At 72.0% G+C, this 47,762-nt stretch carries 43 protein-coding genes and 1 pseudogene; 20 read left to right on the top strand and 24 right to left on the bottom strand.

The genetic code is table 11. The annotated features are described in order from the left end of the window. Nucleotides 1-70: 70 nt before the first annotated feature. Nucleotides 71-1,522, bottom strand: a complete 1,452-nt coding sequence (locus DLJ49_RS14155; protein WP_115394206.1) for an aldehyde dehydrogenase family protein — start codon at nt 1,520-1,522, stop codon at nt 71-73. A 173-nt stretch (nt 1,523-1,695) separates the two neighbouring features. Between DLJ49_RS14155 and DLJ49_RS14160 the strand changes: the two genes are divergently transcribed. The 3 genes from DLJ49_RS14160 to DLJ49_RS14170 all read left to right on the top strand — a co-directional run bounded on the left by DLJ49_RS14160 (nt 1,696) and on the right by DLJ49_RS14170 (nt 3,477). Next, complete coding sequence (locus tag DLJ49_RS14160; protein WP_115394207.1) at nt 1,696-2,352, top strand: peroxiredoxin; 657 nt, start codon at nt 1,696-1,698, stop codon at nt 2,350-2,352. Between the two features lie 183 nt (nt 2,353-2,535). Beyond that, the gene (locus tag DLJ49_RS14165) at nt 2,536-3,120 is read left to right on the top strand and encodes a L,D-transpeptidase (RefSeq protein ID WP_115394208.1); all 585 of its coding nucleotides are present in this window, start codon (nt 2,536-2,538) and stop codon (nt 3,118-3,120) included. A gap of 99 nt (nt 3,121-3,219) precedes the next feature. Then, entirely contained in the window at nt 3,220-3,477 is a 258-nt protein-coding gene (locus DLJ49_RS14170) for a hypothetical protein (RefSeq protein WP_115394209.1), read from the top strand. Nucleotides 3,478-3,561: 84 nt separating this feature from the next. On the opposite strand, the gene pnp is transcribed toward DLJ49_RS14170, so the two are convergent. After that, nucleotides 3,562-5,694: a polyribonucleotide nucleotidyltransferase gene (pnp, locus tag DLJ49_RS14175; RefSeq protein WP_115394210.1), complete on the bottom strand. Its 2,133-nt coding sequence runs from the start codon at nt 5,692-5,694 to the stop codon at nt 3,562-3,564. A 295-nt stretch (nt 5,695-5,989) separates the two neighbouring features. Beyond that, nucleotides 5,990-6,259, bottom strand: coding sequence for a 30S ribosomal protein S15 (gene rpsO / locus DLJ49_RS14180; RefSeq protein WP_115394211.1), 270 nt, complete (start codon nt 6,257-6,259; stop codon nt 5,990-5,992). A gap of 265 nt (nt 6,260-6,524) precedes the next feature. Here rpsO and DLJ49_RS14185 point away from each other — a divergent pair, with 265 nt between their 5' ends. Continuing rightward, nucleotides 6,525-7,967: a PQQ-dependent sugar dehydrogenase gene (locus DLJ49_RS14185; RefSeq protein WP_158547473.1), complete on the top strand. Its 1,443-nt coding sequence runs from the start codon at nt 6,525-6,527 to the stop codon at nt 7,965-7,967. A 26-nt stretch (nt 7,968-7,993) separates the two neighbouring features. On the opposite strand, the gene DLJ49_RS14190 is transcribed toward DLJ49_RS14185, so the two are convergent. From DLJ49_RS14190 to DLJ49_RS14215, 6 genes are all read right to left on the bottom strand, one after another. Next, nucleotides 7,994-8,977: a calcium-binding protein gene (locus DLJ49_RS14190; RefSeq protein ID WP_115394213.1), complete on the bottom strand. Its 984-nt coding sequence runs from the start codon at nt 8,975-8,977 to the stop codon at nt 7,994-7,996. A 141-nt stretch (nt 8,978-9,118) separates the two neighbouring features. Next, nucleotides 9,119-10,009, bottom strand: coding sequence for an alpha/beta fold hydrolase (locus tag DLJ49_RS14195; RefSeq protein ID WP_115394214.1), 891 nt, complete (start codon nt 10,007-10,009; stop codon nt 9,119-9,121). A 300-nt stretch (nt 10,010-10,309) separates the two neighbouring features. Beyond that, nucleotides 10,310-10,954, bottom strand: coding sequence for an RluA family pseudouridine synthase (locus tag DLJ49_RS14200; protein ID WP_115394215.1), 645 nt, complete (start codon nt 10,952-10,954; stop codon nt 10,310-10,312). Between the two features lie 10 nt (nt 10,955-10,964). Beyond that, nucleotides 10,965-11,099: a hypothetical protein gene (locus tag DLJ49_RS22735; protein WP_255566660.1), complete on the bottom strand. Its 135-nt coding sequence runs from the start codon at nt 11,097-11,099 to the stop codon at nt 10,965-10,967. Nucleotides 11,100-11,368: 269 nt separating this feature from the next. Next, nucleotides 11,369-11,842 (bottom strand): GAF domain-containing protein, encoded by a 474-nt coding sequence (locus DLJ49_RS14210; protein ID WP_115394217.1) that lies wholly within the window; start codon nt 11,840-11,842, stop codon nt 11,369-11,371. After that, nucleotides 11,839-13,026, bottom strand: a complete 1,188-nt coding sequence (locus DLJ49_RS14215) for a thiolase family protein (protein ID WP_115394218.1) — start codon at nt 13,024-13,026, stop codon at nt 11,839-11,841. Before DLJ49_RS14215 ends, DLJ49_RS14210 begins: the two co-directional genes overlap by 4 nt. A gap of 111 nt (nt 13,027-13,137) precedes the next feature. Between DLJ49_RS14215 and DLJ49_RS14220 the strand changes: the two genes are divergently transcribed. The 3 genes from DLJ49_RS14220 (at nt 13,138) to DLJ49_RS14230 (ending at nt 16,106) form a co-directional block, all read left to right on the top strand. Then, the gene (locus DLJ49_RS14220; protein WP_115394219.1) at nt 13,138-13,482 is read left to right on the top strand and encodes an STAS domain-containing protein; all 345 of its coding nucleotides are present in this window, start codon (nt 13,138-13,140) and stop codon (nt 13,480-13,482) included. Between the two features lie 21 nt (nt 13,483-13,503). Further along, entirely contained in the window at nt 13,504-14,175 is a 672-nt protein-coding gene (locus DLJ49_RS14225) for an ATP-binding protein (protein ID WP_115394220.1), read from the top strand. A 350-nt stretch (nt 14,176-14,525) separates the two neighbouring features. After that, entirely contained in the window at nt 14,526-16,106 is a 1,581-nt protein-coding gene (locus DLJ49_RS14230) for a gamma-glutamyltransferase family protein (RefSeq protein ID WP_115394221.1), read from the top strand. A 114-nt stretch (nt 16,107-16,220) separates the two neighbouring features. Here the strand turns inward: DLJ49_RS14230 and DLJ49_RS14235 are convergent, their stop codons facing one another. The 3 genes from DLJ49_RS14235 to dgcN all read right to left on the bottom strand — a co-directional run bounded on the left by DLJ49_RS14235 (nt 16,221) and on the right by dgcN (nt 19,115). Continuing rightward, nucleotides 16,221-17,072 carry a D-amino-acid transaminase gene (locus tag DLJ49_RS14235; protein ID WP_115394222.1) on the bottom strand — a complete coding sequence of 284 codons (852 nt, stop codon included), beginning with the start codon at nt 17,070-17,072 and terminating at the stop codon, nt 16,221-16,223. Nucleotides 17,073-17,080: 8 nt separating this feature from the next. Further along, nucleotides 17,081-18,049, bottom strand: coding sequence for an N-acetyl-D-Glu racemase DgcA (gene dgcA / locus DLJ49_RS14240; RefSeq protein ID WP_115394223.1), 969 nt, complete (start codon nt 18,047-18,049; stop codon nt 17,081-17,083). Nucleotides 18,050-18,110: 61 nt separating this feature from the next. Further along, a complete protein-coding gene (dgcN, locus tag DLJ49_RS14245; protein ID WP_115394224.1) occupies nt 18,111-19,115 on the bottom strand; it encodes an N-acetyltransferase DgcN in 1,005 nt (334 codons plus the stop codon). A gap of 128 nt (nt 19,116-19,243) precedes the next feature. On the opposite strand from dgcN, the gene DLJ49_RS14250 reads away from it, so the two are divergent. Next, nucleotides 19,244-20,032, top strand: coding sequence for a type 1 glutamine amidotransferase family protein (locus tag DLJ49_RS14250; RefSeq protein ID WP_115394225.1), 789 nt, complete (start codon nt 19,244-19,246; stop codon nt 20,030-20,032). Nucleotides 20,033-20,035: 3 nt separating this feature from the next. On the opposite strand, the gene DLJ49_RS14255 is transcribed toward DLJ49_RS14250, so the two are convergent. Next, the gene (locus DLJ49_RS14255) at nt 20,036-20,998 is read right to left on the bottom strand and encodes an acetyl-CoA carboxylase carboxyltransferase subunit alpha (protein WP_115394226.1); all 963 of its coding nucleotides are present in this window, start codon (nt 20,996-20,998) and stop codon (nt 20,036-20,038) included. A gap of 118 nt (nt 20,999-21,116) precedes the next feature. On the opposite strand from DLJ49_RS14255, the gene DLJ49_RS14260 reads away from it, so the two are divergent. After that, nucleotides 21,117-21,404, top strand: a complete 288-nt coding sequence (locus tag DLJ49_RS14260; RefSeq protein ID WP_233489034.1) for a sll1863 family stress response protein — start codon at nt 21,117-21,119, stop codon at nt 21,402-21,404. A gap of 28 nt (nt 21,405-21,432) precedes the next feature. On the opposite strand, the gene DLJ49_RS14265 is transcribed toward DLJ49_RS14260, so the two are convergent. Both DLJ49_RS14265 and DLJ49_RS14270 read right to left on the bottom strand, forming a co-directional pair. After that, the gene (locus tag DLJ49_RS14265) at nt 21,433-22,389 is read right to left on the bottom strand and encodes an HpcH/HpaI aldolase/citrate lyase family protein (RefSeq protein WP_115394228.1); all 957 of its coding nucleotides are present in this window, start codon (nt 22,387-22,389) and stop codon (nt 21,433-21,435) included. A gap of 106 nt (nt 22,390-22,495) precedes the next feature. Further along, nucleotides 22,496-23,254: a zinc-ribbon domain-containing protein gene (locus DLJ49_RS14270; protein ID WP_158547474.1), complete on the bottom strand. Its 759-nt coding sequence runs from the start codon at nt 23,252-23,254 to the stop codon at nt 22,496-22,498. Nucleotides 23,255-23,485: 231 nt separating this feature from the next. Between DLJ49_RS14270 and DLJ49_RS14275 the strand changes: the two genes are divergently transcribed. Genes DLJ49_RS14275 through DLJ49_RS14285 form a run of 3 tightly spaced genes read left to right on the top strand, consistent with a single transcriptional unit; the run spans nt 23,486 to nt 25,820 of the window. Continuing rightward, the gene (locus tag DLJ49_RS14275) at nt 23,486-24,163 is read left to right on the top strand and encodes a cell division ATP-binding protein FtsE (protein WP_115394230.1); all 678 of its coding nucleotides are present in this window, start codon (nt 23,486-23,488) and stop codon (nt 24,161-24,163) included. Between the two features lie 23 nt (nt 24,164-24,186). After that, entirely contained in the window at nt 24,187-25,059 is an 873-nt protein-coding gene (locus tag DLJ49_RS14280) for a cell division protein FtsX (RefSeq protein ID WP_233489036.1), read from the top strand. Next, on the top strand, nt 25,056-25,820 hold the full coding sequence (locus tag DLJ49_RS14285; RefSeq protein ID WP_369932562.1) for a lysophospholipid acyltransferase family protein: 765 nt from the start codon (nt 25,056-25,058) through the stop codon (nt 25,818-25,820). The genes DLJ49_RS14280 and DLJ49_RS14285 overlap by 4 nt, the downstream gene beginning before the upstream one ends. 22 nt (nt 25,821-25,842) lie before the next feature. On the opposite strand, the gene DLJ49_RS14290 is transcribed toward DLJ49_RS14285, so the two are convergent. From DLJ49_RS14290 to DLJ49_RS14310, 5 genes are all read right to left on the bottom strand, one after another. Continuing rightward, nucleotides 25,843-26,769 carry an electron transfer flavoprotein subunit alpha/FixB family protein gene (locus DLJ49_RS14290; RefSeq protein WP_115394232.1) on the bottom strand — a complete coding sequence of 309 codons (927 nt, stop codon included), beginning with the start codon at nt 26,767-26,769 and terminating at the stop codon, nt 25,843-25,845. Beyond that, complete coding sequence (locus DLJ49_RS14295; protein ID WP_115394233.1) at nt 26,769-27,530, bottom strand: electron transfer flavoprotein subunit beta/FixA family protein; 762 nt, start codon at nt 27,528-27,530, stop codon at nt 26,769-26,771. Before DLJ49_RS14295 ends, DLJ49_RS14290 begins: the two co-directional genes overlap by 1 nt. A gap of 120 nt (nt 27,531-27,650) precedes the next feature. After that, nucleotides 27,651-28,223 (bottom strand): cob(I)yrinic acid a,c-diamide adenosyltransferase, encoded by a 573-nt coding sequence (locus DLJ49_RS14300; RefSeq protein ID WP_115394234.1) that lies wholly within the window; start codon nt 28,221-28,223, stop codon nt 27,651-27,653. Between the two features lie 38 nt (nt 28,224-28,261). After that, nucleotides 28,262-28,465 (bottom strand): twin transmembrane helix small protein, encoded by a 204-nt coding sequence (locus tag DLJ49_RS14305; protein ID WP_115394235.1) that lies wholly within the window; start codon nt 28,463-28,465, stop codon nt 28,262-28,264. Between the two features lie 246 nt (nt 28,466-28,711). Beyond that, a complete protein-coding gene (locus tag DLJ49_RS14310; RefSeq protein ID WP_115394236.1) occupies nt 28,712-29,404 on the bottom strand; it encodes an SH3 domain-containing protein in 693 nt (230 codons plus the stop codon). A 169-nt stretch (nt 29,405-29,573) separates the two neighbouring features. Between DLJ49_RS14310 and DLJ49_RS14315 the strand changes: the two genes are divergently transcribed. From DLJ49_RS14315 to DLJ49_RS14330, 4 genes are all read left to right on the top strand, one after another. Then, nucleotides 29,574-31,889, top strand: coding sequence for a DNA topoisomerase IV subunit A (locus DLJ49_RS14315; protein ID WP_115394237.1), 2,316 nt, complete (start codon nt 29,574-29,576; stop codon nt 31,887-31,889). Between the two features lie 294 nt (nt 31,890-32,183). Further along, nucleotides 32,184-33,131 (top strand): ABC transporter permease, encoded by a 948-nt coding sequence (locus tag DLJ49_RS14320; protein WP_115394238.1) that lies wholly within the window; start codon nt 32,184-32,186, stop codon nt 33,129-33,131. Next, on the top strand, nt 33,128-33,949 hold the full coding sequence (locus DLJ49_RS14325; RefSeq protein WP_115394239.1) for an ABC transporter permease: 822 nt from the start codon (nt 33,128-33,130) through the stop codon (nt 33,947-33,949). The genes DLJ49_RS14320 and DLJ49_RS14325 overlap by 4 nt, the downstream gene beginning before the upstream one ends. After that, nucleotides 33,946-35,508: an ABC transporter ATP-binding protein gene (locus DLJ49_RS14330; protein ID WP_115394240.1), complete on the top strand. Its 1,563-nt coding sequence runs from the start codon at nt 33,946-33,948 to the stop codon at nt 35,506-35,508. The genes DLJ49_RS14325 and DLJ49_RS14330 overlap by 4 nt, the downstream gene beginning before the upstream one ends. A 439-nt stretch (nt 35,509-35,947) precedes the next feature. Here DLJ49_RS14330 and DLJ49_RS14335 read toward each other — a convergent pair whose 3' ends face one another. From DLJ49_RS14335 to DLJ49_RS14345, 3 genes are all read right to left on the bottom strand, one after another. Further along, entirely contained in the window at nt 35,948-37,654 is a 1,707-nt protein-coding gene (locus DLJ49_RS14335) for an ArnT family glycosyltransferase (protein WP_115394241.1), read from the bottom strand. Nucleotides 37,655-37,717: 63 nt separating this feature from the next. Next, nucleotides 37,718-38,716 (bottom strand): serine hydrolase domain-containing protein, encoded by a 999-nt coding sequence (locus DLJ49_RS14340; RefSeq protein ID WP_115394242.1) that lies wholly within the window; start codon nt 38,714-38,716, stop codon nt 37,718-37,720. Nucleotides 38,717-38,767: 51 nt separating this feature from the next. Continuing rightward, nucleotides 38,768-40,243: an ABC transporter substrate-binding protein gene (locus DLJ49_RS14345; protein WP_115394243.1), complete on the bottom strand. Its 1,476-nt coding sequence runs from the start codon at nt 40,241-40,243 to the stop codon at nt 38,768-38,770. 719 nt (nt 40,244-40,962) lie between these two features. Here DLJ49_RS14345 and DLJ49_RS14350 point away from each other — a divergent pair. From DLJ49_RS14350 to DLJ49_RS14365, 4 genes and pseudogenes are all read left to right on the top strand, one after another. Then, nucleotides 40,963-41,718 carry an ABC transporter ATP-binding protein gene (locus tag DLJ49_RS14350; protein WP_115394244.1) on the top strand — a complete coding sequence of 252 codons (756 nt, stop codon included), beginning with the start codon at nt 40,963-40,965 and terminating at the stop codon, nt 41,716-41,718. Continuing rightward, nucleotides 41,715-44,075, top strand: a complete 2,361-nt coding sequence (locus DLJ49_RS14355; protein WP_233489038.1) for an ABC transporter permease — start codon at nt 41,715-41,717, stop codon at nt 44,073-44,075. The genes DLJ49_RS14350 and DLJ49_RS14355 overlap by 4 nt, the downstream gene beginning before the upstream one ends. A gap of 3 nt (nt 44,076-44,078) precedes the next feature. After that, a complete protein-coding gene (locus DLJ49_RS14360) occupies nt 44,079-45,314 on the top strand; it encodes an efflux RND transporter periplasmic adaptor subunit (protein ID WP_233489040.1) in 1,236 nt (411 codons plus the stop codon). Between the two features lie 174 nt (nt 45,315-45,488). Further along, nucleotides 45,489-45,965 (top strand): annotated as a pseudogene (locus DLJ49_RS14365) (IS5/IS1182 family transposase); the annotation flags it as partial. 67 nt (nt 45,966-46,032) lie between these two features. Here the strand turns inward: DLJ49_RS14365 and DLJ49_RS14370 are convergent. Then, nucleotides 46,033-47,493 (bottom strand): aldehyde dehydrogenase family protein, encoded by a 1,461-nt coding sequence (locus DLJ49_RS14370; RefSeq protein WP_115394246.1) that lies wholly within the window; start codon nt 47,491-47,493, stop codon nt 46,033-46,035. Nucleotides 47,494-47,762 lie beyond the last annotated feature (269 nt).

Consider the following 47,762-nt stretch of genomic DNA (forward strand, 5'->3'; position numbering starts at 1 on the left):
ACGCCCGCCCCTGGCCGGCCCGCAGCCTGCCGGGCTGCGCCCGCGGGCCAGCTGGCGCTGCCGTCGCGCCCTACTCGGCGGCGATGTCCTCTGGCCAGCCCGAGACGGCCTTGACCTCGCAGAACTCGTCGAGCCCCCAGACCCCGCCCTCGCGGCCGTTGCCCGAGGCCTTCATGCCGCCGAAGGGCGAGCCCTGCGCACGGCTCTTGCCGTTCATCTCGACCATCCCCGAGCGCAGGCGCTTCGCCAGCCGCACCCGACGGGCGGCATCCGAAGACTGCACGTAGTTGGTCAGCCCGTACTCGGTGTCGTTGGCGATCTTCACCGCCTCCTCCTCGGTCTCGAAAGGGATGATCGACAGGACAGGACCGAAGATCTCTTCCCGCGCGATGGTCATGTCGTTCGACACGTCGGCAAAGACGGTGGGCCGCACGAAATAGCCGCGGTTCAGCCCCTCGGGCCGGCCGAGGCCGCCCGCGACCAGCCGCGCGCCCTCGTCGAGGCCCTGCTGGATGAGGCCCTGCACCTTGTCCCATTGTTGCTGGCTGACGACCGGGCCGATGTGGCGGCCCGGCTCGTGGCCGCTCGCCACCTTCGTTTCCTCGGCCGTCTGGCGTGCGATCTCGACCGCGTCGTCGTAGATCGACCGCTCGACCAGCATCCGCGTCGGCGCATTGCAGGACTGGCCGGTATTGTTGAACACCGCCCGCGTGCCGCGCTTGACCGCGCGCTCGTCGGCATCGGCGAACACGAGGTTGGCGCCCTTGCCCCCGAGCTCGAGGCTCACCCGCTTCAGCGTGTCGGCCGCGGCCTTGGTGATGGCGATGCCTGCCCGCGTCGAGCCGGTGAACGAGACCATGTCGACCTCGGGGTGCACCGAGAGCTGCGTGCCCACGCCCGCGCCGTCGCCGTTGACCATGTTGAACACGCCCCTGGGCCAGCCCGCCGCATCGACGCATTCGGCGAAGACGATGGAGGAGAGCGGCGCGATCTCGGAGGGCTTGAGCACCATCGTGCAACCGACGGCCGCCGCGTAGGCGACCTTCAGCGTCACCTGGTTCATCGGCCAGTTCCACGGGGTGATCATGCCCACCACCCCGATGGGATCCATCAGGATGCGGTCGGTCGGCGCATGCGACCCGAGCGGGCGCACCGGATCGAACTGTTTCGCCGCGGCGATGGCCGCCTGGATATGGCCGGTGCCCGCGGGCTGCTGCGAGCTGCGGGCGAGGTCGATGGGGGCGCCCATCTCGAGGCTGATCGCCTCGGCCATCGCGTCGGCGCGTGCCTCGTAGGTCTCGAGCAGCGCCTCGAGATAGCCGATCCGCTCCGCCATGGGGCGCGCGGCCCAGTCGTCGAAGGCGGCGCGGGCGGCCGCGACCGCGCGGTCGGTGTCGGCCTGTCCGCCCAGCGAGATGATCGCCACCTCTTCCTCGGTGGAGGGGTCGGTCACGGGAAGATCGCGCGATTCGGCGGGGTCCACCCATGCGCCGTCGATGTAGAATTGCCGTCTCTCGAGCATCGGAGCCTCCTGAAGATGCCGGACGCGCGTTCCGCCCGGGCGCTGTCCCGCAAACGTGCATTCGCGCAGAGGGTGACACCTGCGAACGCTTGCCGCAATGGGGGCGGGGCCCCTTGCCTCCGGCGCCGGGCATGGACAGGTCCGGAACGAAATCAACGGCAAAGGAGGCTCGCATGGGGCTGCGCATCAACGACACGGTGCCCGATTTCACCGCCGACTCGAATGTCGGCACCATCAACTTCCACGACTGGATCGGCGACAGCTGGGCGATCCTGTTTTCCCACCCGAAGGACTTCACCCCCGTCTGCACGACCGAGTTCGGCGCGGTGGCCCAGCTCGCCGCCGAGTGGGAGAAGCGGAACACCAAGGTGATCGGCGTGTCGGTCGACGACGTCGAGGAGCATTGCAAGTGGATCGCCGACATCGAGACGGTCGGCGGCGCCGACGTGACCTTCCCGATCATCGCGGACGACGAGCTGGAGGTGTCGAAGCTCTACGACATGCTGCCCGCCGATGCCTACCTGCCAGACGGGCGCACGGCGGCCGACAGCGCGTCCGTCCGCTCGGTCTTCATCATCTCGCCCGACAAGAAGCTGCAGCTTTCCATGACCTACCCGATGTCGGTCGGCCGCAACTTCGGCGAGATCCTGCGCGCGCTCGACGCACTGCAGGCCACCTGGCAGACGCCCGTCGCCACGCCCGCCAACTGGACGGTCGGGCAGGACGTGATCATCGCGCTCTCGGTCAGCGACGACGACGCGAAGGCCCGGTTCGGCGAGTACGAGGTGGTGCTGCCCTACCTGCGCAAGACCAGGCTGCACGCCGCCTGACGGGAGCGCACGCCCGTCTTGCGCGACGTCATCGCGCCACGGGGGAGGCACAAAGCCTCCCCTTTTTCGTTTCATACTGTGACCTCGTTGCACTTGCGCAGGGCGTGGTCACGGGCGAATAGGTGTCCCGTGCGTCAAGAAACCCTGTCGAGCAGCATCGAACAGAGACTTGGAGACGCGCATATGACGACCCGACGCCAATTCATCGGCACCGCCGCCGCAACGGCCGGCCTGCTGACCGCGCCCGCGCTTCTGCGGGCCGCAGAGGGGCCGCAAACGACGACGCAATACCAGGTGCCCGAGCGCTTCATGCCGAAGACGGTGCGGGTCAAGCAGTCGTTCACGGCCGGCGAGATCCACATCGTGACCGGGCGGCACTATCTCTACTACATGCTCGGCGAGGGCCAGGCGATCCGCTACGGCGTGGCCGTGGGTGCCGAGGGCATGAACTTCCGCGGCTCGGCCGTTGTGGGCCGCAAGGCCGAATGGCCCTCGTGGCGGCCGACCCAGGCCATGATCGAGCGAGAGCCCGAGAAATACGGGCCGCTTGCCGACGGCATGGAGGGCGGCCCGAACAACCCGCTGGGCGCGCGTGCGCTCTATCTCTACCGGGGTGGCCGCGACACGGCCTACCGCATCCACGGCACGCCGCAGCCCTGGACGATCGGGCGCTCGGTGTCGTCGGGCTGCATCCGCATGGTCAACGATCATGTCATCGACCTGTACCAGCGCGTGCCGGTCGGGGCGCGCGTGACCGTCTATTCCTGACGACCGGCGACCCGTAAAGATTACTTGAAAGAATCAGAACCAGTCTCCCTCCCCCGGCGTTCAAGGGCGTCACGGCCTTGCTCGACAGGGGGAGGGAGCATGTCTGAGTTCCACGTTCGTCTCGATGCCGTTCACGCCGAGGTGCTCGAAGCGGGGCACGAGGCCACGGAGACGCTCGACCGAAAGCTGAGTGCGCTCGCGGGGGCGGCCCTGCCCGAAGGGGTCAGGCGCCTGCCCACGGCGCGGATGTGCCCGGGCCCGCACCTCGCCCCTCAGGAAGATGTTGGCGCCACGGGTGCGGGAGGGGCGGGCGGCGGCCACGCCCAGCCCGCACGATGGAGCCTTGTGGCCCGCTGAATGCCCCGCCCCGATCGCGCGCCCGAATGAAAAAAGCCCCGGCCTCGGCCGGGGCTTTCGCGGTCTCGGGGGACCGAAGGCGCCTTACTCGGCCGCCTCCTCGCTCGCCAGCTCGGTGCCCGTCTCCTGGTCGACCACTTTCATCGACAGGCGCACCTTGCCGCGGTCGTCGAAGCCCAGCAGCTTGACCCAGACTTCCTGTCCCTCCTGCAGCACGTCGGAAGGGTGCTTGAGCCGGCGGTTCTCGATCTGGCTCACATGCACCAGTCCGTCGCGCTTGCCGAAGAAGTTCACGAAGGCGCCGAAATCGACCAGCTTGACCACCTTGCCCTTGTAGACCTTGCCCTGTTCCGGCTCGGCCACGATCGAGTGGATCATCTCGTAGGCCTTCTGGATGGCCTCGGCGTTGGGCGAGGCGATCTTGACCACGCCGTCGTCGTTGATGTCGACCTTGGCGCCGGAGGTCTCGACGATCTCGCGGATCACCTTGCCGCCCGAACCGATCACCTCGCGGATCTTGTCGACCGGCACCTGCATCGTCTCGATGCGCGGGGCGTGCGCCGAGAACTCGCCCGCCTCGGTCAGCGCCTTCGACATCTCGCCGAGGATGTGCATGCGCGCCGCGCGGGCCTGCGCCAGCGCCTGCTCCATGATCTGCGGCGTGATGCCGGCCACCTTGATGTCCATCTGCAGCGAGGTGATGCCGTCCTTGGTGCCGGCCACCTTGAAGTCCATGTCGCCCAGATGGTCCTCGTCGCCGAGGATGTCGGTCAGCACGGCATACGCGCCGTCGTCTTCCAGGACGAGGCCCATGGCCACGCCCGCGACCGGCGCCTTGAGCGGCACGCCCGCATCCATCATCGACAGCGACGAGCCGCAGACCGTGGCCATCGACGACGAGCCGTTCGACTCGGTGATCTCCGACACGACGCGGATCGTGTAGGGGAACTCGGTCGGCGGCGGCAGAACGGCCTGCAGCGCGCGCCATGCCAGCTTGCCGTGGCCGATCTCGCGCCGGCCCGGCGGGCCGAAGCGGCCGACTTCGCCGACCGAGTAGGGCGGGAAGTTGTAGTGCAGCATGAAGTTGGCGCGGTAGTTGCCGTGCAGCGCGTCGATGATCTGCTCGTCCTCGCCGGTGCCCAGCGTGGTCACGCAGAGCGCCTGCGTCTCGCCCCGGGTGAACAGGGCCGAGCCGTGGGTGCGGGGCAGCAGCCCCACCTCGGATTCGATCTGGCGAACCGTGTCGAGCGCGCGCCCGTCGATCCGCTTGCCGTTCTTCACCACGTCGCCGCGCAGAACGGTCGATTCGAGCTTCTTGAGCGCCGAGCCGAGGTTGGGATCGGCCTGCTGCTCCTCGCTCAGGCCGGCGACGATCTTGTCCTTCACCGCGGCGACGGCGCCGGTGCGCTCCTGCTTGTCGAGGATCGCGTAGGCCGCGCGCATCTCGGTCTCGCCGGCGGCCTTCACCGCCTCGTAGAGCGCTGAGTAGTCCGGCGGCGAAAAGTCGAACGGCTCCTTCGCCGCGTCCTCGGCCAGGTCGATGATCAGGTCGATCACCGGCTGGATCTGCTCGTGCGCGAAGGTCACGGCGCCCAGCATCTCGGCCTCGGTCAGCTCGTAGGCCTCGGACTCGACCATCATCACGGCGTCCTTCGTGCCCGCGACCACGAGGTCGAGCCGCTGGTCGGGGTTCAGCCGCAGCTGATCCATGTCGGACACTTCGGGGTTGAGCACGTAGTCGCCGTCCTCGAAGCCGACGCGACATGCCGCGATCGGGCCCATGAAGGGCACGCCCGAGATGGTCAGCGCGGCGGAGGCCGCGATCATCGCCACGATGTCGGGGTCGTTGACCAGGTCGTGGCTCAGCACGGTGCAGATCACCAGCACCTCGTGCTTGAAGCCGGGCACGAAGAGCGGCCGGATCGGCCGGTCGATCAGGCGCGAGGTGAGCGTCTCCTTCTCGGTCGGGCGCCCCTCGCGCTTGAAGAAGCCGCCGGGCACCTTGCCCGCGGCATAGTATTTCTCGTTGTAGTGGACGGTCAGCGGAAAGAACGGCTGATCCGGCTTCGCCTCCTTGGCGAAGGTCACGTTGGCCATCACAGAGGTCTCGCCGAGCGTGGCGATCACCGAACCGTCGGCCTGACGGGCGACCTTGCCCGTTTCCAGCGTGAGGGTTTCCTCCCCCCACGTCATCGATTTCGTCGTCTTGTGGAACATGCGTCTATCCTGTCGTGGAGCACTCCCGGGCGGATCCCGGGTCTCCCGCGTCTTATGGCGGCCCCATTGCCGCCGACCCCAATCCTTCGCACGCGCCCGGGGTCAGAGGCGTCACGTCTCAGATGTGGCGCGCTTACAGGTTTTCGAGGCTTTTGGAAACGGGGGAGTTGGTGGCGCAATGGCGCGCCCGGCCTGACAGGGCCGGGCCGGGCCGGGCGAGCCGCCACAGGCGACTGGTGCTGGCCCGATCCCGGGGGGCGGGCGGCGGGCCGGAGGGGCGCCGCCGCGCCAGCAGTCAGCGGCGGATGCCGAGGCGCTTGATGAGGTCCTGGTAGCGGCCCTCGTCCTTGCCGCGCAGATAGTCGAGCAGCTTGCGGCGCTGGGCCACCAGCTTCAGAAGGCCGCGGCGCGAGTGGTTGTCCTTCTTGTGGGTCTTGAAGTGCTCGGTCAGCGCGGTGATCCGCTTCGTCAGGATCGCGACCTGCACCTCGGGCGAGCCGGTGTCGCCCTCCTTCGTGGCGTAGTCCTTGAGAACCTGCGCCTTCTCTTCGGCAGTGATCGACATCGGGGTCTCCTTTCGACGTGTGACGGCGCAAGCCGGGATGTCGTCCAGCAGGGCCCATGGAGGGGGCCGGGCGCGCTCCGCCCGGAAGTGCGCGCCTATGGGCCAGATCGTGCCGGTTGTAAAGGGGGCGTCCCGACCACCACGCCCGCAGGGCGATGCGGCACGCTGTGCCCCGCGGCCCGCGGCCGTGGCGCGCGACGATGACAGGAATGCGCGCTGCTGCTAGGCTTGCCCGAGGGTCATGACGGGGGTCTGGATGCAGCACATGTCTCGCAGTCTCGCTTTCGGGATCGCTGCCGCCGTCTCGGTACCCTTTTGCGCCCCTGCGTCGCCCCTCGCCCCGGACCCGATAGGGTCGAGCGCGCTGACGCTGCGCATCGAGCCGATCGCGCAGGCACAGCCGCCCGATACCGGGCGGCCCGACTTCGCGGCGCCCGTCATCGTCGGCGGGCGCCTGCACGTCGTCGACCAGGCGCAAGGGCGCATCCTGCGCGACGACGGCGGGGGCGGATTTGTCGAGATCCTGTCGCCAGACAAGATGCCCGAGGGCGTGACACCCGTGCGCCAGCGCGTGCTCAACATCGCGGGGGGAGCGGGGTCGGACGTGTTCGTGACCTTCACCTCGTCGACACTGCCCACCGGCTTCGCCGCCGCACAGCCCCTGCCGGAAGATTCGGCCTATGGCTCGGAGCCCAATTACCAGGTCGTCTATCGCTACAGCCAGGCGGCCGACGGCAGCCTCGCGTCGCCCGTGCCGCTCGCCGCGTTCGAAAGCAGGTCGTCGGGCCATAGCGGCGGGGGCATGCTGGCCCTGCCCGACGGCGACCTGCTTCTGGCCACGGGCGACAACCTCGGCTTCGACCGTGACGGGCTCGCCGCGCCGCAGGATCCGGCGTCCCACCTTGGCAAGCTTCTCATGATCGACAGCGAGACGGGCGAGACCACCGTCGCGGCGCAGGGCGTGCGCAACGTGCAAAGGCTGGCCTATGCCGATGCGGATCGGTCGCGAATCGTCTTCGCCGATATCGGGTCGACGACCGCGGAGGAGATCAACGAGATCTCCGTTGGCGACCTGACCGACACGGGCGAGATCGAGAATTTCGGCTGGGGGCGCAACGACGACGGCAACGCGCGCGAGGGCACCTTCTACATCAACGAGGGCGTCGGATCTTCCGAAGGCGGCGAGCCGCGGGCGATCGGCGCCGCGCCCGTGCCCGAGACGGGCTTTCGCCAGCCCTATGCGCAATACGGGCACGAGGGACGGCGCTTCGTCGCGATCAGCGGGCCGGTGACCTCCGACAGCGCGTTCGATATGATCGTGGCCCTGTTCGGCGACCTGCCGACGGGCGACCTCTATGCCACGATGGCACCGCTCGGGGGAACGGATGTCCCGGTCTTTCGCATCGCGCTCGTCGATGCATCGGGGGCGCCGGTTTCGCTGTTCGCGCTGGCAGGGGAGCGCCGCCCCGATCCCCGCTTCTTCGCGCTGCCGGACGGCACGGCGGGCGTGATGCTGGAGCACACGGGCACGCTCTACAGCCTGACCGAGGTCGCCCCGATCCCGCTGCCGGGCGCGGCCGGCCTGCTCGTGTCGGCCGGGCTCGGCCTGGGCGCATTGCGTCTGGCGGCGCGGCGGCGCCTGGCCCGGTCCCGGTCCGCGCGCGCCACGGACGGCGCGCCGATGCGGGGCCGAAGCGCCCTGCCGTGAGCCGCCCCGGGCGAGGCGTGGCCGGCTCAGGCCGGGAATTGCGAGGCCGGCAGGAGCGAGATGTCGTCGAGGCTCGGCCCGGCGGCGGCCGAGAGACGCGCGAGCGCCACGCCGTCGGCCAGCACCTCCACCGTTTCGGGATCGTCGGCAGCGCGGGACAGCGCGATCTCGGGTGGCGCGTCGTTGGCCCAGTCGTCCCACACGACGACGAGCCTGTCTTCGGCGGGATCGAAATCGGCGAGCGTGGCCGCATCGCCCGCACCGAGAGGCGCGAGGCCCGGGCCCAGCACGAAGGTGTCGGCGCCGACCCCGCCCGTCGCGTGATCCTGCGCGCCGAGCACCAGAGTGTCGTCGCCCGCGCCGCCGTCGAGCACGTCGCGCCCGTCGACCGCCGCCTCGCCATCTGCGGGGACCGCGCTCAGGTGGTCGTCGCCCGCCCCGCCCAGCAGCGTATTGTCGCCCGAGCCGTCGGCGAGGCGGTCGTCGCCGGCGCCCCCCTCCAGCCGGTCGTCGCCCCAGTCGCCGAAGAGCCGGTCGTCGCCCGCGCCGCCCTCGAGCGTGTCGTCGCCGCCACCGCCGCCGAGATCGTCGGCGCCGTCGGTGCCCGTGATGAGCTCGTCCGCGGCGCCACCGTCGAATCGCAGGCCGGGGGGGCTCGGCTCCGCGTCCTCCGTGGAGGGGCCGTCCGGCGGCGGGTCGCCCGGCGGCGGGTCGCCCGGCGGCGGGTCATCGGTCAGGAACTCGTCGGCAAGCGGATCCCCAGGCAGAAGATCATCCTCGCCCGCCCCGTCACGTAGACCGTCGCCTCCGCCGTCTGCAGCCCCGTCGCCCTCGGGGGGCAGCAGGTCGGCCCCGATCTCGTGACCTTCGCCCTCGCCCTCGCGCCGCGCCGTTTCGTCATCGTCGCGCGAGGCGTCGCCCCGCGTGTCATCGTCGTCCTCGTCGCCGAAGGCCATCGGCAGGGCGAACCCCGCCAGCATGACACCCAGCAGACCCAGAGCGCCAATCATGCGCCTCTCCTCGTCACACGCCGCCCGGCCGGCACCGGGGCAGCCCCCACGCGCCTCTATGCCGCCGCCCTCCACCGCGAGGCGTTAAACCCGGGCCGCGGAATGCGCCGGATTTGTCAGAAAAGCCGGCCGGACCCGCCCTCACCCCGCCCCGGAGAGGAACGGCAGGAAGGCGTCGAGGAAAGCCTGCGGATCCTCCTCCATCACGAAATGCCCCGTCGGGCAGGTCGAGACCGTCAGCCGCCCGGCCCACGGCCGCCATACCCCCGCCGGATCGCCCGTGCGGGCCGGGAAGCCCGTCTCGGCGTGGAGGAAGTGGACAGGCGCCGCGATCCGTTCGCCGCGGGCGCGGCTTTCCTCGTCGAGCCGGCGGTCGGTCGTGGCCCCGGCGCGATAGTCGGCGCACATGGCGGCGCGGCGGGCGGGCTCTGCCATTTGCGCCCGATAGCTCTCGAGGGCCGCCGGCGCGAAGGGAGAGAGGTCGCCCGCCGCCGCCCAGGCTGCCAGCGTCCAGTCGATATAGGCCGCCGGGTCGGCACCGATCATCCGTTCGGGCAGCGGCGCCGGCTGCGCGAGGAACGTCCAGTGATAGGCGGCGAGGGCGAGATCGGCATCCCACGCGCGCCAGAAGTCGCCCGTCGGCACCACCTCGCAGATACCCAGACGGTCGACGCGCCCGGGATGATCGAGCGCCAGACGGTAGGCCACCCGCGCCCCGCGGTCGTGACCGATGACGTGGGCGCGGGGCAGGGCGAGCGCATCCATCAACGCGACGATATCGGCGGCCATCGTGCGCTTGGAGTAGACGGTGTGGGCGGCGTCGTCTTCCGGAGCGTCCGAGGCGCCGTAGCCGCGCAGGTCTGGCACGATCACGTCGAAGCGCTCGGCCAGCGCGGGGGCGACGCGCGCCCACGTCATGTGGTTCTGGGGGTAGCCGTGCAGGAGGACGAGCGGCGCACCGGCCCCGGCGCGATGCACCGACAGCGTCACCTCGCCCGCCGCGACCCGCTCCTGTCCGAACCCCTCGATCATGACCCGCCTCCCTTGCCCCGCGCCACTCTGCCCGGCAGGCAGGTCGCTGCCAAGTCGGCGCATCGCATCACGCGGCCGCCTGCATCCCCCCGGGCCGCGCGAGAGCACGGAAGGGCGCCACGCCCCCGCGCAACCGGCTCGCCGCGAGCCGTGACATGCCTGCATTGGCTCGACGTCCTGCGCCAGCCGACCCCGCCGCCCGACCACGGTCCGCCCGGACACGGCAGCGCGTCGCCCGAGCCGGCGCAGGAGAGCGCATCAGGCCGTGACCCCATCGCGCGCGGGGGGGAGCGGCGACCCTCAGAAGGGCGGCCGGCTTTCGAAGGCGACGGGCGTGCCCCCCTCCGGGTGGCGAAAGGCGAGGCGGCTGGCATGGAGCATCAGCCTCGGTGCGTCGGCCCCCTCCGCCAGACCGTAGAGCGGGTCGCCCAGGATGGGGTGGCCCAGCGCGGCCATGTGGACGCGGAGCTGGTGAGAGCGGCCCGTCTCGGGCGCGAGGGCAACGCGGGTGGCCCCGTCGTCATGCGAGAGCGCGCGCCATCGCGTGCGCGCCGGCCGGCCGCGCGCGTGGCAGACCATCTGGCGCGGCCGGTTCGGCCAGTCGGCGACGAGGGGCAGGTCCACCTCTCCCGCGCCGTCGAGATGACCGGCGACCACCGCCTCGTAGGCCTTCGACACATAGCGCCGTTCGAACTGGCGCCCGAGATGCCGCTGCGCCTGCTTCGACCGGGCGAACACCATGACACCCGACGTGTCGCGATCCAGCCGGTGGACGAGGCGTGTCTCGCGGTCCATCCGGCCGAGGCGTGCGATCAGGCAATCCTCGGCTCCCTCGGCCTTGCCGGGGACCGAGAGCAGACCCGCGGGCTTGACCACGACCAGCAGCGACGCGTCGCGGTGCAGGATCTGCACCGGGCCTTCGGGCCGGTGATAGGCGCCGCTCACGGGATGGGTGTCACGGGCAGAGGGGCAGATCGCCCTCGATGCCGCGGTCGGCGCCCGGGTGGCCGACGCCGTGCTGCTCGAGGGTCAGCCCGGCGGGCGCATCGCGGCCGGCGAGGGAGACCGACCACGTGTTCTCTCCCGCCATCCGCCACACCATCGACCAGCCGCACCGGGGCCGCAGGCTGCGCTCCGCCCTGCCACCGGAGCGGACCCGCGCGACCGGAGCGACGTTGGCGACCGCGACGCGGCGCGCCCCGGCGGAGGCCCGGGCATCGCCTGCCCGACGCCGGCGCCGGCCGCGCCGGCGGGGCGAGAGCGAGCACATCTGCCCGCCCGCCGCACCAGTGACGACGCCGCGGAAGCGGCGTCCCCCACGAAACGCCGTCTCGGGCGTCGCCGGGGTGGTCGCCGCAGTCACCGCCATGCCCCCTCCTGCGCGCCGAAGGTCGCGCGCAGGATCGCTCCGAGGCCCTCCGCGTCGACGCTGTCGAAGGCGGCGGGGCGGTCGCTGTCGATGTCGAGGACGCCCAGAAGGCGGCCGCCGGGGGCGGTCACGGGCAGCACGATTTCCGACCGCGTGGACGACGAGCACGCGATGTGTCCGGGGAAGGCATCGACATCGTCGACCACCTGCACCTCGCGGGTGCGGGCGGCGGCCCCGCACACGCCCCGCTCGAACGGGATGGTCAGGCAGCCATGGGTGCCCTGGTACGGCCCGATCTTGAGAAGACCGGGCGCGGCGACACGGTAGAAGCCCGTCCAGTCGAAGCGGTCGTCGGCATGGTGGATCTCGCAGGCCAGCGTCGCCATCAGCGCCACCTCGTCGCTCTCGCCCTCGGTCAGCGCGGCGCAGCGGGCGGCGAGAGCCGCGTAATCGACCCGGCTCATTGCCAGCGCGCCGGCCGTTCGAGCGCCACGGCCATCCCCTCGCCCCCTCCGATGCAGATCGCCGCCACGCCGCGACGCATGTCATGCGCCTCCATCGCGTGCAGCAGCGTGACGAGGATGCGCGCACCCGACGCGCCGATCGGATGGCCGAGTGCGCAGGCGCCGCCGTTCACGTTCATACGCTCGTGCGGCACGCCCATCTCGTGCATGAAGGCCATGGGCACCACGGCGAAGGCCTCGTTGACCTCCCACAGGTCGACGTCGGCCGCCTCCCATCCCAGCCGGTCGAGCAGCTTGCGCGCCGCGGGGATCGGCGCGGTGGGAAAGAGCGCCGGCGCCTGCGCGTGGGTGGCGTGGCCGCGCACGATGGCGCGCGGCGCGAGCCCCGTCTCGGCCGAGGCCAGCACCAGCGCCGCCGCCCCGTCGGAGATCGACGAGGAATTGGCGGCCGTCACCGTGCCGCCCTCGCGGAAGGCGGGCTTGAGCTGCGGGATCTTGTCGGGGCGCGCCGTCTGCGGCTGCTCGTCGGAGGCGACCACCGTCTCGCCCTTGCGGCCCGCCACCGTGACCGGGGCGATCTCGGCCGCCAGGGCGCCCGTGTCCTGCGCCGCCAGCGCGCGGGAGAGCGAGGCGAGCGCATATTCGTCCTGCGCCTCGCGGGTGAACTGGAACGCCTCGGCGCACTCCTCGGCGAAGGTGCCCATCAGGCGCGGCTCGCCCTTCGGGCCGCGTTCGTAGGCATCCTCCAGACCGTCGCGGAACATCGAATCGATCACCTGTCCGTGACCGATCCGGGCGCCGCCGCGCTCGTTGGGCAGCAGATAGGGGGCGCGCGTCATGCTCTCCATGCCGCCGGCAAGGATGCACCCGGCCGCGCCCAGCGCGATCCGGTCGTGCGCGGCCATCGCCGCGGCCATGCCGGAGCCGCACATCTTGTTGAGCGTCGTCGCCGGCACGCCCTCGCCAAGCCCCGCCGCGAAACCCGCCTGACGCGCGGGTGCCTGGCCGAGCCCGGCAGGCAGCACGCAGCCCATGATCGCTTCTTCCGGCGCGGCGCCCTCTGCGCCCGACAGCGCGGCGCGGGCGGCGACACCGCCAAGCTCGGGCGCGCCCGCACCCGCCAGCGTCCCCTGGAAGCCGCCCATGGGCGTCCGGGCCGCGCCTGCGACGATCACCTCGGCCATCGCGCTCCTCCTCCGGCTGTCCTGCGCGCGGGCATACAGTTTGGTAAGGTTTCTCGTCCAGCCTGCTCGTGGCCCCGGATCGAGCCGGGGTGCAGGAAGGGAGCGATTCCGATGGACATGGCGGCCGATACGCAGGGCGACGTCACGATTGTCACCGTCCGGTCCGAGCGGATCGACGCGGCGAGCGCCATCCGGTTCAAGGACCGGATGCGCGAATTGACCGAGGGTGGCCACGGCCGCGTGGTGCTCGACATGGCCGCGGTGGACTTCATCGATTCCTCGGGCCTCGGCGCGATCGTCTCGACGATGAAGCTGCTCGGCACGGAACGAAAGCTCGAGCTCGCCGGATTGACGCCGAAGGTGATGAAGGTGTTCCGTCTCACGCGGATGGACGGTGTCTTCACCCTGCACGCCGACGTCGAGGCGGCGCGCGCGCACGGGGCCAGCGCCGCCTGAGCCGGCCGCACGAGGGGCGACATGGTCAGGAGCACTCCCCCGGAGGAACAGCGCGACGCCGATCCGGCCGCCCTCGACGAAGGCGCGCTGCCGGTCGCCGTGCCGGTGGCGCCGGGGCAACGGGACTCCCGCTGGACAGACCCCGCAGCAGCGGGCCTCGCACCGCACGCGGGTCGGGTCGCGCCTGAACGGCCCGGGTGCGGCCGCCCGGCGGATCTGCTCGCCGCCGCCCTCGACGAGCCTCCCGCGCCGGAAGCCCCGACCCTCGTCGCCCGGCTCGCGAGCAGCAGCCTCTCGGTGCGCGAGGCTCTCGTCACCCTCTGTCGCGCCGCCGGCCGCCTCGGCCTCGACGACGAGACGTGTGGCGCGCTCGAAATGGCGCTGGCCGAGGCGCTGAACAACGTGGTCGAGCACGCCTATCTCGAGGATCCAGAGGGGTGGATCGTGATCGAGCTCGACCTTCTGCACGGCTGGGCCGCCTGCCGCATCTGGGATGGCGGACGGCCCATGCCGCGCAAGGGCATTCCGACCACGCCGTTTCCCGATCTCTCCGTGCCGCTCGACGCGCTTCCCGAGGGCGGCTTCGGCTGGGCGCTGATCCACAGCCTCGCAGAGCATCTGAGCTACGAGCGCCTGGACGAGTGCAACTGCCTCACCTTCGCCGTGCGCGCCGCCCCCGGCGACGTCTCGTAGGGGGCGCTCCACACGCGGTGCCCCGCCACATCCGCCCTCCCACCGCTGATGATCGCGTCGTGTCCGGCCCGTGCGGCTCCGCGTCGGGCGCTGCCCCTGCCACCGGCACGCCACCCGGCAGATCCGGCCCCGGCGCGTCCGCAACGCGAGAACGGCATGGAGCCCTGCCCCGAAATCGCCAAGATCTGTCCATATCGCCGCCATCTGCCCCTGCGACACCCCACGGCGTAGCTGCATAGGCTTCCCTCGGCGTCGCGCTTGAATTGCCCCCACCCAGTGCGCGGCGCCGAGGTCTTCCCCTTCCTGCGGAAAGCCTCTAACCGGCCCCCGACAAACCGGGAAGGATGGGCATGCGCGATTTCCAGAAACCGGGCCGGTCGGCCGTCTACGCAACCAACGGCATGTGCGCCACGTCGCACCCGCTTGCAGCCGCGGTCGCAATCGAGACGCTCAAGGCCGGCGGCAACGCGGTCGACGCCGCGCTCGCCGGCGCGGTGCTGCTCGGCTTCTGCGAGCCGCAGATGACCGGCCTCGGCGGCGACCTTTTCGCCCTTGTCTCGCCCGGCCCGGGCCGGGACGTCGTCGCGCTCAACGCATCGGGGCGCGCGCCCGCGGCGCTCGATGCGGCCCGCCTGCGCGCACAGGGCCACGCCGCCATTCCCGTCGCGGGCCCCGAAGCGGTGACGATCCCCGGCGCGGTCGACGGCATCTGCGCCCTCTCCGAGAGGTTCGGCCGACTCGGTCTCGACGCGGTCCTCGCCCCCGCCATCCGCTACGCCGACGAGGGCGTGCCCGTTGCGCCCCGCGTCGCTTTCGACTGGGCCCGCGCCACCGACCGTCTGCAGGGGCCCGCGCGCGAGATGTTCCTGGCAGACGGCGCCGCCCTGCCAACCGGCGCGCTCTTCCGCGCGCCGGGCCAGGCCGAGGTGCTGCGCCGCATCGCCCGGCAGGGTCGCGCCGCCTTCTACGAGGGGGAGGTCGCCGACGACATGCTCGCGGCGCTCTCCGGCGGGCCTCACACCGCCGACGACTTCGCCGGCAACACCCCCGACTGGGGCACGCCGATCTCGGGCGGCTATGCCGGGTGGCAGGTGCTGGAGCATCCGCCGAGCGGCCACGGCACCGCGGCGCTCCTGCTGATGGACATTCTCGCCCAGTTCGACCTTGCCGCGCTCGATCCCCTCGGCGCCGACCGCCTGCACATCGAGGCCGAGGCGACGCGGCTGGCCTACGACGCGCGCGACCGGTTCGTGGCCGACATCGCGCACATGCCCGACCCGGAGCGCCTGCAGCGCCCCGGCCTCGGCGCCGCGCTCGCCGCACTTATAGACCCCGCCCGCGCCATGCCCGACCCGCGCCCCCGCAGCGAGGAGGTGCACCGCGATACCGTCTACATCACCGTGGTCGACCGCGACCGGATGGCGGTGTCGCTGATCTACTCCATCTTCCACAGCTTCGGCGCGGGTCTCGCCAGCCCCCGCTTCGGCATCCTTCTGCATAACCGCGGCGCGGGCTTCACCCTTCAGGAGGGCCACCCCAACGAGGCCGCCGGCGGCAAGCGCCCGCTGCACACGATCCTGCCCGGCATGGTCCGGCAGAACGGCGAGGTGACGATGCCCTTCGGCGTGATGGGCGGCCCCTATCAATGCACCGGCCATGCCCGGCTGATCACCAATCTCGCGGCCTACGGGATGGACCTGCAGGAGGCGCTCGACGCCCCCCGCGCCTTCGCCGACAATTCCAGCGGCGAGCTGCTGATCGAGCGCGGCTACTCCGCCGAGGTCCGAGCCGAGCTCGCCGCGCGCGGTCACGACGTGGTCGAGAGCCCTTCGGCGATCGGCGGCGCGCAGGCGATCCGCATCGACCACGCGGCGGGGCTGCTGACAGGCGCCTCGGACCCGAGGAAGGACGGGATCGCACTCGGCTACTGATCGCCCGGCGCGCCGGATGCCGCCCCGTCGGTTCCCTTCATCCTGGCCCGAATACTCCGGCGGCATCGCCGCGCCACGCGGCGACGGGGGCAGCGCCCCCGTACCGGTGGCCGGTCAGACAGCCGCCTTGACGCTCTCGTCGAGGTAGATCTCTCGCAGCCGCCGCGCTACCGGCCCGGGCGCGCCCGAGCCCACGGCGACGCCGTCGATCTCCACCACCGGGGTCACGAAGGTCGAGGCCGACGTGACGAAGGCCTCGTCGGCCGCCTTGGCCTCGTCGAGGGTGAAGGCGCGCTCCTCCACCTCCATCTGCGCCTCGCGGGCGAAGCGCAGCACCGCCGCGCGCGTGATCCCGTGCAGGATCTCCTCGCCCAGGTGCCGCGTCACGATCTTGCCCGCGGTCACGATGTAGGCGTTGTTCGAGGTGCCCTCGGTCACCGCCCCGTCCTCGACCATCCAGGCGTCGTCGACGCCCGCCGCCTTGGCCATCATCTTGCCCATCGAGGGGTAGAGCAGCTGCACCGTCTTGATGTCGCGCCGGCCCCAGCGCCGGTCGGGTATCGAGATGACGGCGATCCCGCGCTCGGCCGCCGGGCTGTCGACGATCCGCTTTTCCTGCGTGAAGAGCACAAGCGTGGGCCGCGCCCCGTCGGGGTAGGCGAAGTCGCGGTCGGCCGGGCCCCGCGTGACCTGGAGGTAAACCAGCCCCTCGTCGAGACCGTTGCGCACCACCAGCTCGCGGTGGATCGCCAGAAGCTCGTCCCCGTCCACCGGCGCGGCCATGTCGAGCTCACCGAGCGAGCGCCACAGCCGCCTGGCATGGCCGTCGAAATCCACCAGCCGCCCGCCGATCACGCTGGTCACCTCGTAGACCCCGTCTGCGAAGAGAAAGCCGCGGTCGAACACCGAAACGCGTGCCTCTTCCTCCGGCACGTACTCTCCGTTGACGTAGACGATGCGTCCCATGCCCTCTCCTATCCCCAAAGCTCCGGTGCCGGCGGGTGCACGCCCGCGTCGTCGTAGACGAGCGGCACGGCGCGGTCCTCGGCCAGCAGGAGCGGGCCGTCAAGATCCACGACCGCCGCGCCCTGCGCCAGCAGCACCGCCGGCGCCATGGCGAGCGACGAGCCGATCATGCAGCCCACCATGATGCCGAAGCCCCGCCGCTCGGCCTCGGCCCGGAGCGCCAGCGCCTCGGTCAGCCCGCCGGTCTTGTCGAGCTTGACGTTCACCATGTCGTAGAGGCCCTCCAGCCGACCCAGCGTCGCCCGGTCATGCACGCTCTCGTCGGCGCAGAGCGGCACCGGCCGGGCGAGCCCGCGCAGCGCCTCGTCCTCGCCCGCGGGCACCGGCTGCTCGACCATCGCCACGCCGAGGCGCGCGAGATGGGGCGCGAGATCGGCATAGACCGCGCGCGACCAGCCTTCGTTCGCGTCGACCACGATGCGTGCCCGCGGGGCCCCCGCGCGCACCGACTCGAGCCGCGGCATGTCGTCGGGCGTGCCGAGCTTGATCTTCAAAAGCGGACGGTGCGCGTTCGCCTCCGCCGCCGCGCGCATCCGCTCGGGCGTGTCGAGCGAGAGGGTGTAGGCCGTGACCAGCGGCCCCGGCTCCGACAGCCCCGCGAGCTGCCAGACGGGCCGGCCTGCGCGCTTGGCCTCGAGATCCCACAGGGCGCAGTCGACGGCGTTGCGCGCGGCGCCGGCCGGCAGCGCCTCCTGCAGAGTCTCGCGGGTCAGGCCCACCTCCGCCAGCCCCGCGACCTGCGCCGCCACGCTGTCGAGCGTCTCGCCGTAGCGCGCGTAGGGGACGCATTCGCCCCGCCCTGCCACCGCCCGCTCGCGCACGGTCACCGTGAGCACCTGTGCCTCGGTGCGGCTGCCGCGCGAGATGGTGAAGGCCTGCGCCAGCCGGAACACGTCGCGCGCGACCTCTATCTCCATGGCGCCCCGGCCTCCTGCTTCTTTCTGTTCCAAATACGCATGGCCCGTCGGGCGGGGCCGCTCAGCCGATGGCGGCGAGCGCGTCGACCAGCCGCCCGGCGCCGTGGCGGAACGGGTCGACCGCGGGCAGTCCCATCCGCGCCTCGGTGCGGGCGAGGTAGTCGGCGGCCTCGTCCTCTCCCAGTCCCGCGGTATTCACCGAGATGCCGACGACCTGCGCCGCCGGGTTCACCCGGCGGGCGCAGGCGAGCGACAGGTCGCGCACCTCCTCGAGCGCAGGCAGCGCGTAGCCGGGCAGGCCGCGCATGTGCGCGCGCGTGGGCTCGTGGCACAGGATCAGCGCGTCGGGCTGCCCGCCGTGGATCAGCGCCAGCGTCACGCCCGAATAGGAGGGATGGAAGAGCGAGCCCTGGCCCTCGATCAGGTCCCAGTGATCGGGGTCGTTGTCGGGCGTCAGCCACTCGACGGAGCCGGCCATGAAGTCGGCCACCACCGCGTCGAGCGGCACGCCGTCGCCGGTGATGAGGATGCCGGTCTGGCCCGTGGCACGAAAGCTCGCCTTCATCCCCCGGTCGCGCATCTCGCGGTCCATGGCCAGCGCGGTATACATCTTGCCCACCGAGCAGTCGGTGCCCACGGCGAGGCAGCGCAGGCCCCGCCGCCTGACCCCGTCGGCGATCGGATAGGTCTGCGTCGGCACCCGCACGTCGTGCAGGCTGCGGCCCTCGGCGCGGGCGATCTCGACCAGTTCCGGCTCGTCGCGCAACAGGTTGTGCAGGCCCGAGGCGAGATCGAAGCCCTTCAGCAGCGCCTCGGCCAGCACGTGCCGCCACGCGGCCGAGATCACGCCACCGCGGTTGGCCACGCCGATCACCAGCGTCCTGGCTCCGGCCTCGAGGCCCTCGTCGAGGGTCATGTCAGGCACGCGCATGTCGGCCTTGCAGCCCTCCATCCGGACCTGTCCGAGCGCGTATTCGGGGCGCCAGTCGCGGATGCCCTGCGCGACCTTCGCGGCCAGCGGGTCGGGCGCGTCGCCCAGAAACAGCAGGTACGGCGTCTGAATCATCGCGGCGTCTCCTTCGGGGCGAGAGTATCAAGCGCGCGGGCGGGCGAAAGGGTCATTCCGGCGCGGCTGGCGGCGGGGCGGTGGCCGTCGCGCAGGCGGCCCCCTATCTGGTCAGAAAAGGAGACGCCATGACCCATTCCGTGCTGATCGTGACCACCTCGACAGGCGCCCTGCCGGACGAGCGCGAAACCGGCTTCGACTGGCCGAGCGTCGCCGTGCCCTACTGGCGGCTGCGCGAGGCCGGCGTGCGGGTGGGCTTCGCCAGCATCCGCGGGGGCAAGCCGCCGGGCGACCCGGCCACCGCCGCCGAGGAGGAGGGCGACCAGATCGGGGCGGTGTCGATGTTCCTCTCCGACGAGCGGGCGGTGGAGGCGCTGGCGCACAGCCACCGCCTCGCCGCGGTCGACCCGGACGACTGGACGGCGGTGCTCTTCGCCGGCGGCCTCGGCGCACTGTGGGACATCGCGGCCGAGCCGGCCACCGAGCGCCTTGCCGCCGCCACGTGGGAGCGGGGGGGCATTCTTGCCGCGATCGGCGCCGGGGCGGCCGCGCTCACCGTGGCGCGCGATGCGCAGGATCATGCCGTCGCCGCCGGGCGCAGCGTGACCTGCCTGCCCGACGAGGACGTGCGCGCCGCGCTCGAGGGCGAGGATGCGCCGGTGATGCCCGAGTCGCGGCTGCGCGCGCAGGGCGCCCGGGTCTGGACGGCGGCGCCCGGCGAGGAGGCCCACGTGATCGAGGACGGGCGACTCATCACCGGGCAGGATGGGCGGGCCGCCGCCGGAGTGGCGCTGCAACTGCTCGATGCGCTCGACATCTACGCGCCGGCCGTCCTGCGCGAGGAGGCGGCGGAAGAGGAGGCCGCCGCCCCTGCCGGGCAGGAGGATGGCGACGCGCCGACCGCCCCGCGGGCGTGAGCGTCAGGCGGCGAGGCCGCGCGCGCCCATCTGCAGATACTTCCTGCGCCGGTCGGCGCGCACCGCGCCGGCGTCCATCCCCTGCAACTCGTCCAGCATCGCCGCGACGGCCTCGCCCACGGCGCCGATCACCGTCTCGCGGTGACGGTGGGCGCCGCCTACCGGCTCGGGCACGATGCGGTCGACAACGGCGAGTTCGTGCAGGTCCTGCGCGGTCAGGCGCAGCGCCTCGGCCGCCTCGCGCATCTTCTCGGCGTCCTTCCACAGGATCGAGGCGCAGCCCTCGGGCGAGATCACCGAGTAGACCGAGTGCTGCAGCATCGCCACCCGGTTGGCCGTGGCAAAGGCCACCGCCCCGCCCGATCCGCCCTCGCCGATGATGACGGAGACGAGCGGCACGCCGAGCGACAGGCACTTGGCCGTCGAGCGCGCGATGGCCTCCGATTGCCCGCGCTCCTCCGCCCCCTTGCCGGGATAGGCGCCGGGCGTGTCGACCAGGGTGATGACCGGCAGGCCGAAGCGGTCGGCGAGATCCATCAGCCGGATCGCCTTGCGGTAGCCCTCGGGCCGGGCCATGCCGAAATTCCGCTCGATCCGGGTCTGGGTGTCGTGCCCCTTTTCCTGCCCGATCACCATGACGGGGCGGTCGTGGAAGCGCGCCATGCCGCCCATCACCGCGTGGTCGTCGGCGAAGGCGCGGTCACCGGCGAGGGGGGTGTATTCGTCGAACAGGGCCTCGATGTAGTCGACGCAGTGGGGCCGCGCGGGGTGGCGGGCCACCTGGCACTTCCGCCACGGGGTGAGCTTGGCGTAGAGGTCGCGCAGCATCGTGGCGGCCTTGGCGTCGAGCGCGCGCGCCTCGTCCTCGACGTTCATCTCGGGGCTCGACCGCGCCATCGCGCGCAGCTCTTCCGCCTTGCCCTCGATCTCGGCGAGCGGCTTCTCGAATTCGAGGTAGTGGGTCATCCGGGCTGTCCTTGCTCTCGGCTGCCCATATGGCCGCTCGGTCGCGCCGCTGCAATCGCTACCGGCTGGAACACGTGCGGCCGTCGGGCGTTCGCCCTCCGAAAAGGAGGGACAGATTATGGATCGCAATCAGTTCGTCGAAACGCTCAAGGCCAAGATCGACGAGTGGAACGCCGAGATCGACAAGCTCGAGGCGCGGATGCGCCAGGAATCGGCCGAGCAGCGCGCCGAGTACGAGAAGCGCATGGAAGAGATGCGCGCCCAGCGCGACCGGGCCGCGGAAGAGCTGCGCCAGCACCGCGACGAGAGCGAGGCGGAGTGGGAAAAACGCCGCGTCGAGGCCGAGCGCGCGTGGGACGACATCCGCGAGGGCTTTCGCCGGGCATGGGAGCGCGTCACCACCTGACGCGCCCCCGAGCGGTGCCTGACTTGGGTCAGGCGCCGATCATCTCGGCCATGCGCACGATGTTCTCTGCCTGCCGGATCGAGGCAATATCGACCAGCTTGCCCTTGTAGGTGGTCGCGCCCTTGCCCTCGGCCTTGGCCTTTTCCATCGTCTCGAGGATCGCGCGGGCATCGGCCACCGCTTCGGCCGAGGGCGTGAAGATCTCGTTGGCCTGGTCGACCTGGCTGGGGTGGATGGCCCACTTGCCCACCATGCCGAGCGTGTTCACCCGCCGTGCCTGCGCGTAGAAGCCCTCGGGGTCGGAGAAGTCGCCGAACGGCCCGTCGACGGGCAGCACGCCGTGGGTGCGGCAGGCCGCGACGATGGCCGCCGTCGCCCAGTGCCACGGGTCCGACCAGTAGCGCGCGCCCTCGCGGTGCATGTAATAGTCTTCCTGCGTGCCACCGATGCCCGTGGTGGCCATGCCCATGGAGGCGGCGAAGTCGGCCGCGCCGAGCGACACCGCCACCATCCGGGGCGAGGCCGAGGCGATGGCCTCGACATGGCTGATGCCGGCGGCCGTCTCGATGATGCATTCGAACTGCAGCTTTTTGGTGCGGCCCGTCGCGGCCTCGATCGAGCTGACCAGCGCGTCGACGGCGTAGATATCCTCGGCGCAGCCCGCCTTGGGGATCATGATGCGGTCGAGCCGGTCGGAGCCCTTCTCCAGCAGGTCGACCACGTCGCGATACCACCAGGGCGAATCGAGCCCGTTGATCCGCACCGAGAGCGACTTCTTCCCCCAGTCGATGTCGCCGATGGCCTGCACCGTGTTGGCGCGCGCCGCCTCCTTGTCGTCGGGCGCGACGCTGTCCTCGAGGTCGATGTTGATGACGTCGGCGGCGCTGCCCGCCATCTTGTCGAACAGCTCGGGCCGCGAGCCCGGGCCGAAAAGCTGGCAGCGATTGGGAATGGCCGGGGCCGGCGGCTGGACGCGGAAGCTCATCGGGCTCTCCTCGCAACAAAGTTTCGCATGACGTGGCGGTGCGGATATATCCGTGCGCCCACCTCTGCAAGAACCTTTCGCACCCGCAGAAACGACGCGCGCGGGGTCAGCCCCCGGCGCCGCCGCCGCGCGCCTCGGTCTCGGGCTCGATCGGCTCTACCGCCGCGCGGAGCGCGCCGTCGAGCCAGCGCCGCCCCCCGTCGACGGCCGCCACGTAGGCGTCGAGCGCGGGCGCGAAGGCTGGCACCGCCTCGGCGATGCGCGGGCCCTGCACGTAGAGCATTCCGAGCGCGGCGAAGAAGCCCACGGCGAGGCCGAAGCCCAGCCGCCGCCCCTGCCGCTCGCGCGCCTGCCGGGCGGCGGTGGCGACCGGCATCGGGTCGGCCTCGTGATCGTCGAGGGTCGAGTTGATCTCCTCGATGTCGGGCAGCACCTTGCGGCGCGGCGCGGGCTGGTGCGCGCGCTCGTCGTCCGACAGCGCACCGATACCGGCGGCGGCGGCCGAGGCCGCGACCGCCTGCAGGCCGGGCCTGCCCTCGGAGGGTATCACCGGCGGCGCGCGGGCCGGTTCGGGGATGTCGAGCTCGCCCTGGCTTTCGAGCGGGGTGGCCTCGCGCGCCGCCTCGCGGGCAGCGCGCTCGCGCTGGGCCTCCTCGCGCAGGATGTTCATCACCTCCGGATCGGGCTGGCGCCGCGGGAGCGTCTCCTCCACCGGGGGCTCGTCGGGCGGGGCGAGTGCGGCCTCGGGGTGCAGCTGGAACCAGGTATGCCCACAGGACGAGCACTGCACGTCGCGCCCCTCGGCCGGGATGACGGCCGGGTCGACGGCGTATTGCGCGCCACAATTCGGGCAGGTCAGCCTCATTCCCGATCCCAGGTATCTCACCACCTTCCGCGACGGCGCCTTGCGCGCCCCGCGGAAGCCCATTCCCACCGAGACAGTATATGGAGAGCGCGCCCGCCTGTTCAAAGGAATTGCGCCCGCCGACCCGCGTGGCGTTGAACGCGGGCGCGATCCGGGGCACAACAGCCACAGGCCGAGCGGGCAGCCCGCCGCCGCATGTCCCGTTTGCCCCTCCCGACGCCGGAGTCCCGCGTGATCGAGCTGAAGAGCGTGGCCTATTCCTATGGCGGCGACGCGATCCTCGAGGGCGTGAGCCTGTCGCTCGCGCCCGGCAGCTTCCACTTCCTCACCGGGCCATCGGGAGCCGGCAAGTCGACCGTCCTGCGGCTCTGCTACATGGAACTCGTTCCGACCTCGGGGCACCTGTCGGTCTTCGGCAAGCGCGCCGGGGCCATGACACGCGACGAGATAGCGCAGGCCCGCCGCCGCATGGGCGTGGTGCACCAGGATTGCCAGTTCGTCGACCACCTGAGCGTCGCCGACAACGTGGCGCTCCCGCTCGAGGTTGCCGGCCACGATTCCGGGGCACAGGCCGGCGACCTTGCCGACCTGCTGGCCTGGGTCGGCCTGGGCGCGCGCGCGCAGGCCCGCCCGCCGGAGTTGTCGGGCGGCGAGCGCCAGCGCGCGGCGCTCGCCCGCGCCGTCATCATGTCGCCAGAGATCGTGCTGGCCGACGAACCCACGGGCAACGTCGACTGGGAGATGTCGCTGCGCCTGCTGCAGTTGCTGGTCGAGCTCAACCGGATGGGCACGTCGGTGCTGATCGCCACCCACGACCTCGCGCTCGTCCGCGCGGCCAAGGCGCAGGTCGCGGCGCGGGTGCTGCGGATCGCCGACCGGGGCGTGCAGCTCGCGGGGGCCGACCTGTGACCCGGTTCGTCAGGTGGCCGCAGGTGCTCCGGGCCGATGCGGGGCCGGGGCGGGTGGTGCCGCCGTCGGGGTTCACTGCGCGTCTGACGCTGCTCACCGCGGCGGCGATGGCGGTGCTCGCCGTCTTCGCCCTCGCCGCGTCGCTCGCGGCCGACCGGGTGGCGGATCGCTGGGCAGAGGCGCTCGCCCGCACCGCCACCGTGCGGGTCGCCGCGCCCGCGGGTCAGCTCGAAGCGCAGGTCGCCGCCGCGCTCGAGGTTCTGCGCACCACGCCGGGCGTCGCATCGGCCCGTCGCCTCACGCAAGAGGAAGAGCAGGCGCTGCTCACGCCGTGGCTCGGCCCCGACCTGCCGCTCGACGCGCTGCCGGTGCCTGCGCTGATCGAAGTGATCGAGGCGCCGGGCGGGATAGACGCGGCCGGCCTCTCGGCCCGGCTCGCGGGCGAGGCGCCCGGCGCTGTGTTCGACGATCACACGCGGTGGCGCGCGCCGCTGGTCGCGGCGGCGGCGCGGCTGCGGGGCCTGGGATTCGTCGCGCTCGCGCTGATCGGGGCAGCGACGGCAGCGATGGTGGCGCTCGCCGCGCAATCGGCGCTCGCCGCCAACGCCCGCGTGATCGCCACGCTGCGCCTCATCGGTGCCCGCGACGCCTGGATCGCGCGCGCCTTCGTCCGCCGCTTTACCCTGCGGGCGGCGGCGGGCGCGCTGGCCGGCACCGCGGCCGGCATGGCCACCGTGGGCGCGCTGCCTCCGGGCGAGGTCGACGGCCTTCTCGGTGACCTCGGCCTTCGGGGGAAAGAGTGGCTGTGGCCGCTCGCCATCCCCCCCGCGGCGGCTGTCGTCGCCTTCGCGGCCACGCGGCTGGCCGCCTTCCGCGTGCTGAGGGAGACGCGATGATGCGATGGATCCTGTCGGCCCTGTTCGTGGGGCAGATGTACCTGATGATGGCGGTGCTCGCCGTCGTTTTCACCCCGCCCGCGCTCGTCAGTCGTGACTGGGCGTTCCGCGGCATCCGCACCTATTGCCGCTGGGTGCGCTGGTCGGCCCGCGCCATGGTCGGGCTGCGCACCGAGGTGCGCGGGGCGGTGCCGACAGGCGAGGTGCTGATCGCCTCGAAACACCAGAGCTTTCTCGACATCATCATGATCTGCTCGGTCGTGCCGCGGCCCAAGTTCGTGATGAAGGAGTCGCTGAAATGGGCGCCGATCCTCGGGTGGTATGCCCTGCGCATCGGCTGCGTGCCGGTCGACCGGGGCAAGCGGGCGCGCGCGGTCGAGCAGATGGTGACCGGCGTGCGCGAGGGCCGCGCCGGGCCGGGGCAACTGATCATCTACCCGCAGGGGACCCGTGTCGCACCCGGCGCCTACCTGCCCTACAAGGTGGGCGCGGCGGTGCTCTACGAGGAGCTCCGCCAGCCACTGGTGCCCGCTGCGACCAACGTGGGCGTCTTCTGGCCGCGCACCGGCATCTACCGCAAGCCCGGGCAGGCGGTCGTGGAGTTTCTGGAGCCGATTCCGCCGGGGGCAACGGCTGCGGTCGTGCTTCGGGATGTCGAGCGCAGGGTCGAGGCAAGGTCGAACGCCCTGATGCGCGAGGCGGGGTTCGACGGGCCCCTGCCGGGAGCCGACGCACAAGGCGCAGCGCGCGGCGCGCCCTGACGGCGCACCGCGCGAGACAGGCTCAGACCTTCTGGATCAGATCCGGCACCGCCTCGAAGAGGTCGGCGACGAGGCCGTAATCGGCGACCTGGAAGATCGGCGCTTCCTCGTCCTTGTTGATGGCGACGATGACCTTGCTGTCCTTCATGCCGGCGAGGTGCTGGATCGCCCCGGAGATGCCCACGGCGATATAGAGCTCCGGCGCCACGACCTTGCCGGTCTGGCCGACCTGCCAGTCGTTCGGGGCGTAGCCCGAATCGACCGCCGCACGGCTGGCGCCCACGGCCGCGCCGAGCTTGTCGGCGAGCTGCTCGATGATGGCGAACTGCTCCTGGCTGCCGAGCGCGCGGCCGCCCGAGACGACGATGCCGGCCGAGGTCAGCTCGGGCCGGTCGCTCTCGGCCACCTTGTCCTCGACCCATTCCGACAGACCCGGGTCGGCGGCGGCCGCTACGCTCTCGACCGGCGCCGCGCCCTGCGCGCCCGCCGCGTCGAAGACCGAGGTGCGGATCGACAGCACCTTTTTCGCGTCCGACGACTGCACCACCTGCATGGCGTTGCCGGCATAGATCGGCCGCTCGAATGTGTCGGGGCCCTCGATGCCGGTGACGTCGGTGATCACCATCACGTCGAGCAGCGCGGCCACCCGCGGCAGGATGTTCTTGGCATCCGTCGTCGCCGGCGCGGCGATGTGGTCGTAACCCTCGGCCAGCGACACGATCAGCGCCGCCGTCGGCTCGGCAAGGCGATGGCCCAACGAGGCGTCCTCGGCGACCAGCACCTTGGCGACGCCCTCGATCTTCGCCCCCTCCTCGGCCGCCGCGGCGGCCTTGGCGCCCGCGCAGAGCAGGTGCACGTCGCCCAACTGCGTGGCGGCGGTCACGGCCTTGGCGGTCGCGTCGCGCGCAAGCGCCCCGTCGGAAATCTCGGCAAGCAGCAAAACGGCCATCAGAGCACCCCCGCCTCGTTCTTGAGTTTCTCGATCAACTCGTCGACCGAGCCCACCTTGACCCCCGCCTTCCGCTCAGGCGGTTCCGACGTCCTGACCACCTGCAGCCGCGGCGCGACGTCGACGCCGTAATCGGCGGGCGTCTTTTCCTCGAGCGGCTTCTTCTTGGCCTTCATGATGTTGGGCAGCGAGGCGTAGCGCGGCTCGTTCAGGCGCAGGTCGGTCGAGACGATGGTGGGCATCTTCACCTTCACCGTCTGCAGGCCGCCATCGACCTCACGCGTGACGACCGCATGATCGCCCTCGATCTCGACCTTGTTGGCATAGGTCGCCTGGCTCCACCCCAGAAGCGCCGAAAGCATCTGGCCGGTCGCGTTCATGTCGTTGTCGATGGCCTGCTTGCCGCAGAGGATCAGGCCGGGCCCCTCTTCCTCGGCCACCTTGGCGAGGATCTTGGCCACCGCCAGCGGCTCGATGTCCTGGTGCACGTCGTCGGCAGCCACGACCAGAATGGCGCGGTCGGCGCCCATGGCCAGCGCGGTGCGCAGCGTCTCCTGGCTCTGCTTGACGCCGATCGAGACGGCGACGACCTCGTCGGCCGTGCCCGCTTCCTTGAGGCGGATCGCCTCTTCCACCGCGATCTCGTCGAACGGGTTCATCGACATCTTGACGTTGGCGAGATCGACCCCGGTGCCGTCCGCCTTGACGCGGACCTTCACGTTGTAGTCGATCACGCGCTTGACCGGCACGAGCACCTTCATCGGCGTGTCTCCCCTGACTGCGTTTTCCGGCTATCTAGCGGAGGCGGGCGCCGCGTCACAGGTCAAAAGCGACACGGCACGACGCGGGGACGCCGCGTCCCGCGCCGCGCGGCGGGCACCCTACCGGTTGGCGCCGGGCACCCAGAGCACGTCGCCGCCGGCCTCGTGGTTGACCGCACGCGACGCGACGAAGAACCAGTCCGACAGACGGTTGAGATACTTCACCGCCGGCTCGCCGACGATCTCCACCGAGGCGAGCCGCATCGTCTCGCGCTCGGCCCGCCGGGCGACCGTGCGGCAGAGATGCAGATGCGCGGCGAGCGGCGTGCCGCCCGGCAGGATGAAGCTGCGCAGCGGCTCGAGCGCGGCGTTCATCGCGTCGATCTCCTGCTCGAGGCGGGCGACCTGGCTCTCGATCACGCGCAAGGGGGGATACTCGGCCTCGGCTTCGGCCTCGCGGAACGGCGTGCAGAGATCGGCGCCGAGATCGAACAGGTCGTTCTGGATGGCCGCCAGACGCGCGTCCATCTCGCCGTCGGCATGCAGGCGGGCGAGGCCGACCGCTGCATTGCACTCGTCGACGGTGCCGTAGGCGGTCACCCGGATCGAGTGCTTGGCGACGCGCGCACCGTCGCCCAGCGCCGTCTCGCCGGCATCGCCGGTGCGGGTGTAGATCTTGTTCAGAACGACCATCGTTTCCCCCTGTCTCGGATCTTCGGCGACGCGGCGCGTCAGCTACCGCCACGCAGGTAGATCACCAGCAGGATCAGGACCACCGCGACAGCCTGCGCCCCGATCCGCCAGCGCATCACCTTGTTGGCGTGCTTCTTGTTGAACTCGCCGCCACGCGCGAAACCGCCGATGCCGATCAGCAGGATGACCGCGACGGCGGCAGTGGCGATCGCCGCGAGGATGAAGACCGGATCGCTGGGCATGGGCTCGACATCGCTCCCTCTCGTTGGCGCGTCGGGCCGGTGTAGCGGCCCGTGGCCGGAATGCGAAGGGGCAATGCGCCGACGGGGCCGCCCGGGCACCCGTTGACGCCCGGGATCGGCGGCCACGCCGGTCGGCCAGGCCCCCGTGCTCCCCGCGCCTGCGCGGCTCGGGCCGGTCCTGCCGGTGCCAGCCCCCCGCAGGTGTTGTCAAGGATGCCGCGCCATAGCCATGGCAAGGCAGGCAGGTCAGCCGCCGGCCGGCTCTTCGGACAGGAAGCTGCGCGCCATGAACCCCTCGCGCCCTTCGTCCAGCCGGATGCGCGCCCAGCCGGACTCTTCCTCGGCGACGAACTCCACCGCCTCGCCGTATGGCAGCGCGGTAATGACGCCGAACGACGTCGACGGGCCGGAGCGGACGTTCACCCAGCTTCCCGTGACGTAGAGCGTATCGTCGCCGCCTTCGCTCCGGGCCGGTGCCGGGGCGCCCCCCTCGGCCTGATCGATCAGCGCGCGGGTCTCGTCGGTGATCGCCGCTCTCTGCCACGTCTCGGGCTGCGACAGCGTCGGGACAGGCGCGGCCTGATCGACGGGCTGCTCCTGCGACAGCAGATCGGTCAGTTGCCCCTCTTCCGCCGGGGCGAGCGCAGGGGCGGCATCGGTGGCGATGTCTGAGGCGTCGAGCCGCGCGAGCACCTGGCGCTCGTGGCCGTCGAGCGCGCTGCCGATCCCCGCGGCGAGGGATGGCAGGCTTTCGGACGACACGCCACCCTCGAGCGCGGCGGGCGCCCCATCGGCCCGTGCAGCCACCTCGGGCACACCGGCCTGCGAGGGCGGCGCCGCGGTCTCGCCTGCCACGTCCTCGGACACGTCCGCCTCGGGCGCCATCAGCATGGCGATCCCCAGGATCACCAGCGTTCCGCCCACATACCGACCAAGCATCGCACTCTCCCTCCTTGGCCCCCTGCCGCACCCCCCGTGCGGAATCGGTTAGCGCTCACAAGTTTACCATACGACAGGTTGTGAATTATCCCCCTCTGCGCAATATTCTTTCGCGCGACACGCGACAGCCCGGGTTGCGGGGTCGGGCGCGCTCTCCTACACAACATCCATGAGCGACGACGCAGGCGACCCCAACATGGACGACCGGCAAGTGGCCGAGCCACTTCGTCGCGCCTTGGGCGAGCGGTATCTGACCTACGCGCTCTCCACGATCATGCACCGGGCGCTGCCCGACGCCCGCGACGGGCTGAAGCCCGTGCACCGACGTATTCTGTATGCAATGCGCGAGTTACGGCTGGGTTCCTCGGGCGGCTTCCGCAAGTCGGCCAAGATCTCGGGCGACGTGATGGGCAACTACCACCCGCACGGCGACGGCGCGATCTACGACGCGATGGCCCGCCTCGCGCAGGATTTCACCATCCGCTACCCTCTGGTCGACGGTCAGGGCAATTTCGGCTCGGTCGACGGCGACAACCCCGCCGCCTCGCGCTATACCGAGGCGCGGCTGACCGCCGCCGCCGAGGCCCTTATGGAGGGGCTCGACGAGAACGCCGTCGACTTTCGCGACAATTACGACGGCACCCTGCGCGAGCCCGAAGTGCTGCCGGCCGCCTTCCCGAACCTGCTGGCCAACGGCGCGTCGGGCATCGCGGTGGGCATGGCCACGAATATCCCGCCGCACAACCTCGACGAACTGATCGGTGCGTGCCTTCACCTCGTCAGGACGCCCGACGCCCGCGACGAGACGTTGCTCGGCTACGTGAAGGGCCCCGACTTCCCCACCGGCGGCGTCATCGTCGAACCGCCCGAGTCGATCGCCGAGACCTATCGCACGGGCCGCGGCGCCTTCCGACTGCGCGCCCGTTGGGAGAAGGAGGAGCTCGGCCGCGGACAGTGGCAGATCGTCGTCACCGAGATCCCCTACCAGGTGCAGAAGTCGAAGCTGATCGAGAAGCTCGCGGAACTCATCCAGACCAAGAAGGTGCCGATCCTCGCCGACGTGCGCGATGAATCGGCCGACGACATCCGCGTGGTGCTCGAGCCGCGCTCGAAGAACGTCGCCCCCGACGTGCTGATGGGCACCCTCTTCCGCCAGTCGGATCTCGAGATCCGGTTCTCGCTCAACATGAACGTGCTGATCGACGGGCGCACGCCCCGTGTCTGCTCGCTGAAGGATGTGCTGCGCGCCTTCCTCGACCACCGCCGTGACGTGTTGCAGCGCCGCTCGCGGCACCGGCTGGGCAAGATCGACCACCGGCTCGAGGTGCTGGAAGGTCTGCTGATCGCGTTCCTCAACCTCGACCGGGTGATCGACATCATCCGCTACGACGACGAGCCCAAGGCCGCGCTGATGCGCGAGGACTGGGGGCGCGACTTCGTGCGCGCCACGTCGGAAGCCGATTACGTGCCGCCCGCCCCGGTCGCGTCGGACGACGAGATGGGGCTGAGCGAGGTGCAGGCCGAGGCGATCCTCAACATGCGCCTGCGCTCGCTGCGCCGCCTCGAGGAGATGGAGCTGACAGCCGAGCGCGACCGCCTGCTCGAGGAACGCTCGGCACTCGAGGACCTGCTCGAGGACGAGGGGCTGCAATGGGCCCGCATCGCCGACGAGCTCAAGGCCGTGCGCAAGGCCTTCGGCAAGGACGCACGCGGCGGCGCCCGGCGCACCGTCTTCGCCGAGGCGGTCGAGGTCGAGGACGTGCCGCTCGAGGCGATGATCGACCGCGAGCCGATCACCGTGGTCTGCTCGGCGATGGGCTGGATCCGCGCCCTGAAAGGGCACATCGCGCTGGACACCGAGCTGAAATACAAGGACGGCGACGCCCCCCGCTTCGTCTTTCACGCCGAGACGACCGACCGGCTCGTGGCCTTCGGCTCCAACGGACGCTTCTATACCCTGTCGGCGGCGTCGCTGCCCGGCGGGCGCGGCATGGGGGAACCGCTGCGCCTGATGGTCGACCTGCCGAACGAGGCCGAGATCGTGACGCTCTTTCCCTACCGGGACGGCGCGAGATACCTCGTCGCCTCATCGGCAGGCGACGGCTTCGTCGTGCCCGGAGACGAGGTGCTGGCCCAAACGCGGGCCGGCAAGCAGGTGCTGAACGTGCGCGCGCCGGCGGTGGCGAAGGTGTGCAAGGCCGTGGCGGGCGACATGGTGGCGGTCGTGGGCGACAACCGGAAGCTGCTCGTCTTCCCGCTCGAGGAGCTGCCCGAAATGGGCCGCGGCAAAGGCGTGCGCCTGCAGAAATACAAGGACGGCGGCCTGTCGGATGCCACTACCTTTGCCCGCGCCGACGGGCTGACCTGGCACGACCCCGCCGGCCGCACACGCACCGAGGCGGACCTCGCCGAGTGGGAGGGCAAGCGCGCGGGCTCGGGCCGGATGGCGCCGCGCGGCTTCCCCCGCGACAACCGCTTCACCTGAGGCCCCGTCGCCGGGGGGCGCTGCCCCCGTCGGCCCGTTCCGGGCCGACTCCCCCGGGATATTTGAAGCAAGAAGAAGCGGCGGGCGCAGGGCAGCGCGGGAGCGGAGCGGATTGCCCCAGGGCCGGGCGCGCGCAGGTGAGGGATGCTGCCCGGGCGAGCCGGTGCGGGCGGGCCGATGCGGGCGGGCCGATGGGGGCGGGCGGGGCTCCATGCGGGCGGGCGCCGGATACACGACGGCTCGCCCGGTGCGAAGGGGCTGGCGCGGGCGGCGGCGTCCGCTAGGCTTGCCCACATGGCGCGGTATCTCGCCCTCCGGTTCCTGTCGCTCGCGCTGTCGCTCGCCGTTGCGAGCGTGGTGATCTTCGCCGTGATCCAGGGCGTGCCTGGCGATCCAGCCGCCTTCATGCTGGGGCTGAACGCGGCGCCTGAAACGGTGGCGGCGCTGCGCGCCGAGCTCGGGCTCGAGGGAGGGCTTGGGCAGCGCTACATCGCGTGGGTCGCCGGCATGGCGACGGGGGATTTCGGGATCTCCTACACCTACCGCGTGCCGGTTTCCGAGCTGGTGGCCGACCGGCTCGCCGTATCGCTGCCGCTCGCGGCCTATGCCCTGATTCTGTCGACGGCGCTCGCCCTGCCGGCGGGGATGCTGGCGGCGGCGCGGCGGGGCGGCCCGGTCGACTGGGGGATCATCGGGGCCACGCAGCTCGGCATCGCGGTGCCGAACTTCTGGTTCGCCATGCTGCTGGTGGTGCTCTTCGCCATCACCTGGCCGGTCTTTTCCGCCGGCGGCTTTCCGGGGTGGGAGGCCGGGCTGTTCGCAGGGCTGAAGGCGCTGACGCTTCCCGCCGTGGCGCTCGCGCTGCCACAGGCGGCGATCCTCGCCCGGGTCATGCGCTCGGCGCTGATCGAGACGCTGCAGGCCGACTACATCCGCACTGCCCGCGCCAAGGGTCTGAGCGAAGGGGCGGCCATCCGCCGCCACGCCTTCCGCAACGCGCTGATCCCGGTGCTGACGATCCTCGGGCTGCAGTTCTCGTTCCTGCTGGCCGGCGCGATCATCATCGAGAACGTGTTCTTCCTGCCCGGCCTGGGGCGGCTGATCTTCCAGGGGATCACGGCGCGCGACCTGATCGTGGTGCAGTCGGTGACGATGCTGCTCGTGTTCGCGGTGATCCTCGTCACCTTCCTCGTCGATCTGGCCTATGCGGCGGTCGATCCGCGCCTGAGGAAGCGCGGGTGAGGGCGCCGGTCTCGCTCGTGCTCGGCGCGGCGCTGACGGGGGTGTTCGCGCTCGCAGCCCTCGTCTCGCTCGTCTGGACGCCGGCGGACGTGACCGCGCTCGCCGTGGGCGAGCGCCTGAGACCGCCGGGGGCGGGCACGCTCCTCGGAACCGACCAGCTGGGGCGCGACATGGCGTCGATGCTGATGGCCGGCGCGCGCACCTCGATCGCGGTGGCGCTGGTCGCGGTGGGTATCGGCATGGGCGCGGGCGTGCCGCTGGGCCTCTGGGCGGCGGCGCGGCGGGGGGGCCTCGTCGACGAGGTGCTGATGCGGGCGAACGACCTGATCTTCGCCTTCCCCGCTCTCGTCATCGCCATCCTCATCACCGCCGTCTTCGGCCCCTCGGCGGTCAACGCCATCCTCGCGATCGGCATCTTCAACATCCCCGTCTTCGCGCGGGTGGCGCGGGGCGCCGCGCTGACGGTGTGGTCGGCCGAGTTCATCCTCGCCGCCCGCTGCGCGGGCAAGGCGGCGGCGCGCATCTCGGTCGAGCACGTCCTGCCCAACATCGCCAACCTCCTGGTGGTGCAGGGCACGATCCAGTTCTCGCTCGGCATCCTGGCCGAGGCGGGGCTGTCCTACGTGGGGCTCGGTGCCCAGCCGCCGACCCCCTCGTGGGGCCGGATGCTGGCCGAGGCGCAGACGTTCTTCTACTCGGCGCCCCATCTCGCGGTGCTGCCGGGGCTGGCCATCGTGCTGACGGTGCTGGGGCTCAACCTGATGGGCGACGGGCTGCGCGACCTGCTCGACCCGCGCCTGCGGAGGGCGGTGCGGTGATCTCGGTCGAGGGGCTGTCAGTCGACATCGGGGCGCAGCCGATCCTGCGCGACGTGTCGTTCGCGCTGGAGCGGGGGCGCGTGCTGGGGCTCGTGGGCGAGAGCGGCTCGGGCAAGTCGATGACAGCGCTGTCGGTCATGCGGCTGCTGCCGCGAGGCGCGCGCGCGTCGGGGCGGGTGACGCTGGAGGGGCGCGACCTGGGCACGCTCACCGAGCGGCAGATGTGCGATGTGCGCGGCCGCGAGGTGGCGATGATCTTCCAGGAGCCGATGACGGCGCTGAACCCGGTGCAGACCATCGGCGACCAGGTGGCCGAGACGCTGCTGGTGCATGGCGTCGCGGGCCGGGCCGAGGCGATGGCGCGGGCGAAGGACAGACTCGCGCGTGTCGGCCTCTCCCCCGACCGCTTTCCGCTGTCGCGCTACCCGTTCGAGCTGTCGGGGGGGCAGCGGCAGCGGGTGTGCATCGCGCTGGCCGTGGCGCTCCGGCCGAAGCTGCTGATCGCCGACGAGCCGACCACGGCGCTCGACGTGACCACCCAGGCGCAGATCCTGTCGCTGGTGCGGGAACTGGTGGCCGAGGAGGGGATGGCCTGCCTGTTCATCACCCACGACCTGGGCGTCGTGGCCGAGATGGCCGACGAGATCGCGGTGATGCAGGCGGGCCGGATCGTGGAGCGCACGGTGCCCGCCGCCCTGCCGGGGGGGCTGCGGCACCCCTATGCCCGCAGCCTCTTCGCCGCCGCCGCCCATGTCCCGGCGCGCAAGGCGGCCCCGCCGGGAGCACCCTTGCTGGAGGTGGAGAGCGCGGTGCGCGACTACATTCTGCCGCGCCGGCGGCTCTTCGGCCCTGCCCCGCGCTTTCGGGCGGTCGACGGGGTGAGCCTGACGGTGCGCGCCGGCGAATGCGTCGCGCTGGTGGGCGAGTCGGGCTCGGGCAAGTCGACGCTGGCGCGTGCGAGCCTCGGGCTCGACGCGCTGCAGGGCGGCGCGATCCGGCTGGGGGGCGAGGCGGTGTCGCCCGCCATGCGCCCCGATCTGCGCCGACGGATGCAGGTGGTGTTCCAGGACCCCTACGGCAGCTTCAACCCGCGGCACCGGGTGGCGCGGCTGGTGTCCGAGCCGTTCCACCTCGGCGGGCGGCCGGCCGACTCCGAGGCGCGGGTGGCCGAGGCGCTGGAGGAGGTCGGTCTGTCCGCGGCCGATGCGGCGAAGTTTCCGCACGAGTTCTCGGGCGGGCAGCGGCAGCGTATCGCCATCGCGCGGGCGCTCGTCACCCGGCCCGACCTGATCGTGCTGGACGAGGCGGTGTCGGCGCTCGACGTCTCGGTGCGCGCGCGCATCCTCGACCTGCTGGCCGACCTGCAGGCGCGGCACGGCCTCGCCTACCTGTTCATCACCCACGACCTGACGGTGGTGCGCGCGATCGCCGACCGGGTGCTGGTGATGAAGGCCGGCCGGATAGTGGAGGAGGGCGCGACCGCCCGCGTGTTCGCCGCGCCGTCGCACGCCTATACCCGCGAGTTGCTGGACGCGGCGCCCCTGCTGCCAGCCGCGTGAAGGCTGCGAGGCGCCTCCGGCGGGAGTATTTGAGCCAAGATGATGGGCAGGGTGGCGCGATGGTCCGGGAGGGCGTGTCGCGCCCTGGGCCGCGGCGATGGTGTCGCCACGTTCGTGTCGCCGGCCGCCCACACGCTGGGCCTGGCGCCTTTGCGTCGGGGCGCTCGGTGCGACGCGATCACCCCCCGGCTCGACGCCTACCTTGCCGAGCGTGACCTTCTGCAAGTCGGGGCCTTCGGCTACGGCCGTTCCCTCGGTGATCTCTCGGAGTGTTCCGACCGCGAGGCGGGGCTGGAGAAGCGGGACAACGTCGAGCCGGTGCGCGCGCCCCGGAGTGTCGTGTCGATGGAGCCGATGCCGACGATCCCCCCGGGCAAGCGGCGCGGGCGGCTACCGCGAGCACGGCACGTCCTGACCGGCGAGGAGGGCGCGGAGACCGTCACGGGCTACCCTGCGGGCCCGACGCCGTTGGCCGGGCGGCCCGGCGCCCCACGACCAGCGGCTGCCCGTGCCCGGCCCGATAGGTCTCGAGCGTGCCCGCGCGCCACGCCGCGAGAAAGAGGCCGAGATCGGGCGCGTCGAAGGGAAAGCCGGGGATCATCTCGGTCGCGTAGCCCTGCGCCTCGAGCGCGGGCGCGAGGGCGGGGTCTCGCGCGACGACGAGGGCGGCATCGCCCGGCAGGGCGTCCGGCGTCGGGGCGAAGCTGTAGGCGGCGATGCCCCCGGTGACGAGGCCGATCTCGTTGACGAGGTGGCGGTCGGCCAGAAAGACCACGTCGGCCGGGCCGACAGCCGAGCGCGCGAGATCCGCGGCGAGGATATCGGCCGGTGTCGGGCGGGCGATCCAGAGCCAGAGCGGCACGAGGCAGAGCGCGATCAGCGGATAGGTCGCCCCGAGCAGCGCCGCCGCCGGCACCGCCCGCCCCGCCCCCGCCACGCGCCAGCCCAGCAGGGCGAGGCCGAAGCCGCAGCCGATCAGGGCCAGCCCGCCCGTCACGCGCCCCACCCCGATGGACAGCACGCCCGCGAGCAGCGCCGCCACGACCGGCAGGAGCGCGAAGAGGGGCGCGGCACGCGACAGGCGGCGCGCGAGCGACGCGGGCTCGAGCCGGCTCGCCCAGAGGCCGATGAGCGCCGCGGCGGCGGGCACCGCCGGCAGCACGTAGCGCTCCCACAGCGGGTCGGAGAAGGCGAAGAGCAGCACCACGGCCGCGACCCAGGCCATCAGGAGCTTCACCGCCCCGGAGCCGCCCGCCCCCAGCGGCGGCCAGCGCCGCGCGGCGAAGACCGCGACGAGAACCGGCGCGAAGGGCAGCGCGAGGTCGGTCACCGTCTTGCGCAGGCCGGCCAGCACGGCGAGCGGATCGAGCGTCGCCTTGTCGCTCACCTGGTCTGCGAGGAACTGCGCCGCCATCTCCTGCGGGAAGCGCAGGGCCACGACGGCGAACCACCACAGGCAGGCCGCTGCCGCCAGCGCCGCCGCCTGCCGCTCGTGCCGGCGCTCGCGGGCGCTCAGGCGCAGCGGATGGGCGAGGCGCACCGCGAGAAGGACGCCGAGGAACAGCAGCGGCAGCAGCCCCTTTGCCAGCGCCGCCCAGGAGAGCCCGAGATACCCTGCGTAAAGGAGCCACGCGGGCCGCTCCGCCGCCCGTGCATAGAGCGCCGAGAAGGCTGCGAGTGCCACGGTCACACCGAGGATCAGCGGCCCGTCGGGAATGTGCTGCCCGGCCGACTTGGCGAAGGTCGCATGCCCCCCGAGCGCCGCGACCGCCAGAGCCGCGCCGGTCACGCTCGCGCCGATGGTGCGGGCGAGCGCCCATGTCAGGGCCAGGGTCGCGGCGGCCGTTGCGAGCCACGCCGCCCGCGCGCCGAGCGCCGTCTCGCCGAACAGGGCGAAGCCGGCGGCTGCGTACCAGTAGGGCAAGGGCGGCTTGCGCAGCCGCACCTCTCCCTCGGGCGAGACCGGCACCACCCACTCGCCCGACGCGATCATCTCGGCGGCCCCCACGGCGTAGTAGCGCTCGTCGGGATGCGTCTCGATCGGCCAGACGGCGTAGGGCAGGCGCAGCAACACGAACCCCGCGACCAGCGCGAGGCACAGCGCCCAGCCTGTGCGCGCGGCGCGGAGAGAGACGGCCCTGTCCATCGCGGCGGACCCTAGCGGCTGCCGCGGCGCTGGGGGAGGGGCTTCGGCCGGCGGTGCGCCGCGTCAGGCCGCGACAAGGCGGCCGATCAGGCCCATGAGATCGCCGAAATACCCCGCGCTCCGCGCCGGGCGGGTCGGGTCGGAGGTGATGGCAACGGTCATCCCGGCCGCCGGCGCCACCGCGATCACCTGTCCGCCATAGCCGCGCGCCAGCGCCAGGGGGCCGCCGCCCGCCCGGCCGACGAACCAGCCGTAGCCATAGCCGAGGCCCGACCACGGCGAGCGCGTGCGCGGCTCGAACGATGCCTCGAGCCACGGCTCGGGCAGGACCTGCGCGCCCTCCCACCGGCCGCGCTGCCGCGCCATCTCTCCGAAGCGCAGCATGGCGCGGGGAGACAGCGCCATCTGGTTGCCTCCGAGGTAATAGCCCTGCGGGTCGCGCGTCCATGGCGGGATCTCGATGCCGAGCGGCCCGCCCAGCCGGGCGCGCGCCTGCGCCAGCAGGCTCTGGCCCGTCGCTTCGGCGAGCGCGGCGCCGAGCACATGGAACGAGCCGGTCGAGTACAGCATCCGCCCCCCCGGCTCGGCCACGAAGGGGCGCGACAGCGCGTCGGCCACCCAATTGCCCGACGACACCCACGCCCCGTAATTCGCCCCCGAGGTGCGCTCGAGCCCGGCGCGCATGGTCACCAGATCCTCGAGCGTCAGGTCGGCCACGCGCGGGTCGGCACCGGCCGGGATCAGCCCCGGCGCCACCTCGCCCAGAGCGGCGCGCACGCCCGGCACGTCGCCCCGGTCGATCGCGGCGCCGAGCAGCGCCGCGACCACGGTCTTGGAGACGGACTTGACGTTGACCGGGCGGTCGGCGGGCGGCCCGGAAAAGACCTCCTCCACCACCGTCTCGCCGCCGTGCGCCACAATGAGGCAATGCAACTGGTCGAACCCGCGCGCCAGCTCGAGCGCCGCGGCGAACCGCTGCGCCGCGCGCCCGCGCGTGGCGACGAGCAGCGGCGGCGCGGCGAGAAGGGCGGGCGCAATGGCAAGGGCACGACGGGACAGCATCGCAGTGCCAGATGCCCCGCCGCGCCCGCCGCGCCAGTCAACAGCGCGTGATCACTCGGCCCAGCGCACCTGCGTCAGGTCGTTGGCCTGCGTCGGCGCATTCTCCCACAGGCCCTCGATGCCGGCACGCGCCACCCCCGTCTTGGCGAGCTGAAAGAGAAAGCCGTTGACGTAGTCGGTCGCGACGATCTCCTGCGCCTGTCGCAGCAGCGCCGAGCGCTGCTCCTTGTTGGTCGTCATCTCCAACTCGGCCATCAACGTCTGGAGCCGCTCGTTGTCGTACTGGAAGTAGTAATCGGGCCGGGCGTAGATATTGATGTCCATCGGTTCGGTGTGGCTGACGATGGTCAGGTCGAAATCCTTGCCGCGGAACACCTGCTCCAGCCACTGCGCCCATTCGAGGTTGGCGATCTCGGTCTCGATCCCCACCTCGCGCAGCTGCGCCGCCACGATCTCGCCGCCACGGCGGGCGTAGGAGGGCGGCGGCAGCATCAGCCGCAACGTGAGACCCTCCTGGCCCGCCTGCGCGAGCAGCGCGCGGGCCTGCTCGGGGTCGTGACGCGACAGGTCGGTGAGATCGACGTAATCTGGATGGTGCGGCGCGAAATGCGTGCCGATCGGCGTGCCGTAGCCGAACATCGCCCCCTCGATGATCTCCTCCCGGTCGACGGCGTGGGCGATGGCCTGCCGCACGCGCTTGTCCGACAGCGGCCCGAAGCCGTTGTTCATGGCGAGCACCGTCTCGCCCTCCGTCGAGCCCACGATCACCTCGAATTGCGGATTGGCCTCGAACTGCGCCAGCGTCTCGGGGGCCGGGTAGTTCGGGAAGGCGTCGACATCGCCCGCCATCATCGCGGCGAAGGCGGCGTTGGGGTCGGAGATGAACCGGAACGTCGCCCGCTCGAGCGCGGGTGCCTCGCCCCAGTACCCGTCGTTGCGCACCAGCTCCACCCGGTCGCCCGGCACCCAGTCGGCAAAGCGGAAGGGCCCGGTGCCGACCGGGTTCGTGGCCAGCGTCTCCGCGCTCTCGGGCGCCACCATCACGGCGTCGCCCCATGCCATCTTGAACGGAAACGCTCCGTCGGGCGCCGACAGCGTCACCCGCACGGTCACGTCGTCCACCGCCTCGACGCGGTCGATCCCGGCGAAGAGCGGCTTCTGCGCGTTGGTCGACTCTTCGCCCCGCGCCCGGTCGAGGCTGAAGACCACGTCGTCGGCCGTCATCGCCGTGCCGTCGTGAAAGCTCACCCCCTCGTGCAGGCGGAAGGTATAAACCGTGCCGTCCTCGCTCACGTCCCAGTCGCGGGCCAGGCCGGGCACGACCGAGCCGTCGGGGGCGAAGCGCGTCAGCCCCTCGAAGACGTTGGCGTACACCACCTCGTCGATGGCCGCGGCGGCGCCCCCCGTCGGGTCGAGGTTCGGCGGCTCGAGCACCATGCCGATGGTGATGTCGGTGCGCTGCGCGAACGCGCCCCCGGCCGTCAGCGCGAGCGCGGCGGCGGTGGCGGCGAGAATACGGGCAAACATGGCGGCGGCCTCCCAGAGCGATGGCGTCTTTCGAGGCAAGCCTACACGCTTCGTCCTGAAACCGAACGACGATTCTCGCCGCACCCGCGCCCGGCCCGGGGGTCGCGGCCGTGGACCTCACGTTCCCTGCGCGACGGAGCCGTGTCGAACCGCCGCCCAGTGTCGCCCGGGTCGACGGCGCACCATGGATAACCGCCGCTGCGCGTGACGGAGAGTTCAGAGCTGGCTGCGGCGCGTCGCCGGGGGCCGACATGTGTCCCGCCTCGTGGAGCGACAATCCAGATGCGGCGGGCCCGCATGGTGTTCGAGGGCCGGGTCCGGATGAAAGCCGCGCGCTCGCAAGCCCTCTGTTGCGCCCCGGTTTCCCGCCCCGGCCTCACGACTGCTGCGCCGAACCTCTCCTCGCCCTCTTCCGCGCCGACGTGCTCGCGATCGACGGCCGGCTTACCACGAAGGACGCTCTCCCGTGCCCAAGCAGCCCGCCTTTCCCGGCCTCCGCAACGCGATGGAGAAGAAGCCGAGATGGACGCGGTGGTGCCGTGAACGCGGCTCCTCGCGCTGATCGAGCCGCACTGGCCGAAGGCGGGCCGCGGTCCTGGTCCGACCGGCGCGCGGCGGCGCCTCTCTGCCCCACGGGGCGACACAGCCCGCTTGGCCCGGCCGCGCCGCGGCGCCATACTGCTCGCACGGCCGAGGCCGAAACGGAGTGGTGCGGATCGATGCGGCAGGCCCAACCGACAGGCGGCACGGATCGCGCCCCCGGCCCCACCGCGCCTCCCGCCTACATGGCCTGCGGCGTCAAGAAGATCTACGGCGAAGGCCGCTCTGCGGTGCATGCGTTGCGCGGCGTCGATCTCGAGATTCCCACGGGAGAGATCGTGGTGCTGCTCGGCCCTTCGGGCTCCGGCAAGTCGACGCTGCTCAACATCCTCGGCGGCCTCGACCGCGCGACCGAGGGCACCGTCAGCTTCCGCGACACCTGCCTGAGCGCGCTCGACGATGCCGGGCTCACGCTCTATCGCCGCCGGCATGTCGGCTTCGTCTTCCAGTTCTACAACCTGATGCCCAGCCTCACGGCGACCGAGAACGTCGAGCTCGTCACCGAGATCGCGCGCGACCCGATGGCACCGGAGGACGCCCTCGCCCTCGTGGGCCTGTCGGCGCGGGCCGACCACTTCCCCGCCCAGCTCTCCGGCGGCGAGCAGCAGCGCGTCGCGATCGCCCGCGCCGTGGCCAAGCGCCCCGAGGTGCTGCTGTGCGACGAGCCCACCGGCGCGCTCGACAGCGCCACCGGCCGCGCCGTCCTCTCCGTGCTGCGCGACGTGAACGCCGAGCTCGGTACCACTGTCCTGATGGTTACCCACGCCGCCAGCACCGCCGGCATGGCGGACCGCGTGCTGCACTTCGCCGACGGCCATATCCGCGACGTGGTGATCAACGACACCCGGCTCGACCCCGCGGAGATCGAGTGGTGAGCCCGCTCGACCGCAAGCTCCTGAGGGATCTGGCGCGGATGAAGGGACAGGCCGTCGCGATCGGCGCGGTCATCGGCACGGGCGTGCTGATGCTGGTGATGATGACGGGCCTCGTCGCCTCGCTCACCGAGACGCGCGACGCCTATTACGATCGCTACCGGCTCGCCGACGTCTTCGCGCCCGTGTCGCGCGCGCCAGAGCGCCTGGCCGGCGACCTCGCGGCGATCCCCGGCGTGTCCGCGGTGCAGACCCGGGTGACGGGGCGCGCACTGGTCGACATCGCCGGCGCGGCGCTGCCGGCGCAGGCGCAGGCCGTCTCGCTGCCCGACCGGGGCCGATCCGCGCTGAACGACATCTACCTCACCGACGGCCGACTGCCCGAGCACGGCCGGCCCGACGAGATCCTGCTGCTGGAAGCCTTCGCCGACGCCCACGGGCTCGGGCCGGGCGATGTGCTCGCCGCGACGATGAACGGCGCGCGGCGGAGCTTCCGCATCGTCGGGCTCGCCCAGTCGCCGGAATTTCTCTACACCACGCCTCCGGGCGAGCTCTATCCCGACGACGCGCGCTTCGGCGTGATCTGGATGAGCCGGTCCGCGCTCGCCGCCGCCTACGACATGGAGGGCGCCTTCAACGAGGCGCTGCTCGCGCTGTCACGCACCGCGCGCAAGGCCGCCGTGATCGACGCCGCCGACCGCCTGCTCGCCGCCCATGGCGGCACCGGCGCCTATGCCCGGGCCGAACAGATCTCGAACCGCTTCATCAGCGAGGAGATCGCGGGGCTCGCGGTCTCGGCGCGCACGGTGCCGCCGATCTTCCTCGCCGTCGCGGCCTTCCTGCTGAACATCGTCGTGGGGCGCATGGTGCAGGCCGAGCGGGAGGAGATCGGGCTGCTCAAGGCGTTCGGCTACACCGACGCCGAGGTGGGCGCGCATTACTTCAAGCTCGTCCTCGCCATCGCCGCCGGCGGCGCCCTCGCCGGCTGCCTCGGCGGAGTCGTTCTGGGGCGCGCGATGGTCGAGGTCTATACCGCGTTCTTCAAGTTCCCCTTTCTCGTCTTCCGGCTCGACCCGGCCGCCTTCGCCACCGGCGTCCTCGTCTCCGTCGCGGCGGCCTCGGCGGGAGGGCTGCTCGTGGTCCGCCGCGTCTTCGCGCTCGCGCCGGCCGAGGCCATGCGCCCGCCCGCGCCGCCGGATTACAGCCGCTCCGCCCGGTTCCGCCGCCTCGGCCGGCTTCTCGACCAGCCGAGCCGCATGGTGCTGCGCCGGATCGTCCGCCAGCCGATCCGCATGGGCGGCGCGGCGCTCGGCATCGCCAGCGGCATGGCGCTGTCGGTCGCGATGCTGGCGATCTACGAGGGCTTCGACGAGACGGTCGATCTCACCTTCGGGGTGGTCGACCGAAGCGACGTGACCGTCACCTTCACCCATGCCGTCTCCGACAAGACGCTGTTCGAGCTCGGCCGGATGGAGGGCGTGGCGCGTGTCGAGCCCGTGCGCCACGTGGCCGCGATCCTGAGCCACGGGCTGGACAGCCACCGCGGCGCGATCACCGGCCTGCCCCCCGACGCCGCGCTCTACCGGGCGCTCGACGCCGGCGGCGGCCCCATCCCCCTGCCCGAGCGCGGTCTCGTCCTGTCGCGCACGCTGGCCGACGTCCTCGGCGTCGAGGCCGGCCAGGCGCTCTCGGTCGACGTGCGCGAGGGCCGGCAACCGGTGCTGGACCTGCCCGTGGCCGCGATCACGGAAACGCTTGTCGGCGCACCGGCCTACATGGCGCTCGACGCGCTGAACCGCGCGCTGCGCGAGCCCGGCCGCGTCTCGGGCGCCCACCTGACGATCGATTCCGCCCGGGCCGACGCGATCTTCGCCCGTCTGCAGGACATGCCGACGGTCGCCGGGGTCAGCCGCAAGGACGACGCGCGCGCGGCCATCGTCCGTCTGATGGACAGCGGCGCGGGTGCCACGCGCTACGTGATGGGCGCCATCGCCTTCGTCATCACCTTCGGCGTGGTCTACAACGCCGCCCGCATCGCGCTGGCCGAACGCACCCGCGACCTCGCCGCGCTACGGGTGATGGGCTTCACCCGCGGCGAGGCCGCGTTCGTGCTGCTGGGGGAACTGGCGGTGGTGACGCTCGTGGCGCTGCCGGCGGGCGCGGCGATCGGCTACGCCCTGTCCTTCGCGATCGCGTCGGGATTCTCGACCGAGCTCTACCAGATCCCGGCCGGGATCGACCGGGCGAGCTTCGGGCAGGCGGCGCTCGTCGTGCTCGGCGCGGCGCTCGTCTCCGGCCTGCTGGTGAAGCGCGACCTCGACCGGACGGACCTGATCGGCGTGCTCAAGACACGGGAGTGAGACGTGGCCACCGCACGGAAGCGAACCCGCACGATCCTGACCGTCGCCGCCGCGGCGCTCGTCGCCCTCGTGCTCGCCGCGGCCTTCTGGCCGCAGCCGACCATGGTCGATCTCGGCGCGGTCACGCGCGGCCCCATGACCGTCACGATCGACGAGGAGGGGCGCACCCGCGTGGCCGAGCCCTACATCGTCTCGACCCCGGTGGCGGGGCGGCTGATGCGCGTGGGCGTCGATCCCGGCGCGCGGGTCGTGCGGGGCGAGACCGTGGTCGCCCACATGCGCCCGACCAACCCCTCGGCGCTCGACGTGCGCACGCGGGAGCAGGCCGAGGCCGCCGTGGCCGCCGCCGAGGCGGCCCTTCGGGTCGCGCGCGCCGACCTGAATGCCGCGGCGGCCGGGCGCGACCTCGCCGCCTCCGAGCTCGACCGCATCCGCAAGCTCGCCGAGCGCGACATCGCCTCCCCCGCCGCGCTCGACCGCGCCCGGCAGGAGGCGCGCGTCGCGGCTGCAGCGGTGGAGACGGCCGAGGCCGCCATCGCGGTCCGCGAGGCCGAGCTCGCCAACGCACGCGCCCAGCTCATCGGGTTCGAGGACCCGGGCCTCGCCGCCGGACTCGAGACCGCGGCACCCGACGACATCCCGATCCGCGCGCCCGCCGACGGCCGCATCCTGCGCGTGTTCCAGGAGAGCGAGACGACGCTGCCCGCCGGCGCCCCGATCATGGAGATCGGCGACGTCGAGGAAGGTCTCGAGGTGGTGGTCGATCTGCTATCCTCGGACGCGGTCCGCGTCTCGAACGGCGATCGGGTGATCATCGACGACTGGGGCGGCCCCCAGCCACTTCACGGCGAGGTCGAGCGGATCGACCCCTTCGCCGTCACCACGGTCTCCGCGCTCGGCGTCGAGGAGCAGCGCGTGCCCGTCACCGTCTCGCTCGACTGCCCGCCCGAGGCGCGGTGCGGCCTCGGCCACGGCTACCGCGTCGAGGCCCGGATCGTCGTCTGGGAAAACGACGACGCCCTGCGCGTTCCCGCCAGCGCCCTCTTCCGCACGGATGACGGCTGGGCCGCCTTCGTGGCCGAGGGGAATGTCGCCGCGCTCCGCCCGGTGGAGATCGGCCGCTCGAACGGCGTCGAGGCGCAGGTGCTCGACGGGCTCGAGGCGGGCGAGGCGGTCGTGCTCTACCCCTCCGCCGCGGTTGCCGACGGCACGCGGATCGCGCAGCGCGTGCTGGAATGAGCCATCGGCCCGAGCGTGGCGTCGGTGGCTCACTGGCCTTGGGACAGCGCCCGCGGCGCCGCGTCCGGCCGGGATGTCGCAAGCGAGCCGCATAACCCATCAATTCTGCCCCTTCAGGGGCTATGTCAGCGCCGCGCCGGAGGCGGCGTTCTCCGGGCCCGGCAAGCTCTCCGGCAAGTTCTGGGGCGCGACATCGGGGACGCGCCCATGCTGCCCGGGCTCCTCGACCAGATCCCTGCGGATGTGGACCTCGCCGCGGTCACCGCGGACGGAGCCCAAGGGCTCCGCCCGTTCGGGGCCGAAACGGTCCACCGGACCGTTTCCAGGCCGCCTCGCAGACCGAGGCGCCCATGCCGTCATCCCGCCGCGCAGGAACGCCAAGCCGTGGAAGCCGTCGACCGCAGGTGCCATCGCCCGAAACGAGGCGGTGCGCGCAGCGAAGTACCTCGGGCGGGCAATCTGGCGAAAGTGGAGCGGATCCCACCGGCGAAGCCGCGACGAGACGAGACGAAGATGCGACTTCCGTGAAGCTCTTGGGGCAGAGCCGCCTGGCGCGACTTCGATCGCCGGGTCGCCGGCCTCCAGATCCGCGCCGCCGTGCGCACCCGCGACACCGCGCTCGGCATCCCTGTCACCGAGTCCGTGGGATAAGTGCGCCCGGGGAAAGGGGACGTCCGGCCTTTCCCCTACTTGCGCGAGCAAGCCCCATGGCATGCGCTCACGCCCCGCCCCGCATGCGGATCGCCACGTTCTTGGTCTGGACGTAGTTCCACAGCGCCTCGCGGCCCTTCTCGCGGCCGTAGCCAGACTTTCCGTAGCCGCCAAAGGGCGTCTCGACGCCGCCCGCGAACCACTCGTTGACGAACACCTGGCCCGCCCGCATCGCGCCCGCCGCCCGGGTGGCGCGGTCGAGCGACCGGGTGAAGACCCCGCCGACGAGTCCGTACTCGGTGCCGTTGGCGATCTCGAGCGCGTGCGCCTCGTCGCGGAAGGGGATGACCGACAGGACGGGGCCGAATACCTCCTCGCGGGCCACTTCCATGTCGGGCGTGACACCGGTCAGCACCGTGGGCTCCATGAAGGCGCCCGGGCGGTTCAGCTTGCGTCCGCCCGTCGCCACCGCCGCCCCCTGTGCCTGCGCCCGCTCGACGAAGCCCAGCGCCCGGTCGCGCTGGCCCTCCGAGACGAGCGCGCCCATGCCCTCGCCTGCCTCCGTCCGCTCGGCGCCGGGGCCCACGGAGAGCGACCGCGCCACCGACACCGCGCGCTCCACCAGCTCGTCGTGGCGGCTCTCGTGCACGATCACGCGCGACATGGCCGAGCAGACCTGCCCGGCGTTGACGAAGATGCCCCGGCGGATGTCTGTCTCGAACGCCGCGAGATCGGCGTCGTCGTGGACGATGGCGGCCGACTTGCCGCCGAGCTCCAGCACGCAGGGCACCACGTTCCGCGCCGCGGCGGTGGCGATGGCGATGCCGGTGGGCACCGAGCCGGTGAAGACGATCTGGTTCACCTGCGGGTGCGCCGACAGAGCCGCGCCCGCCTCCTCGCCCAGCCCGCAGAGGATGTTCACCGCGCCGGGGGGAAAGCCCGCCCATTCGGCGGCGCGGGCGACATGGGTGCAGGCGAGAGGCGTGAGTTCGGGCGTCTTGACCACGCAGGCATTGCCCGTGGCCAGCCCGGCCGAGAGCGAGCGCGCCACCATCTCGAGCGGGAAGTTCCAGGGGATGATCTGGGCGGAGACGCCGTAGGGCTCGTGGACGGTGTAATCGACATACCCCCCGCCGAGCGGAATCGACCGGCCCTCCAGCGTCTCGGCCTGGTTGCCGTAGTACTCGAAGTAGCGGGCCGCGCCGGCGACCTCGGTCCTGGCCTCCCAGATCGGCTTGCCCTGCTCGGCGGTGAGCACCGCGGCGATGTCGTCGGCGTGCTCCAGCAGCCAGCGGCCGATCGCCTGCACCATCCGCCCTCGCTCGACGGGCCGCATGGCGGTGAGCGCGCCGGACAGGTGCACCCGCCGCGCCGCCTGCACCGCCCGGTCGACATCGCCTGCGCCGGCCCGCGCCACCTCGGCCAGCGCCTCGCCTGTCGCGGGGTCGACCACGGCGAGCCGGCCGGCCTCGCCATCGACCCACGCCCCGTCGATGTAGTTCTGCCAGTAGGCGGGCATCTCGGTCATCCGGCTGTCTCCTCTGTCTGATGGCCGCCCTGCGCCGCGGCCGCTCGCACCCCGGCCGCCGCGCGCGGCCACTGGCGCCGGGTACGGATCGGGTGCGCGGAGTCTACGCTCCAGCACGGGTCGATCGCCAGCGCCTCGCGCCCCGAAGTTCGACACCTCCCGGGGGGATTTGTGAGTTCTGCGAGAGGCCGGTGGGGGGATTTCAAGGGGTTAGGTTGCGAGAGGGTGGTGAAGTGCGGATGTAGTGTCGTCACACGTTTGGTGAAAAT

This window comes from Rhodovulum sp. 12E13 (assembly GCF_003340565.1).
Classification (GTDB): domain Bacteria; phylum Pseudomonadota; class Alphaproteobacteria; order Rhodobacterales; family Rhodobacteraceae; genus HLUCCA09.

Excerpts from the sequence above, each read along its gene's own strand:
- DLJ49_RS14170 (WP_115394209.1), top strand. The coding sequence starts at position 3,220 with ATGTCTGAGTTCCACGTTCGTCTCGATGCCGTTCACGCCGAGGTGCTC.
- dgcN (WP_115394224.1), bottom strand. The coding sequence starts at position 19,115 with ATGATTCAGACGCCGTACCTGCTGTTTCTGGGCGACGCGCCCGACCCG.
- DLJ49_RS14270 (WP_158547474.1), bottom strand. The coding sequence starts at position 23,254 with ATGAGGCTGACCTGCCCGAATTGTGGCGCGCAATACGCCGTCGACCCG.
- DLJ49_RS14225 (WP_115394220.1), top strand. The coding sequence starts at position 13,504 with ATGGTCAGGAGCACTCCCCCGGAGGAACAGCGCGACGCCGATCCGGCC.
- DLJ49_RS14290 (WP_115394232.1), bottom strand. The coding sequence starts at position 26,769 with ATGGCCGTTTTGCTGCTTGCCGAGATTTCCGACGGGGCGCTTGCGCGC.
- DLJ49_RS14235 (WP_115394222.1), bottom strand. The coding sequence starts at position 17,072 with ATGGGACGCATCGTCTACGTCAACGGAGAGTACGTGCCGGAGGAAGAG.
- DLJ49_RS14345 (WP_115394243.1), bottom strand. The coding sequence starts at position 40,243 with ATGTTTGCCCGTATTCTCGCCGCCACCGCCGCCGCGCTCGCGCTGACG.
- DLJ49_RS14305 (WP_115394235.1), bottom strand. The coding sequence starts at position 28,465 with ATGCCCAGCGATCCGGTCTTCATCCTCGCGGCGATCGCCACTGCCGCC.
- DLJ49_RS14155 (WP_115394206.1), bottom strand. The coding sequence starts at position 1,522 with ATGCTCGAGAGACGGCAATTCTACATCGACGGCGCATGGGTGGACCCC.
- DLJ49_RS14265 (WP_115394228.1), bottom strand. The coding sequence starts at position 22,389 with ATGAGCTTCCGCGTCCAGCCGCCGGCCCCGGCCATTCCCAATCGCTGC.
- dgcA (WP_115394223.1), bottom strand. The coding sequence starts at position 18,049 with ATGGAGATAGAGGTCGCGCGCGACGTGTTCCGGCTGGCGCAGGCCTTC.
- DLJ49_RS14195 (WP_115394214.1), bottom strand. The coding sequence starts at position 10,009 with ATGATCGAGGGGTTCGGACAGGAGCGGGTCGCGGCGGGCGAGGTGACG.
- DLJ49_RS14250 (WP_115394225.1), top strand. The coding sequence starts at position 19,244 with ATGACCCATTCCGTGCTGATCGTGACCACCTCGACAGGCGCCCTGCCG.
- DLJ49_RS14315 (WP_115394237.1), top strand. The coding sequence starts at position 29,574 with ATGAGCGACGACGCAGGCGACCCCAACATGGACGACCGGCAAGTGGCC.
- DLJ49_RS14310 (WP_115394236.1), bottom strand. The coding sequence starts at position 29,404 with ATGCTTGGTCGGTATGTGGGCGGAACGCTGGTGATCCTGGGGATCGCC.
- DLJ49_RS14215 (WP_115394218.1), bottom strand. The coding sequence starts at position 13,026 with ATGGCCGAGGTGATCGTCGCAGGCGCGGCCCGGACGCCCATGGGCGGC.
- DLJ49_RS14350 (WP_115394244.1), top strand. The coding sequence starts at position 40,963 with ATGCGGCAGGCCCAACCGACAGGCGGCACGGATCGCGCCCCCGGCCCC.
- DLJ49_RS14190 (WP_115394213.1), bottom strand. The coding sequence starts at position 8,977 with ATGATTGGCGCTCTGGGTCTGCTGGGTGTCATGCTGGCGGGGTTCGCC.
- DLJ49_RS14220 (WP_115394219.1), top strand. The coding sequence starts at position 13,138 with ATGGACATGGCGGCCGATACGCAGGGCGACGTCACGATTGTCACCGTC.
- DLJ49_RS14295 (WP_115394233.1), bottom strand. The coding sequence starts at position 27,530 with ATGAAGGTGCTCGTGCCGGTCAAGCGCGTGATCGACTACAACGTGAAG.
- DLJ49_RS14300 (WP_115394234.1), bottom strand. The coding sequence starts at position 28,223 with ATGGTCGTTCTGAACAAGATCTACACCCGCACCGGCGATGCCGGCGAG.
- DLJ49_RS14285 (WP_369932562.1), top strand. The coding sequence starts at position 25,056 with ATGATGCGATGGATCCTGTCGGCCCTGTTCGTGGGGCAGATGTACCTG.
- DLJ49_RS14230 (WP_115394221.1), top strand. The coding sequence starts at position 14,526 with ATGCGCGATTTCCAGAAACCGGGCCGGTCGGCCGTCTACGCAACCAAC.
- DLJ49_RS14335 (WP_115394241.1), bottom strand. The coding sequence starts at position 37,654 with ATGGACAGGGCCGTCTCTCTCCGCGCCGCGCGCACAGGCTGGGCGCTG.
- DLJ49_RS14370 (WP_115394246.1), bottom strand. The coding sequence starts at position 47,493 with ATGACCGAGATGCCCGCCTACTGGCAGAACTACATCGACGGGGCGTGG.
- DLJ49_RS14160 (WP_115394207.1), top strand. The coding sequence starts at position 1,696 with ATGGGGCTGCGCATCAACGACACGGTGCCCGATTTCACCGCCGACTCG.
- DLJ49_RS22735 (WP_255566660.1), bottom strand. The coding sequence starts at position 11,099 with ATGGCGGGAGAGAACACGTGGTCGGTCTCCCTCGCCGGCCGCGATGCG.
- DLJ49_RS14260 (WP_233489034.1), top strand. The coding sequence starts at position 21,117 with ATGGATCGCAATCAGTTCGTCGAAACGCTCAAGGCCAAGATCGACGAG.
- DLJ49_RS14165 (WP_115394208.1), top strand. The coding sequence starts at position 2,536 with ATGACGACCCGACGCCAATTCATCGGCACCGCCGCCGCAACGGCCGGC.
- DLJ49_RS14210 (WP_115394217.1), bottom strand. The coding sequence starts at position 11,842 with ATGAGCCGGGTCGATTACGCGGCTCTCGCCGCCCGCTGCGCCGCGCTG.
- DLJ49_RS14340 (WP_115394242.1), bottom strand. The coding sequence starts at position 38,716 with ATGCTGTCCCGTCGTGCCCTTGCCATTGCGCCCGCCCTTCTCGCCGCG.
- DLJ49_RS14255 (WP_115394226.1), bottom strand. The coding sequence starts at position 20,998 with ATGACCCACTACCTCGAATTCGAGAAGCCGCTCGCCGAGATCGAGGGC.
- DLJ49_RS14185 (WP_158547473.1), top strand. The coding sequence starts at position 6,525 with ATGTCTCGCAGTCTCGCTTTCGGGATCGCTGCCGCCGTCTCGGTACCC.
- pnp (WP_115394210.1), bottom strand. The coding sequence starts at position 5,694 with ATGTTCCACAAGACGACGAAATCGATGACGTGGGGGGAGGAAACCCTC.
- rpsO (WP_115394211.1), bottom strand. The coding sequence starts at position 6,259 with ATGTCGATCACTGCCGAAGAGAAGGCGCAGGTTCTCAAGGACTACGCC.
- DLJ49_RS14320 (WP_115394238.1), top strand. The coding sequence starts at position 32,184 with ATGGCGCGGTATCTCGCCCTCCGGTTCCTGTCGCTCGCGCTGTCGCTC.